Origin of the sequence: Caballeronia sp. LZ024, assembly GCF_031451455.1 — a bacterium.
GTDB lineage: Bacteria > Pseudomonadota > Gammaproteobacteria > Burkholderiales > Burkholderiaceae > Caballeronia > Caballeronia telluris.
The window spans coordinates 1,909,772-1,967,442 of the sequence record NZ_JARUXL010000001.1; the positions used below are offsets into that span (position 1 = coordinate 1,909,772).

Sequence of the window (57,671 nt, forward strand, 5' to 3'; positions counted from 1 at the left end):
GGGATCGCCGCGATTCGTAGCGACCGCTTAACTCACGCCTAACTCACCGCTTATTTCGGCGCGTCACGGATGTTGCACGTAGTCGATCCGCTCGACGCCCGTCTCTGTGCCGAGCAGGCATACGTTGGCGCCGCGCGCGGCGAAGAGGCCCACCGTCACCACGCCCGGCCACGCGTTGATCTGCGCTTCGAGCGCGCGAGGATCGGCAATGTCGAGGCCCTTCACGTCGATGATCTCGTTGCCGTTGTCGGTGATGAAAGGCGTGCCGTCCTTCTGCACGCGCACGATGGGCACGGCGCCGAGCGCGGCCACGCGCCGGCCGATCGCGGTGCGCGCCATCGGCACGACCTCGATCGGCAGCGGGAACTTGCCCATCACCGGCACGCGCTTCGTCGCGTCCGCGATGCACACGAACACGTCCGACACCGACGCCACGATTTTCTCGCGCGTGAGCGCCCCACCGCCGCCCTTGATCATCGCGCCGCTTGCGTCGATCTCGTCGGCGCCGTCGACATACACCGGCAGCGACTCGATTTCATTCAGGTCGAACACCTTGAAGCCATGCGATTCGAGCCGCGCGGTGGTCGCAAGCGAGCTCGACACCGCGCCGCGATAGCGCGCCTTAGACTTCGCGATTGCATCGATGAAACAGTTTGCCGTCGAGCCGGTGCCGACGCCGATCACCGCCCCTTCGGGCACGTTCACGTTCACATAGTCGGCCGCGGCCTGTCCGACCAGTTGCTTGAGTTCGTCTTGAGTCATGGAAGTGGGACTGCGAGAGGGGAAAACGTGATTTTAACGGACGAGCCGTGGCGCGACGCCGCTCAAAGCATGCGCAGGAAACCGAGCGGATCGTGCGAGCGCGCGACCGACGCGATGAACGCGAAGGTGGCGATCGCAAGCACGCCGGTGAACGCGCGCACGGCCTTCGTGCGGCCGCGTTTGAGCGCGAAAGTCCCGAGCACGATATAGACGACGAGCCCCGCGATTTTCGCCGAGAGCCAGGCCGCGTTCGCACCGAACCCGATGATCGCGACGAGCGCGAGTGCGCTCAGTAGCAGCGCGGTATCGATGACATGCGGGGCGATTCTGGTCGCGCGCTTGTGGAGAAGCGGCGAGTCGAGCAGCATCCAGAGCCAGCGCACGAAAAAACTCGCGATGCTCAGTGCCGCGAAGGTCATGTGAACCGCGCGCAGCGGCAGGAAGTAGTCGGACATGGCGTGGCTTTAGCGAAAGTATTTGTCGAGCAGGGCGGCGGCGATGGCGTCGCTTTCGGCGTCCGCGTCGCCGGCGTAGTCGCGCGGGCGGAAATGCATCTGGAATGCGCGGATGACGTGACGCGTCTTGTCGTCGAGGATGCCGTCGGTCGCCACCGTGTAGCCGTAGCGACGCAGCTTGTCCTGCAGCGCCTTGACGTCCGTCGGCGCCTTGGGATCGCGACCCGCGAGATGGCCTGCGACGTCGGCATCGTCGGGCCACGCGCCGACGCCCGCGTCGTACAGCGTGCGCCACGGAAAGAGCGGGCCGGGATCGATCTTGCGTTGCGGCGCGATGTCGCTATGGCCGACGACGCGCGTCGGCGGGATGCGATAGCGCGTGACGATGTCTTTCGAGAGCCGCACGAGCGCCTCGATCTGCGCGCCCGGATACGGCTGCCAGGTGCGGCCTTCGGGCGTATCGAGCGGACCGAGGTTCACGTTCTCGATGCCGATCGACGCCGCGTTCAGTTCCGTCGTCCCCTGCCATTCGCTGACGCCCGCGTGCCACGCGCGCTGTTCCTCGGGCACGAGCTGGTAGATGACAGGCTCGCCCTTTTCGAGCGCCGGTGCGTCCGGCACGACGTAATGCACGCTGACGTTCGGGCCGGTCAGGACTTCGATCGAGCCCGCCTCGCCGATCTCCGTGTAGTGCATGACGAGAAAGCGCACGCGGGAGTCGGCGCTCGTCGCGTGATGGCTCGTGTCGGCGACGTAGGTGCCACGGTCGATTCGGGTCACGGCGCAGGCAGAAAGGAACGCGCAAAGAAGCGCGGCGGCGGCAAAACGGAACGTCATCGATGCGTTATTTCTTCACCGACCGCTGCCGCACCGCTTCGAACAGACACACGCCGCTCGCCACCGACACATTCAGACTCTCGACCGTCCCCGCCATCGGTATGTTCATGATCTCGTCGCAGGTTTCGCGCGTGAGGCGGCGCATGCCCTCGCCTTCCGCGCCGACGACGATCGCAATCGGACCGTCGAGCTTCGTGTCGTAGAGGCTCGCGCTCGCTTCGCCCGCCGTGCCGACCACCCACACGCCCGCGTCCTTCAGTTCACGCAGCGCCCGCGCCAGGTTCGTCACGGTGATGTACGGCACGGTTTCGGCGGCGCCGCTCGCGACTTTCGCCGCCGTCGCGTTGAGGCCCGCTGAACGGTCGCGCGGCGCGATTACCGCGTGCGCGCCCGCCGCATCGGCGACGCGCAGGCACGCGCCGAGGTTGTGCGGATCGGTGACGCCGTCGAGCACGAGCAGAAGCGGCGTGCCCGAGACGCCGTCGAGCAACTCGGCGAGATTCTGCGCGAGCGGCATGTCATGCGCGCGCGCGACGACACCCTGATGCCCGACGTTGCCCGCGAGGCCCCACAGACGCGATTCATCGGCGGCGATCAGGCGCACGCCGGCTTCCTTCGCCGAGCGCAGGAAATCCGTCATGCGACGATCCTTGCGCGAGGGGTCGTACAACACTTCCTCGATCGTCGATGCATCTGCCCGAAGGCGCGCGGTGACCGCGTGAAAACCGTAGAGAACCTTGAGACGTGACATGACTCACCCAAACCTTTGAATAAAAAATCAAAACGCGGCCCGACGCGCTGTTCGCACATCGGGCCGCGCCGTATCGTTGATGACGCGCGAGGCCGGAAACGTATCCGCGCGTCAGCGCTTCTTGCGCGCCGCCCGTCCCGGCGACGCCGGCTTCGGCGCCGCGCCGTGCTTGCGCGCCGCGCCTGCGTCCTTGGTCGTCGCGAGCGCAGCGGAACCGCGCTTGCTGCCGCCGCGCCGCCGCGTGCTGGGCGTCTCGTCGTCGCCGGCGAACGGCCGCACGCGCGGTCCGGCCAACGCAGCGCTTGCCGCGTGCTCGGGCGCGCCCGGTGCGATGCGTCCCGAAGGCGGTTTCACCGGCGTGTCGCGCACGAGGCGGAAGTCGATCTTGCGCGAATCCAGATCGACGCGGCTTACCTGCACGCGCACGCGGTCCGACATCCGGTAGCGAATGCCGGTGCGCTCGCCGCGCAATTCGTTCTTGATCTCGTCGTACTGGAAATAGTCCGAACCGAGCTCGGTCACATGCACGAGCCCTTCGATAAAGAGCGAATCGAGCTGCACGAAGATGCCGAACGACGTCACGCCGTTCACCATCCCGCCGTATTCCTCGCCAAGCTTGTCGCGCATGAAATAGCACTTGAGCCACGCTTCGACGTCGCGCGAGGCTTCGTCGGCGCGCCGCTCATTCGACGAGCAATGCAGCCCCAGCTCTTCCCAGATCGCGACGTTGTTGCGCGAACGGCCGCGCGAGTCGTCGTCGGTCTTCTGCATCTCGCGCGCGGCTTTCGTGAGGCCGGTGCTGAGCGAAATCTCGTGGCCGATCGACGGCTGGTACTTCTTGCCTTGCAGGATCGCGTAGATCGCGCGGTGCGTGAGCAGGTCGGGATAGCGGCGGATCGGGCTCGTGAAGTGCGCGTACGCCTCGTAAGCGAGACCGAAGTGACCGATGTTGTCCGGACTGTAGACGGCCTGCTGCATCGAGCGCAGCACCATCGACTGGAGCATTTGCGCATCGGGCCGGTCGCGGATCTGCGCCATCAGCGACGCGTAATCGCTTGCGTGCGGCTTCTCGCCGCCCGTGAGCGTGAGGCCCACGCCGCGCAGGAACGCGCGCAGGTTTTCGAGCTTTTCCGGCGTCGGGCCCGCGTGCACGCGATAAAGCCCCGGATGCTTGTTGCGCTTCAGGAAATCGGCGGCGCAGACGTTCGCCGCGAGCATGCACTCCTCGATCAGCCGGTGCGCGTCGTTGCGATGGCGCGGCACGATCTGCTCGATCTTGCCCTGCGCATTCACGACGATATACGTCTCGGTCGTATCGAAGTCGATCGCGCCGCGCTTCTGGCGCGCCGCGTGCAGCGACTTGTAGACGCCGTAGAGATTTTGCAGATGCGGCAGCAAGTCGGCGCGGCGGGCCGCTTCCGGGCCTTTCGTGTTGGTCAGCACGGCCGCGACTTCGGTGTACGTGAGACGCGCCGCCGAATGCATCACGGCCGGATAGAACTGATACGCCTTGATCTCGCCGCGCGCGGTGATGACCATGTCGCAGACGAGCACGCAGCGATCCACCTGCGGATTCAACGAACACAACCCGTTCGAGAGCTTCTCCGGCAGCATCGGGATCACGCGGCGCGGGAAGTACACCGACGTGCTGCGGTCGAGCGCATCGACGTCGAGCGCCTCGTTCGGGCGCACATAATGCGAGACGTCCGCGATCGCCACCAGCAGGCGATAACCCGAGCCGCGGCCGACGGCCATCGGCTCGCAATAGACGGCGTCGTCGAAGTCGCGGGCGTCCTCGCCGTCGATCGTGACGAGCGGCACGTCGCGCAGATCCACGCGATGGCGGATGTCCACGGGACGCACTTCGTCGGGCAGCTTCGCGGCGATGGCAAGCGCGGCATCGCTGAATTCGTGCGGCACGCCGTACTTGCGCACCGCGATCTCGATTTCCATGCCCGGATCGTCGATATCGCCGATCACTTCGACCACGCGGCCGAGCGGCTGCGAATGGCGGCTCGGGAAATCGGTGAGTTCCACCGACACCACCTGCCCGACCTTCGCCTTCTTCGCGTTCTGCGTGATGAGGATGTCGTGGCCGATGCGCTTGTCTTCCGGCACGAGAATAAGCGCGCCGTTCTCGTTGATGAGCCGGCCGATGATGCGTTTGTTCGCGCGGTCCGTCACCTCGACGATGTGCCCTTCCGGCCGCCCGCGCCGGTCATAGCCGACGATGCGCGCGAGCACGCGGTCGTTGTGCATCACCTTCTGCATTTCGCCGTTGGGCAGGAAGAGATCGTCCTGGCCGTCGTCGCGAATCAGGAAGCCGAAGCCGTCGCGATGGCCCTGCACGCGGCCCGCCACGAAATTCGAGGGATGAGTGAGCTGATAGTGACCGCGCTTGTCGAGGCGGATTTGCCCGTCGCGCTCCATGGCGCCCAGTCGCTTGAAAAATCCTTCGCGCTCCTGGCGCTTGATCGACAGCGCTTCGGCGATGTCGTTCGCGGCGAGCGGCGTTTCGCTCGTGCGCAACACGCCGAGAATTTCTTCGCGGCTCGGGATCGGATACGGATATTTGCTCAAGGGCTTATCGATGATTTCTTCTCGTTGGACTGGTTCTGGCAGCGGGATGGCTGGCCGGGCCTGAGCGGCCCTGTCTGACTGATATCGGCGCGCCATGTCTGCGAGTCATTCTAACACCCGTCTTCGGGCCTTCATGGCAGGCGGCAAGACCGCGCAGCAAGGCTCGCCGCCCCGGCGCAACGGCCGTTCGGGACCGTGCGGCCTGCGGTCTCAAAATGCTTGACAGCCCGATTGGACAGGATATAATTTCGTTCTTTGCTGCACACGCACCCTTGCCCAGGTGGCGGAATTGGTAGACGCACTAGGTTCAGGTCCTAGCGGTGGCAACACCGTGGAGGTTCGAGTCCTCTCTTGGGCACCAAGATGTTTGAAAGAGCCACCTTCGGGTGGCTCTTTCGTTTTATGAGTGACTTCGAACCTGTTCGCCGCAGCCGCGACTTTTTCGATTGACACGGTTTCGCAACCCGCTAAAATAGCGGACTCGCTGTATCCCTTGGCCCAGGTGGCGGAATTGGTAGACGCACTAGGTTCAGGTCCTAGCGGTGGCAACACCGTGGAGGTTCGAGTCCTCTCCTGGGCACCAAGCACAGCACTCATGAAGTTCCGGTAGTTCGCGTAGTACGTCAAAAAGCCCGCCAAAGCGGGCTTTTTTGTTTCTGTCGGACGCTTTCCGACCCGGACCGAAGTCCGGATCGCTTCCGGTTCACATCTTCGCGATCAGCTCGCGGCGGGCGGCCAGATACGCCTCGCTTTTCATTCCCGCGCCCAACGCCAGTTCGACCAGTTCGCTTCCGGCCTTCGTGCCACACGGCGACGCGAGCAGGATCGCTTCGTCGTCGATGCAGTACATCGGATACGCACAATCCCGGCAAGACGCGCTCAATGCCCGCTTCATGCTGCGGTCGGCCTCGCAGCCGTCAGCGTGAAGCAGCGCCCGCGCTTCGCGAGAGACCACTGTGTTGAGCTGCACGCTCTCCTCCCAGATCACGAGTCGGGCAAGCTTGCCCAGCCGCCCGCCCGGCGCCGTCGATTGAGGCAACTTGCGGTCGCGGATCCAGCCCGCGACGGCCTCGGCGGGCATCGGACGCGCAATCGCATAGCCTTGCGCGCGATCCGCATCGAGGATCACGAGCGCCTCGATCAGGTCCTCCTCTTCCACGCCCTCCACGGTCACCGACATCCCGAGCGAATGGCCGAGGCGCGTCAACTGATAGATGAAACGCAAGGCATCGAGGCTGTCCTGACCGTCGAGCCTGACGATGCTGCGATCGATCTTGAACAAATCGAACGGCAATTCGCGCAGGCGGTTCAGGCTGCTGTAGCCCACGCCGAGGTCGTCCTGCGCCAGCTCGACGCCCAGGGACTTGAACTTCGCGATTTCGTCCAGTATGCGAATGCCGCGCGGCAACTCTTCACTTTCCAGAACCTCGAGCGTGAGCTTGTTCGGCACACAGCCGTATTTTTGCAGCGCCGCGCGGGTCGTCTCGACATAGCGCCGGTCCGTGAAGGCGGCCGGCGGAAGGTTGACCGATATGCCCAGGTCGAGGCCGTCGCGCAGCCACTCGTTGCGTTGCCGCAGCGCCTGATCCAGACCGCCAGTGAAAAGGCCGAGCAGGTCTTCGTGCGACAGATTCGCCAGGAACTGGCCCGGCGCCAGCGTGGCGTCGCCGTCCTGGAGCCGCGCGAGCGCCTCGACACCGCCGATCCGTCCGGTCCGGAGATCGACCAGCGGCTGGTAGTGCATCCGCAGACCGTCCGAGCGGATCAGGCCCGACAGTCGCTGCCGCACGGGATACGGCGTCGCCGCCGTGCTGCCGTCGAGCTGTTCGATCCGGCAGACCACGAGTTCGAGCATCGTCTGCACGAGCGACAGGAAGTCGGCCTGATCCGCGCCCGCGAAGCCGCCCGGAAGCACGCCGTAGACGATGAGAATCGCCCTCGGCTCGCGGGTCGCGCGCCGCACCGGAACGGTCGCCGCCGAGCGCAGGCCGGCCGCCAGCGCAAACGGGCTGAACGGCGTCATCCGGACGTCGGTCGCCATATTGATCACGCGATCGATCTCACCGCGGCGCCACGAAAGGATGATCGGCCGCTCCGACTGCCGGTCGGCATCGTCGCTGGCCGCGCCGACGTCGATCAATGCGTCGGCATCTCTCAGGTATTGGCCGATGCGTCGATCGGACACGGCTTCGAACTGGAAGAGCCCGCGCGCGTCGGGACGGCCGACCGCGCAGCCCGCGATCTCGGCGTGTGCGCCGAGAATCCCGACGACGCCTTCGATCAGGTCCGTGTAGCAGCGGACTTCGGCCGTCACGCGCGCAATCGAGGCGATTACGTCGTGGCGCGCATCCTGCAGAAACCGGTACGCCTCCATCTGGAACGCGAGATCGCGCGTCAGACGGCGCATGAGCGCGTCGAGCGCCGCGCCATGCAGCGCGGTATCGATTTCGCGTTGCAGCGCGTCGGCCAGAAGCGCGTAGGCGTCGATCAGATCTTCGCGGTCGAGCCCCGCGATCGCGTGCATGCGCCCCGCCCGATGCGCGATGTCCCGATGGCTTTCCTGCGTCAGTTGAACGTTTGCCAGCGCGAGCAGATGCTGCGTTTGCTGCTCCTTCACGCGCCGCGACTCTTCGATCGTCAGCGCTTCGAGCAGGCGCTTGGCTCGCGGCAGGCGCGCGAACTCGACATGCAATCGTTCGACGATGCCGGCAACGCTGGCTCGCAGGGCGTCGTGCAGCGACGACAGCGTGGCCGCGCTCGCGTCGCAGTAAAGCTGGAGATTTTCTTCGGCCGTTCGAGCGTCGGCCGCGGCGTATGGACCGTACCTCAGCATGTGAGGGCGAGCGGCCGGCGCGCTGCGGGCAGGACGCCGTCGCCGGCTGGCAGATGGAACGTCGAGATGGCATCGCTCATGTTGACGGCCTGCTCCTCGAGCGATTGCGCCGCGGCCGCCGCCTGCTCGACCAGTGCCGCGTTCTGCTGCGTCACGGAATCGATCTGGCTGATCGCCTGATGCACCTGATCGATGCCCTGGCTCTGCTCGTGCGACGCGGACGAAATTTCGCCCACGATATCCGCGACCTGCTTGATCGCGCGGATCACCTGCCCCATCAGGGTGCCCACCTCCGCGGCCTGTCTGGACCCGTCGTTGACCAGCACGGTCGACGCGTCGATCAGGTCCTTGATCTCCTTGGCCGCCGCGGCCGAGCGTTGCGCCAGTGCCCGCACTTCGCCCGCCACCACGGCGAAGCCTCGGCCCTGCTCGCCCGCGCGCGCGGCCTCGACCGCCGCGTTGAGCGCCAGAATGTTGGTCTGGAACGAAATGCCTTCGATCATCGTCGTGATGTCGGCGATCTTCCCGGAACTCTCGCTGATGTTGCCGATCGAGCGCATCATCGCCTGCATCGCGACGTGGCTGTCGTCGGCCATGCCGCTTGCCGAGGTGGCGAGCGAATTGGCCTGGCGTGCGTTGTCGGCGTTCTGCTTCACGGTCTGCGCGATCTCGGTCATGCTCGCGGCCGTTTCCTCGAGCGACGACGCCTGTTCTTCCGTGCGCGCCGACAGGTCCATATTGCCCGCGGCGATCTCGCGCGCGGCCGTCGTCACCGATTCGCTCGACGCCCGGATACCGCGCACGGTATCGGCCAGTTGCCGGCTCATGCGCTGCATCGCTTCGAGGAGCGGCGCGAACTCGCCGCGCGTGTCGACCACGATCCGGTTGTCCAGACGCCCGTCGGCGATTTCCTTCGCCACGCCGACCGAGCGCGTCAGCGGCGTCGAGATTGCGCCGAACAGATAAAGCGAGGTGCCGAGCATCAACGTCCCGCCCATGCACAGAAGCGCCACCGTGATCCAGATCATCTGCCGCGAGGTGTTGGCGCTTTCCGTGACGAATCCATTGCTCTGACGGACGTTCAGGTCGATGTCCTCGTCGAGCAGATCGCCCAGCGCGTTACCGGCGGGCAAGACGAAATCCCGCTGAAATTCGGTCGCTTCCTGATATGCGCCTTTTTCGACGAGCGACAGTTGGTGATCGACCAGCAGCTTGAATTTGCCGAGCTGGACCTGGATACGCTCGGCGACTGCGCGTTCGGCGTCGCTCGAAATGCCGGACGGGTAGTAGCTGGACCACATTGCATTCACCGTGCCCTCGAGCTTTCGGATCTTTTCCGGAATCTCCTTATCCTGCGTGGCCTGAAGTTGCCAAAGCAGGCGGCGAATCTGAGACTGGCTGATATGAACTCGCGAAAGCTGGTTCGTCGGAACCAGATTGCCCGAATAGGAGACCGACAGGTCGGTGCGCAGTTTGGAAATGGCGTCGATACCGAAAAGGCCGATCGCCAGCATCAGCGCCGCACAGATTCCGAACGAAAGAATGATTCGGAACCTGATCGTGTGTATGAAATGATTCATCTGATTATGCTCAATAATGGCGACAGCGGTCATCCGCTCGCCAATGGAAATGCAATGTGTGAAAAAAACGCGCAGGCGCCTCGCGGTACGCGTGCGCCGACCGGACACAGATTTCGCCCGGTCACTTTTAGGAGGTTCTAGGAAACGTCTCAGATTTATCCGATCTGACCGCATGATATGCGCGCCGCTCCAAGCAATCTTGATGTGGATCAAGGTTGTCGCGTTCTTCGTCGAACATAGGCGTTCCGAGAGCCTCGGTCCTTGACGAATCGTAAAACGTTCCCCGGCCGATTCATCTGACAAAACTCGAACTCCTTTCATCGCGCTTAATCGCGTCGAATAAGCGCATTGAAATCGAATGCCGGTTGTATTGATTATCGAATTCACGTGTTTCGATTATCGTTTCGAATACCGGCACCGCAAGCGGTTTATTAAACACCGGCGTACACTCGCCCGTGCCCCTCGCTCGGGCGCCCTGTGCGGCCGGTCCACGCCGGATCACGGTTTTGCTTCTTCCGGCCGCATCGCTTTTCCCATCAAATCGATTCGAACGGAGACCACGGCGATGAGCTGGACGCGAGAACAGAGAAACGTAACGATTGCCGCCTATCTCGGCTGGACACTCGATGCCTTCGATTTTTTCCTGATGGTTTTCGTCTTGAAGGACATAGCCGCCGAATTCAATACGAAAATCCCCGAGGTGGCATTCGCGATCACGCTGACGCTCGCGATGCGCCCCATCGGCGCGCTGATCTTCGGGCGCCTCGCCGACAAGTTCGGCCGCCGCCCGACGCTGATGATCAACATCGCGTGCTATTCGCTGCTCGAACTGCTCTCGGGGTTGTCGCCGAACCTGCTGACGCTGCTCGTGCTGCGGTCGCTCTTCGGCATCGCGATGGGCGGCGAATGGGGCGTCGGCTCCGCGCTGACGATGGAAACCGTGCCGCCCAAGTCGCGCGGATTCGTCTCGGGGCTGCTGCAGGCGGGCTATCCGAGCGGCTATCTGCTCGCGTCGATCGTCTTCGGCGTGCTGTATCAGTATGTCGGCTGGCGCGGGATGTTCTTTATCGGCGTGGCGCCCGCACTGCTCGTGCTCTACGTGCGCGCGCACGTGCCCGAGTCGCCGGCATTCAAGGCGATGGAAAAGCAGCCGCGCCCCGGCCTCGTCAAGACGCTCAAACAGAACTGGACGCTCTCCGTCTACGCGATCGTGCTGATGACCGCGTTCAACTTCTTCTCGCACGGCACGCAGGATCTCTATCCGACGTTCCTGCGCGAGCAGCATCATTTCGATCCGCACATGGTCTCGCTGATCACGATCACACTGAACATCGGCGCGATCGTCGGCGGGCTTTTTTTCGGGGCGATGTCGGAGAAGATCGGACGGCGCCGGGCAATCTTCATCGCGTCGCTGATCGCCTTGCCGGTGCTGCCGCTGTGGGCGTTCTCGAGCGGGCCGCTCGCGCTCGCGGCGGGCGCCTTCCTGATGCAGATTTCCGTGCAGGGCGCGTGGGGCGTGATTCCCGTGCACCTGAACGAGATTTCGCCCGACGAGATTCGCGCGACCTTCCCCGGCCTCGTCTATCAGTTGGGGAATCTGCTCGCGTCGGTGAACGCGACGATGCAGGCGTCGCTCGCGGTCAGCCACGACAATAACTACGGGATGGCGATGGCGATCGTCGCGGGGACGGTCGCGGTGGTGATCGCCGTGCTCATTCTATTCAGCCGCGAGCGCCGTGGGGTCGACATGACGCAGTCGGCGCGGGGCGTCACGGCGGCGACGTAGCTTGCCGCGAGTTCTGTACGCGACCACCGAAAGGCGCCTCCGGGCGCCTTTTTCGCATTCTGGCGCCCCGCCGGACGATCTAGAGGAAAGACTCGGTTCGCGCGTGCAGACGTCCGCAGGAACGCCCCCTGCTGCTCCAGCCCGCCTAATCTGTAGTAGAAACGACAAGACATCGCACAAGGGGGAACGTCATGGCAGCAGGTTTCGTGGTTGCGTTCATCGTCATGAGCGGCGCGCTCGTGTACATGCGGGCGAGCGCTCTCGCCTGGCTCGCCTGGATGATCGTATGGGTAGCGTTCGGCTGGTTCGCGGGCATCACCGGTCCGGTCGCCAGCGCGCTTCTCGCCGTGCTCTTCGTGGTTCCGGCGCTCGTGCTCGCCATCAAGCCGCTGCGGCGCGCGCTCGTCAGCCAGCGGGTGCTCGGCGTGTTTCGCAAGATCCTGCCGGAAATGTCGCCGACCGAGCGCGACGCCATCGAAGCCGGCACGGTCTGGTGGGACGCCGAGCTCTTTTCCGGCCGCCCGCATTGGGATTCGCTGCTCGCCCACGGCCCGGCGAAGCTCAGCGCGGAAGAACAAAGCTTCATCGACAACGAATGCACGCGCCTCTGCGATCTCGCGAGCGACTGGGACACCACCGCCGTCTGGCAGGACCTCTCGTCCGAGACCTGGCGCTATATCAAGGACAACGGTTTTCTCGGCATGATCATCCCGAAGCAGTATGGCGGCCGGCAGTTCTCCGCCTACGCGCATTCGCAGGTCATCATGAAACTCGCGACGCGCTGCTCGGCCGCCGCCGTCTCGGTGATGGTGCCGAATTCGCTCGGCCCCGCCGAGCTGCTCATGCACTACGGCACCGAGGAGCAGAAGAATCACTACCTACCGCGTCTAGCCCGCGGCGACGACATCCCATGCTTCGCGCTGACGAGCCCCTACGCCGGCTCGGACGCCGCCGCGATTCCCGACATCGGCGTCGTCTGCCGGGGCATCCATGAAGGGCGCGAGACGCTCGGCTTCCGGCTCACCTGGGACAAGCGCTACATCACGCTCGGTCCGGTTGCGACCGTGCTCGGCCTCGCCTTCCGCGCGCTCGATCCCGACCGTCTGCTCGGCGAAGGCGACGAACCCGGCATCACCTGCGCGCTGATCCCGACGAACCATCCTGGCGTGAACATCGGCCGGCGCCACTGGCCGCTCAACGCCGTGTTCCAGAACGGCCCGAACTGGGGCCGCGACGTCTTCATCCCGATCGACTGGGTGATCGGCGGCCGCGCGCAGGTCGGCAACGGCTGGCGCATGCTGATGGAATGCCTTGCGGCGGGCCGCGCGATCTCGCTGCCGTCGTCGAATGTGGGGATGGCGAAGCTCGCCGTGCGCGGCACCGGCGCCTACGCCGCCGTGCGCCGTCAGTTCCGCACGCCCATCGGCCAGTTCGAGGGCGTGCAGGAAGCGATGGGCCGCATGGGCGGCAATCTCTATGTCATGGACGCGGCGCGCAAACTCTCGGCGCAGGCGGTCGATCTCGGCGAGAAGCCTTCCGTGATTTCAGCGATCGCGAAGTATCACATCACCGAGCGCGCCCGCAAGGTCATCAACGACGGCATGGATGTGGTCGCCGGCAAGGGCATCTGCATGGGACCGTCGAACTTTCTCGCGCGCGCCTATCAGCAGGTTCCGATCTCGATCACCGTCGAAGGTGCGAACATTCTGACGCGCTGTCTCATCATCTTCGGACAGGGCGCGATCCGCTGTCATCCGTATGTGTTGAAGGAGATGGCCGCGACCCGCGAGCCCGACCACGAAAAAGCCGTGCGCGACTTCGACGACGCGTTCTTCGGCCACGCGAGCTTCGTCGCGTCGAATGCGATGCGCAGCCTCGTGTTCGCGTTCGGCGGCAGCGCGCTGATCCCGAGGCCCGTGCAGGCCGACACGCGCCTCGTCCCCTACTATCGCGCGGCGACGCGCCTGTCGACCGCGTTCGCCCTGCTCGCCGACGTGTCGATGCTCGTGCTCGGCGGCGAACTGAAGCGCCGCGAGCGGCTGTCGGCGCGCCTCGGCGACGTGCTGTCCCAGCTTTACCTGATCTCGGCGACGCTCAAGCGTTTCCAGGACGACGGCCGTCCCGAGACCGATCTGCCGCTCGTGCGCTGGGGCGTCCAGGACGCGTTGCACCAAGCGCAGGTCGCGCTTTCAGGCGTGCTCGACAACTTCCCGCATCGCGCGACGGCGGGCCTCGTACGCGCGCTCGTGTTTCCGTTCGGGCTGCCGTATCGCGTGCCGGGCGACGCGCTCGCGAGCGGCATCGCCGAACTGATGCAGATCCCGGGCGAAGCGCGCGAGCGTCTGATCGCCGATTCCTACGCGCCGCCCGCCGACATCAATCCGCTCGGCTACGGCGAACTCGTCTTCGCGCTCAGTCCGCGCTTCGACGCCATCGAGCGCAAACTTCGGCCCGAGGTGAAGGCGGGGGCGCTGCGGCCGATGCCGCAAAGCCTGCCCGAGATCGACGCGTGGGCCGCGGAGGCCGAGGCGCGCGGCCTGATCGATGCCGGCCAGCGCCAGGTGCTCGTCGATTACGCGCGTTATGGCGCCGAACTCGTGAAGGTCGATGACTTCCCCGCCGATTTCGGTATGCTCGACGCATTGCTCAGGCGCAAGGAAGCGCTCGAGCGGGAACCGGAAGAGGTGCTTGCCTGAGATCATGAAAGACCGCTATCTCGAGTTCGTGAATTCTTCGTTCGGCGCGGGCTTCGCCCGTTCGGTCGGCTTGCCGAAGCCGGAAGTGCTGCGCCGTCACCGGCCGGAGCGGCCGGAATTCGGGGGCATCGTCGCGATCGGCGCGGGGCCGTCGCCCGCGCTCTTCGACGCGCTGATCGACGTGCTGCAGGCGATCGGCATGACGAGCGTCGCGCACGGCAGCGCCGCGAACTGGCTGCCGCTCGCGAACCGGCACGGCGCGATGAGCGGCCGCTTCGAGCCGCATCGGCGCGATGCGGTCGCGAGCGACCGCGTAGAAGCGTTGATCTTCGATGCGACGGGCATCGCCGAGAGCAGCGAACTCGGCGCGCTCTACGGCTTTTTTCACGACGCGTTGCGTTCGGTGGCGAGAAGCGGGCGCATCGTCGTGCTCGGGCGGCTACCCGAAACGTGCGCGAATCCGCGCGCATGGACCGCGCAGCGGGCGCTCGAAGGCATGACGCGCTCGCTCGGCAAGGAAGCGCGCGGCGGCATTTCGGCGAATCTGCTGCAAGTGGCGGTCGGCGCCGATATCGAAGGCGCGTTGCGCTTTTTCCTCTCGCCGCGCTCGGCGTATGTGTCCGGACAGGCGATCCGCATCGAAGCGGCGAGCGTCACGCGCCCCGCCGACTGGTCGCGTCCGCTCGAAGGCAGGCGCGCGGTCGTGACGGGCGCGGCGCGCGGCATCGGCGCGTCGATTGCGGGCGTGCTGGCGGCGCTCGGCGCGCAGGTGACCGGCGTCGACATTGCGCCCGCCCGCGACGCGCTCGACCAGACAATGCTTGCGATCGAGGACCAGTCGCCCTCGGGCGGCGCGCACGCGGCCCTCGTCGCCGACATCGGCGCGCCCGACGCGCCCCTGGAACTCGCGGCGGCGCTCCTCGCGACGGGCGGCATCGACATCGTCGTGCACAACGCCGGCATCACCCGCGACAAGACCATCGCGAAAATGACGAAGGACGCGTGGGACAGCGTGATCGACATCAATCTCGCGGCGCAGGAGCGCATCGACGACGCGCTCCTCGCACACAACGTGCTCCATGACGGCGGCAGGATCGTCGGCGTGTCGTCGATCAGCGGCATCGCGGGCAATCCCGGACAAACCAATTACGCGACGTCCAAGGCGGGCGTGATCGGCCGCGTCAACAGCATGGCGGGCGTATTGCGGTCGCGCGGCATCACGATCAACGCGGTCGCGCCGGGTTTCATCGAAACGCAGATGACCGCGAAGATGCCGTTCGCGATCCGCGAGGCCGGACGCCGCATGAATTCGATGAGCCAGGGCGGCCTGCCGGTCGATGTCGCCGAGACGGTCGGATGGCTCGCGAGCCCGGCGTCGGCGGGCGTCACCGGCCAGGTGGTGCGCGTGTGCGGCCAGAGCCTGATCGGAGCATGACGATGCATGCGCTTTCGGCCGCACGCCCCCGCACGGTCGTCGTCGAGACGCTGCCGCCGCCCGCGAAGCTCTATGGACGCGCGCTGCCCGGGCTCTTCAAGCGCCCGCATGCGTCGGCGCAAATGCCGGCGATGCGGCTCGTGCGGCCCGCCGTCGCGCTCGATCCCGAGCAGATCGGCCGCTATGCGCGCGTGTGCGGCTTCATCCCGGAACACGGCGTGCCGCTCTTGTTTCCGCACGTGCTCGCGTTTCCGCTGCATCTGATGCTGCTCACCGATCCGGCGTTTCCGTGGCCGGCCGTCGGCATCGTGCATCTGGCGAATTCGGTGCGGATGCGGCGGGCGCTGTCGGCGGGACAGAGTTTGCGCATCGAAGTGGAAAGCGGGCCGGTCGTCGCGCACGAGAAGGGACAGGCGTTCACGCTGCATACGCGGATCTATCGACGCGGCGAAGCCGTCTGGGACGGCGACAGCGTCTATCTGAAGCGCGGCGCGCACGGCGCGGGCGCGGGCGCGGCTTCGGTCGAAACGGGCGCGCCGCCCTCGCCGGCCGCAATGCCGCCGCTCACACGCGAGGCGCGCTGGCAGCTTCCCGCGCAACTCGGGCGCGACTACGCGAAGGCGTCCGGCGACTTCAATCCGATCCACCTGCACGCGCTGACGGCGAAGGCGTTCGGCTTTCCGCGCGCGATCGCCCACGGCATGTGGACGCTCGGCCGCACGCTCGCGGCGCTGCATCCGTCGAAGGCACTGGCGGCGGCAAGCGCCCACGGCGACTTCAAGCTGCCGATCTTCCTGCCCGGCGAAACCACGCTCTGGAGCGCGTCGCCCGCGGCGATGAAGCGCGACTTCGAAGTGCGCGACCTCGCCGGCGTCCGGCCGCATCTGCGTGGACACTTCGAATGGGAACTGCCATGAGCGCGCCCGACCTTCCCGCCGTGCGCCGCGTCGCGATCGTCGGCAGCAACCGGATTCCGTTCGCGCGCTCGAACACGGCTTACGCGACGGCGTCGAACCAGGACATGCTGAGCTTCGCGCTGCAAGGTCTCATCGACCGCTACGACCTGCACGGCCTGCGCCTCGGCGAAGTCGCGGCGGGCGCGGTCATCAAGCATTCGCGCGATTTCAACCTCACCCGCGAATCGCTCCTGTCGACGACGCTCGCGAAGGAAACGCCCGCCTACGACGTGCAGCAGGCCTGCGGCACCGGGCTCGAAGCGGTCATCCTGGTCGCGAACAAGATCGCGCTCGGGCAGATCGACGCAGGCATCGCGGGCGGCGCCGATACGACTTCCGATGCGCCCATCGGCGTGAACGAGCGCATGCGCAAGATCCTGCTCGAAGCGAACCGCAGCCGCTCGGCGGCCCAGCGCGCGAGCGCGTTCGCGAAACTGCGGCCCGGCATGCTGTTCAGGCCGCAGTTGCCGCGTAACGCCGAGCCGCGCACGGGGCTCTCGATGGGCGAGCACTGCGAGCTGATGGCGAAACGCTGGAAGATTTCGCGCGAGGCGCAGGACGCGTTTGCGCTTGCGAGTCATCGCAAGCTCGCGGCTGCCTACGAGCGCGGCTTTCTTAACGACCTGATGACGCCGTACAAGGGCCTCGCGCGCGACAACGCGCTGCGCCCGGACATCGGCATCGACCGGCTCACGGCGCTCAAACCCGTCTTCGACCGCGACGCCGGCACGCTGACCGCGGGCAACTCGACGCCGCTCACCGACGGCGCGTCCGCCGTACTGCTCGCGTCCGTCGACTGGGCGGCCGCGCGCGGCCTGCCCGTGCTCGCGTACCTGAGCTTCTCAGAGACGGCGGCAGTCGACTACATCGACAAGAAGGAAGGCCTCCTGATGGCGCCCGCCTACGCGGTGCCGCGCATGCTGGCGCGCGCGCAGCTCGGCCTCGGCGACTTCGACTTCTACGAGATCCACGAGGCGTTCGCGGCGCAGGTGCTCTGCACGCTCGCCGCCTGGGAAGACGATGAATACTGCCGCACGCAACTGGGCCTCGCCGGGCCGCTCGGGTCGATCGACCGCGCGCGGCTCAACGTGAACGGCAGCTCGCTCGCGACCGGCCATCCGTTCGCCGCGACGGGCGGACGGATCGTCGGCATGCTGGCGAAGCTGCTCGCAAACGCGCCGCCGCGCGCAGACGGCCGCCCGCCGCGCGGCCTGATCTCGATTTGCGCGGCGGGCGGCCAGGGCGTGGTCGCGATCCTGGAGCGGGCGCCCTGAAAGAATCGGAAAGCGGACGAGCGGAACGTTACGCGCGCATTACAACTCGAAGCAATAACGCGGCGTCCATGGAGACCGCAGATGAACCCGCTTGACGTACCGCCCCGCCCGGACCCGTCCGACCCGCACGACACCGACGGCGTCTGGTATGCGTCGTACCCGCCGGGCGTGCCGCACGAGGTGGACCTGTCGCGCTATCGCTCGCTTGCGCACTTCTTCGACGAATGCGTCGAACGGTATCGCGAGCGGGTCGCCTACACGAGCGTCGGATCGAATCTCACCTACGCGTCGCTCGGCATCAAGGCGCGCGCGTTCGCCGCGTACCTCCAGAGCCTGGGGGTCACACCCGGCGACCGCGTCGCGCTGATGATGCCCAACACCTTCCAGTATCCCGTCACGCTGTTCGGCACGCTGCTCGCGGGCGCGATCGTCGTCAACGTCAATCCGCTCTATACGATGCGCGAACTCGCGCATCAGCTGAAGGACAGCGGCGCGCGGACCATCGTCGTGTTCGAAACCTTCGCGAAGACCGTGCAGGACGCGCTGCCGGGCACGCGCGTCGCGAACGTCATCGTCACCGCGCTCGGCGACCTGCTCGCCGACGGCCTCAACCTGAAAGGCCACGCGCTGAACTTCGTCCTGCGCCACATCCAGAAGATCGTGCCCGAATACCGCATCCCGCACGCGGTCGGCCTGCGCGCGGCGCTGGCTTTAGGCAGAAAGCGCAAGCTCGAGCCGGTGCGCGTCGGGCATGGCGACATCGCGTTCCTGCAGTACACGGGCGGCACGACGGGCGTCGCGAAAGGCGCGATGCTCACGCATCGCAACATCATCGCGAATCTGCTGCAGGCGAAGGCGTGGGCCGAAGAGCAACTGAAGGGCGAAGGCGAAACCGTGCTCACGCCGCTGCCGCTCTATCACATCTATTCGCTGACGGTGAATGCGCTCGTTTTCATGGGCATCGGCGGGCGCAATATCCTGATCGCGAATCCGCGCGACATCAAGCGCATGATGCGCGTGCTGCGCCACGAGACCTTCACGAGCATGACGGCGCTCAACACCCTCTACAACGCGCTCCTCGAAAACGAAGCATTCCGCCGCCGCGACTTCTCGACGCTCAAGCTCGCGATGGCGGGCGGCATGGCGACGCAAAAAGCCGTCGCGGAGCGTTTTCGCGAACTGACCGGGCAGCCGATCATCGAAGGCTATGGGCTCACGGAATGCTCGCCGATCGTCTCGATGACGCCGGTCGATCTGACTCATCAGCGCGAGTTCGACGGAACGGTCGGCGTGCCCGCGCCTTCGACGCTCGTGCGCATGCGCCGCGACGACGGTTCCTGGGCCGGCATCGGCGAACCGGGCGAACTGTGCGTCAAGGGCCCGCAAGTGATGAAAGGCTACTGGAACCGCCCGGAAGAAACGGCGCAAGTGATCGACGCGAAAGGCTGGCTCGCGACTGGCGACATCGCCGTGATGGACGCGCAGGGCTTCATCCGGCTGATCGATCGCAAGAAGGACATGATGATCGTGTCGGGTTTCAACGTTTATCCGAACGAGATCGAGGACGTGCTCGCGATGCATCCGAAAGTGCGCTCGGTCGCGGCGATCGGCATTCCCGACGCGGCCGCGGGCGAGCGCGTGAAAGTCTTCGTCGTGCCCCGCGACAAGTCGCTTACCGCGGAAGAAGTGATCGCGTTCGCCCGTTTACAACTGACTCGCTACAAGGTGCCGGTCGCCGTCGAATTCCGCGACTCGCTGCCGCAGACGACCATCGGCAAGATACTTCGTCGCGAATTGCGCGACGCCGAGCTTTTGAGAGCGAAGGGCTGAACCACGGAGAAACACCTCATGACGCACGCGCGACACCGATCGTCGCTGGCAATTGCCCTGTTCTTTGCGTGCTCATGTCTTCCGAAGGCGCGCGCCCAGACGCCGGACGCCGTACTGCCGACCTCCGCGGCGACCGCGGCGGCCAGTCTCGAAGCCGGCGCACACACGCCCTCGCCGCCTGCCGAGCCCGCTTCCGAAGCCAGCAAGCTCACCCTCGATCAGCAGGTCCGCTGGCTCTCGCGCGCCGCGCGAAGCGGCATGCTCGCGCAGATGCAGGACGCCGAGCTCGTCTCACTCTTCGAATCGCTCGATCCACTCACGCTCCCGCGCTACCTGAAGCAGGGGCCGAACGGCTACCCGTCATACGAGTTCACGCTCGTGCGGCGCGAGCGCATTCGCGGCGTCTGGCCCGACAAACCGGATCACATGCTCGTGCGCCTCTCGCGCGATCCGCTGCGCATCTACGCGAAGTGGCTGCCGGACGGCGCACACGCCGGCCAGGAACTGATCTACGACGATTCGAAGCGCCCCGACCAGGTCTACGGCCATCTCGGCGGGCTCTTCGGGGTCGTGCCGTTGTGGGCGTCGCTCAATGGCCCGCTCGCGCGCGCGCAATCGAATCATTCGGTGCGCGATCTCGGCGTCGAGTACATCACGCGCCAGTTCCTCGCCGAGGGACAAAAGTTCGCCGATGCGGGCGTCACGCGGGCGAGCCGGATCGAAGTGAAGATGATCGAAGGCGCGCGGGTCATCGCGTTCACCTACGTCACGCCGACCGGGCAGCCGGAGTTCTACGCGAAAAAGGAAATTCTCGGACTCGATCTCAGGCGGCCCTATTTCCGCTCCGTCGAATCGTTCGACAACGACGGCAATATTTTCGAGAGCATCGTCTTTCAGACCATCGTGCCGAAGACCTTCGACGATCTGACATTCGACCCGCACAACCCGGACTATCGGTTCTGATCCGGATCGCTTTCGTGTCGTGACATATGGCGAAACAAATGTCGGGCCGCTCTTAAGTTTCGCCTAAGAATCGGCCGATACATTGCCCGCACTCCATCGCAAATACCGTGGCCGCCCGCCACCTTCGCCATGTAAATTCAAGGAGTTCACTATGAACCTCCGGCCTAAATCGGCTCCCGTCAGAGCCATCAAGCGCCTTCTGAGCCATCACGAGATCGCCACCCTGCTGCTGCTCGCGCACGCACCCATCGATGCGCTCGCGGCCACGCCCGATGTCGCATCGTTGCAGGAATACGGCTATGTCGAGACGGTCGCGCAGGACGCCGGAGCGGTGAAAGTACAGCTGACCGAAGACGGCAACGCGGTCCTGCGCGGCCTTGGCGTGAAGTAGCGTCCGAAAACCCGGGGCGCCGCGCCCCGCTGCGATCTCTGCAATAATCGACCGGCCATGGTCGACACAGGAGAGATTCGCGATGTCCGCAGGACCCATTGTTCAACGTGTGCTGCTCACCAACGACGACGGCATCGACGCGCCCGGTCTGGCCGTCCTCGAAGCTGTCGCGGCAGAACTCGCTCACGAAGTCTGGGTGATCGCGCCCGAACACGACCAGAGCGGCACCTCGCATTCGATCAGCCTGCACTCGCCGCTGCGCGTAAGCCAGCAGGGCGAACGGCGTTTCGGCGTGCAAGGTACGCCCGGCGACTGCGTCGTGATGGCCGCGCGTCATCTGATGAAGGACGCGCCGCCGACGCTCGTGCTCTCCGGCATCAACCGTGGCGCGAATCTCGGCGTCGAGACGATGTTCTCCGGCACCGTCGGCGCCGCGATGACGGGCCTCCTGCTCGGCTTGCCGTCGATCGCGCTCTCCCAGACCTTCACCGACCGCGAAAACGTCCGCTGGGACACCGCGCGTGCGCTCGCGCCCGGCGTGATCCGCGAACTGCTCGCGATCTCCCACGACGCGCCGACCTGCCTCAACGTCAACTTCCCCTCCTGCGATGCAGCGGCCGCCGGCCCGCTCACGCCGACGCGGCAAGGCGTCGGTCTCGTCGAAGGGATCGACGTGCTGACCGAGACCGATCCGCGCGGCCTGCCCTATCACTGGCTGCGTTTTCAGCGCGGCGCGCGTGCCAACGCTCCGGACAGCGAGACGGCCGTCGTCGCGTCGGGCCGCGTCTCGGTGACGCCGCTGCACTTCGATCGCACCGACGAGCGCACTTTCGCCACGCTCGCCGCTGCGCTCGCGCGCGGCGCCTGACCGGTCGCGGCGTCGCTAGAGGATTCACACCAGAACGATGCCGGCGCATTGACGTATGCTCGCCGCCCAGACGCGCGAACGACCGCAAGCCACGACACCGCGCGCCGGAGACACGTTCCAAAACAAGGAGGAAGCATGATCCGTTTCACGGCAGGCGCGTTGTCGCGCGGCATGCTGGCCTGCGCGCTCTTCGCATCGGCGACGCTCGCGGCAGCTCAAATGAATTCGCCCGTGGGCGTATGGCAAACCATCGACGATCACACCGGCCAGGCGAAGGCCGTGGTCGAGATCGTCGAGGACGGCAACGGCACGCTGTCGGGCAAGATCGTGAAGGGTCTGGGCGAAAACGACAAACCGGAGCGCCGCTGCACCGCGTGCACGGACGCGCGCAAGGATCAGTTGATCAAGGGCATGACGTTCATCACCGGCATGAAGCAGGACGGCGACGAATGGCAAGGCGGCCAGATCCTCGACCCCGAAAGCGGCAAGCTCTACAAGTGCAAGATGCACCTCGAGGAAGGCGGGCAGAAGCTCGTGGTGCGGGGGTTCATCGGCGTGTCGCTCCTGGGGCGTTCGCAGACGTGGATTCGCCAGCAGTAGGTGTTGCGCCACGCATCGTGGCGGCGCATAAAAAAACCGGCCAAAGACTTTTGTCTTTGCCCGGTTTTTTTGCGGCGAGGCTATCGAAAGCGTCGCGACACCTCAAGCCGCACGCCGCACCACGCCGGGCGCGAAACGCGGCGGCAGAAGCTCGGGGCTCGCTGGTGGCATATCGTGCAGGATCGAATCCTCGGGCATCGCGCTTTCCATCGCCTCCGGAAGGTTTCCGGGCACGCGCATGCGCGACGTCATCAGCGAATACAGGCTCTCGCCTGCCGGACCGAACAATTGCACCATCACGCGGGCGAGGATGCCTGAGTCGTGCCACGCCTTGAAGCGGCGATGGCACGTCTGATACGAGGGATACTTGCGCGGCAGCGTGGACCAAGACGCGCCGCTGTACATCACCCACAGCACACCGTTCAGCACGGCCCGAGTGTTCGCCAGCGGACGCCCACGCAACTCCGCGCGCGGCCGCAGCTCGGGAAGCAACGGTGCGACCATCTGCCATTCTTCATCGGTCATGTCGCGATAGGGCTTCATGCGTTTCTCCATACACGTTGAGTGTGCATGGACGATACCGACCGCCCGTCAGCGTCGGTATCAGACTTGTCCGAATCTTGAAAAGGAAGCCGAAGCCTTTAGCCATTTGGCCTAGGCGACATTATTGATACACATTCTCAAGTCAGCGAGGTATCGACGATACGTCGCGGCGTCTCCAGATATTCCTTGCTCTGCATCTCGACGATGCGCGAAACCGTGCGCGCGAACTCGTTCGCCATCGGACCTTCGACGTACAGTTGCTCCGCCGGCACCGCCGCCGACATCAGGAGCTTCACTTTGTGGTCATAGAAGACGTCGATGAGCCAGGTGAAGCGGCGCGCCTCGGACGCCATGCGCGGCGACATCTGCGGCACGTCCGACAGGATCACCGCGTGGAAACGGCTCGCGAGTTCCAGATAGTCGTTCTGCGAGCGCGGACCGCCGCAAAGCGTCGCGAAGTCGAACCAGACGACGCCGTCCGCCTTGCGCAACGCCTTCAGCTCGCGCTTCTCGATGTGGAGGATCGGGCTTTCGTCCGGGACCGCCGCGAGTTTCGCGAAGTCGGCGCGCAACGCCTTGTCGGCGGCGGCGCCAAGCGGCGTGTGATACGCCGTGACCTGCGACAGCGTGCGCTTGCGGTAGTCGGTGCCGGCGTCGACGTTCAGCACGTCCAGCTTCGACTTGATCAGCTCGATGGCGGGCAGAAGGCGGTCGCGATGCAGGCCGTCGGGATACAGCGTGTCGGGATCGTAATTGGACGTCATCACGAACTGCACGCCGTTGTCGAACAGCCGGTCGAGCAGGCGATACAGGATCATTGCGTCGGCGATGTCGGAGACGTGGAATTCGTCGAAACAGATCAGCCGGTAGCGCTTCGCGATGCGCCGCGCGAGTTCGTCGAGCGGATCGGCCTGGCCCTTCAGTTCCTCCAGTTCGCGATGTACTTCGCGCATGAACTCGTGGAAATGCAGGCGCGTCTTGCGCGTCACGGGCACGACCGCGAAAAAGCTGTCCATCAGGAAGCTCTTGCCGCGCCCGACGCCGCCCCACATGTACACGCCGCGCGGCAGCTCGGGACGCACGAGGAACTTCTTGAGCGCGTTCGAGCGGCGCGCCTTGTACGCGACCCATTCGTCGTAGCAGCGTTGCAGGCGCCCGACCGCCGCGCGTTGCGCTTCGTCCGACTGGTATCCCCGCGTCTGCAGTTCGTGTTCGTAGTATTCGTTGACGTTCATGATGCCGCGCATGTGGCCGTCGATTCGGCCTTTGGATATGACGAAGGCGAGCGGAATACCTTCCGCCCGCCTTTGTCGTGGTGCCGCTCGGGTACGACTGGAATTACATGTTGAGCGCGCGCTTGTCGACGGCGAGCGCCGCTTCACGCATCACTTCCGACAGCGACGGATGCGGATGGCAAATCCGGCCGATGTCTTCCGACGCCGCCTTGAACTCCATCGCCACCACGGCTTCCGCGATCAGGTCCGACGCGTCCGCGGCGATGATATGCACGCCGAGGATTTCGTCGGTCGCAGCATCAGCGATCATCTTGACGAAACCTTCCGCCTTGTTGATGCCGAGCGCGCGGCCGTTCGCCATCATCGGGAACTGGCCGGACTTGATCTCGCGGCCTTCGGCCTTCAGTTGCTGTTCCGTCTTTCCGACCCACGCGATTTCCGGCTCGGTGTAGATGACCCACGGAATGCAGTTGTAGTCGATGTGCGGCTTCTGGCCGTCGATGATCTCGGCCACCAGCACGCCCTCGTCTTCCGCCTTGTGCGCGAGCATCGGACCGCGCACGACGTCGCCGATCGCGTAGACGTTCGGCACGCTGGTCGCGCAATGGTCGTCGACGGGGATGAAGCCGCGCTCGTCCGCCTTCAGGCCGATCGCTTCGAGACCGAGGTTGTCGGTGTTCGGCACACGGCCGATCGACACGATCAGGCGGTCCGCGTCCAGCGTCTGCGCGTTGCCGTCCTTATCGGTGTAGGCGAGCGACACGCTGTTGTCGGTCGTCTTCACTTCGCCAATCTTCACGCCGAGGTGAATGTCGAGGCCCTGCTTCTTAAACTGCTTGGCCGCTTCCTTCGCGAGCGCGTCGTCGCAGGCGCCGAGAAATGCCGGCAACGCTTCGAGCACGGTCACGTCCGAACCAAGACGGCGCCACACCGAACCGAGTTCCAGGCCGATCACGCCCGCGCCGATCACGGCGAGCTTCTTCGGCACGGTGTCGAACGAGAGCGCGCCTTCGTTATCGGCAACGATTCGGTTGTCGACCGGAATGTTCGGCAGATGGCGTGCCTTCGAACCCGTCGCGATGATCACGTTCTTCGCCGTGACAGTTTCAGTTTCCCCTTCGCCCGACACTTCGATCTGCACGCCCGCGTCGGTCTTGCCGGTGAACTTGCCGTGGCCCTTGAGCCACGTGATCTTGTTCTTGCGGAACAGGAACTCGATGCCCTTCGTCATCTTTTCGACGATGCCTTCCTTGCGGGCGAGCATCTTCGACACATCGAGCTTCACGTCCGACACGCTGATGCCGTGGTCGCCGAGATGCTTTGTCGCGTTCTCGAATTCCTCCGACGACGCGAGCAGCGCCTTCGACGGAATGCAGCCCACGTTGAGGCACGTACCGCCGAGCTTCAGCGCGCCGGCCGGGTTCTTCCACTTCTCGATACACGCAACCGACTTGCCGAGCTGCGCCGCGCGAATCGCCGCGATATAGCCGCCGGGGCCGGCGCCGATCACGACGACGTCAAATTCCTTGGACATGACTTTCCTTCTCTTGTTGGCGTCGCGGCGCGCGCGAGTCTGTCGCGTGCGCCGTGCGTCCTTGAATGTTTCTTACAGATCGAGCAGCAGGCGGGCCGGATCTTCCAGCGCGTCCTTCATCGCGACGAGTGACAGCACGGCTTCGCGGCCGTCGATGATCCGGTGGTCGTAAGACAGCGCCAGATAGTTCATCGGACGGATTACGATCTGGCCGTTCTCGACGACAGCGCGCTCCTTCGTTGCGTGCACACCGAGAATCGCGGACTGCGGCGGGTTGATGATCGGCGTCGAGAGCATCGAGCCGAACACGCCGCCGTTCGAGATGGAGAACGTGCCGCCCGTCATTTCGTCGATGGAGAGCTTGCCGTCCTTCGCCTTCTGGCCGAATTCGGCGATCTTCTTTTCGATGTCGGCGAGGCTCATCTGGTCGGCGTTGCGCAGGATCGGCACCACCAGGCCGCGCGGCGAACCGACCGCGATACCGATGTCGAAGTAGCCGTGATAGACGATCTCGTTACCGTCGATCGACGCGTTCACGAGCGGGAACTTCTTCAGCGCGTGGACGGCGGCCTTCACGAAGAACGACATGAAGCCGAGCTTCACGCCGTGTTCCTTCTCGAAGCGGTCCTTGTACTTGTTGCGCAGGTCCATGACCGGCGCCATGTTGACTTCGTTGAACGTCGTCAGGATGGCGTTGGTCTGCTGCGATTCGAGCAGACGCTCGGCGATGCGCGCGCGCAGACGCGACATCGGCACGCGCTGTTCCGGGCGGTCCTTGGTCCACTGGTCGGCGGAGGCCGGCGCCTTCACGTCCGGCAGGGACGGCTTGGCGGGGCGCGCGGCCGGAGCCGGCGCGGCCTTCGCAGCCGGTGCCGACGCGCCGGGCGCGCCCAGCGGAGCGGCGAGCGCGTCGCCCTTGGTCACGCGGCCGTCGCGGCCCGAGCCCGCGACCTGGTCGGCCGAGACGCCCTTCTCCGCGAGGATCTTGTTCGCGGCCGGCGATGCCGTGCCGCTCGAACCGGTTGCCTGCGCGGCTTGCGCTGCGGGCGCGGCCGCTTCGGCCGCCACTGGGGCCGGCTTCACTTCGGCGTCGCCCGCTGCGGCGACGGCGGCAGGCGCTTCGCCCGCTTTCGCTTCCGTGTCGATCTTGGCGATGAGTTCGTCGGCGGTCACGATGTCGCCGTCATGCTTGATGACTTGCGCGAGCACGCCGGCGGACGGTGCGGGCACTTCCAGCACGACCTTGTCGGTTTCGATTTCGATAAGGATTTCGTCTTGCGCGACGGCTTCGCCGGGCTTCTTCTTCCACTGCAGCATCGTGGCTTCCGAAACCGATTCGGAGAGCTGGGGAACCTTGACTTCTACAATAGCCATTCTGAATTGTCCTAATACGTGTCTTGTGAGTACGAACCCGGCGGCCGGTGCGCGCATCGAACGGTTGCGAGCGCCGCGACACGGCCATACGGGAGAACCGGATTCGCCTGCGTCAGGCTCGTCCGGTTCTTTGCGCCTTTACTTCGCGATCGTCTGCGCGCCCTTCAGGCGGCCGAACGCACCTTCGATCAGCGCCTTCTGCTGCTCGTAGTGCTTCGCGTAGTAGCCGACAGCCGGCGATGCCGAAGCCGGACGTCCGCTGTATGCCAGCTTCTGACCTTCCTTCATGCCATCGCGCAGGTGGTGCTCGATGTAGAACCAGGCGCCCTGATTCTGCGGCTCGTCCTGCACCCAGACCACTTCGGCCGCGTTTTCGTACTTCTTCAGTTCCGAGTCGAACTGCTTGTGCGCGAACGGATAGAGTTGCTCGATACGCACGATGGCAACGTCGTTCGACTTCGCTTCGCGACGATGCGCGAGCAGGTCGTAGTACACGCGGCCCGAGCAGACCACGACGCGCTTGACCTTCTTCGGCTCGATGGTTTCATCGACTTCGCCGATCACCGGCTGGAACGAACCCTTCGCCAGCTCCGACAGGTCCGACACCGCTTCCTTGTGACGCAGGAGCGACTTCGGCGTCGCGATGATGAGCGGCTTCCTGAACAAACGGATCATCTGGCGGCGCAGCAGGTGGAACATCTGCGCCGGCGTGGTCGGCTGGACCACTTGCATGTTGTGATCCGCGCACAGTTGCAGGAAACGCTCGATACGCGCCGACGAATGCTCCGGACCCTGCCCTTCGTAGCCGTGCGGCAGGAGCATCGTGAGACCGGAGACGCGGCCCCACTTCACTTCACCCGACGAGATGAACTGGTCGATCACCACTTGGGCGCCGTTCACGAAGTCGCCGAACTGCGCTTCCCACGCGACGAACGTGTTCGGTTCGGCCGTCGAATAGCCGTACTCGAAGCCGAGCACCGCTTCTTCGGACAGCACCGAGTCGATCACCGAAAACTTCGCCTGACCTTCGGCGATGTTCTGCAGCGGGATGTACGTGCCGTCGTTCCAGCGCTCGCGGTTCTGATCGTGCAGCACGGCGTGGCGGTGCGTGAACGTGCCGCGGCCCGAGTCCTGGCCCGTCAGACGCACGGCGTAGCCCGATGCGACCAGCGACGCGAACGCCAGATGCTCGCCCATGCCCCAGTCGAGCTTCGATTCGCCACGGCCCATCGCACGGCGATCGTTGATCACGCGCTCGACGAGCGGATGCAGCTTGAAGTTCTCAGGAATGGTCGTGATGCGATCGGCAAGGCGCTTAAGTTCCGCGAGCGGCACGGCCGTATCGGCGGCGTCGGTCCACTTGCGGTTCAAAAACGGCACCCAGTCCACCGCGTACTTGCTCTTGTAGTTCGAGAGCACCGGGTCGATGGTGTGATGGCCTTCGTCCATCGCCTGACGGTACGCCTTGACGTAGTTGTCGGCGTCTTCAGCCGTGATCACGCCCTGCTGCACGAGCTTTTCCGCGTACAGCGCGCGGGTGCCCGGGTGCTTCGCGATGGTCTTGTACATCAGCGGCTGCGTGACGGCCGGCGTGTCCTGCTCGTTGTGGCCGAGCTTGCGGAAGCAGATGATGTCGATCACGACATCCTTGTGGAACTGCATCCGGAAGTCGATGGCGAGCTGCGTGGCGAGCACGACCGCTTCGGGATCGTCACCGTTCACGTGCAGCACCGGCGCCTCGATCATCTTGACCACGTCCGAGCAATACAGCGTCGAGCGCGAGTCGCGCGGGTCCGACGTCGTAAAGCCGATCTGGTTGTTGATGACGATATGCAGCGTGCCGTGCGTGCCGTAACCGCGCGTCTGCGCGAGGTTTAGCGTTTCCATCACGACGCCCTGGCCCGCGAAGGCCGCGTCGCCGTGAATCTGCACCGGCAGCACCTGCATGCCGTTTTCGTCGCCGCGACGGTCCATGCGCGCCTTCGCCGACCCTTCGACCACCGGATTGACGATTTCGAGGTGCGACGGGTTGAACGCGAGCGACAGGTGAACCGGGCCGCCGTCCGTCGACACATCCGACGAGAAGCCCTTGTGGTACTTCACGTCGCCGGCCGGCAGGTCGTCGACGTGCTTGCCTTCGAATTCGGCGAACAGGTCGGCCGGCATCTTGCCGAGCGTGTTCACGAGGACGTTCAGACGCCCGCGGTGCGCCATACCGATCACGATTTCCTGCACGCCGTTCTTGCCCGCATGACGCACGACTTCGTCCATCGACGCGATGAAGCTCTCGCCGCCTTCCAGCGAGAAGCGCTTCTGGCCGACGTACTTGGTGTGCAGGAAGCGCTCGAGGCCTTCGGAGGCCGTCAGGCGGTTCAGAATGTGCTTCTTCTTTTCGGGCGAAAAATTCGGCGTCGAACGGATCGATTCGAGCTTTTCCTTCCACCAGCGCTTCTGTTCCGGATCGCTGATGTACATGAACTCGGCGCCGATCGTGCCGCAGTACGTGTCGCGCAGCGCCTTGACGATTTCGCGCAGCGACGCCTGTTCGAAGCCGAAGTACAGGTTCTGGGCATGGAACGTCTGGTCCATGTCGGCTTCGGTGAAGTCGTAGAACGCAGGTTCAAGCTCGGGGATATGCGGACGTTCGCGGCGCTTGAGCGGATCGAGATTCGCCCATTGCGAGCCGAGGAACCGGTACGCGCCGATCAGCGATTGAACATAGACTTGTTTGCGCGCGGTGGCGAGGTCGCCTGCAGCTTCGCGCGGGATGAAGGCATTGGCCTTCGCGCGCTGGGCAAACGATTCGACGATCGGGCCGTGGGCCACGTCGTTGTGGGCCGTGCCGTCGGAGGCGGGCACGTTCTGCAACGCGTCGAAATAATCACGCCAGGTGTCCGGAACGGACGCGGGATTATCCAGATAAGCTTCGTACAACTCTTCGACGTACGGAGCATTGCCGCCGAACAGATAAGAGTTCGACTGGAATTGCTTCATCATTTTTACGCTCACCTTTCTTCGAGTTTCTCGAGAAATAGCGGGTTAAGAAACCTTCCGCGACACGGCCTGACCGTTTAGCGGATTGCGCGAATCAAGTCTGCTTGGAAGGACCTAAAAATCGGCAACATATCCGACTAGCATAGCACAGAACACATAGTCGATATAGCCGATGGTCGCAGCCCGGCGGCTCGTCACAACGGGCATCTGGGGCCGTTCAGCGCATAAAGCAAGTGCCTTTTGCATCGCGCGGAACAATGAGCGCAACCTCGACCAGAAAAAGAAAAAGCCGCCCGAAGGCGGCTTTCGCTCGTGATATATCAAGCGTGGAACTTAGTCGACAGCGCCTTCGCGGCTCGCGCGGCGGCGCTCGTGTTCCTTCAGATGGCGCTTGCGCAGACGAATCGACTGCGGCGTCACTTCGACGAGTTCGTCGTCGTCGATGAACTCGACCGCGTATTCCAGCGACATCTGGATCGGCGGCACGAGGCGCACGGCTTCGTCGGTGCCCGACGAGCGCACATTCGTCAATTGCTTACCCTTGATCGGGTTCACGACGAGGTCGTTGTCGCGGCTGTGAATGCCGATAATCATGCCTTCATAGAGCGCATCGCCCGGCGACACGAACATGCGGCCGCGATCCTGCAGCTTCCACAGCGCATAAGCGACAGCCGCGCCGTCGTCCTGCGAAATCAGCACGCCGTTGCGGCGCTCGCCGACCGCGCCGTCCTTGACGGGCGCATACGAGTCGAACGTGTGGCTCATCAGGCCCGTGCCACGCGTGAGCGTCAGGAATTCGCTCTGGAAGCCGATCAGCCCGCGCGCCGAAATCTTATATTCGAGACGCGTGCGGCCACGGCCATCCGACGCCATGTCGAGCATTTCGCCCTTGCGGCGGCCCAGTTCTTCCATCACGCCGCCTTGGTGGCCGTCTTCCATGTCGACGGTCAGGTTTTCGTACGGCTCGTGCTTCACGCCGTCGATTTCCTGCATCACCACACGCGGACGCGACACCGCGAGTTCATAGCCTTCGCGGCGCATGTTCTCGACGAGAATCGTCAGGTGCAGTTCGCCCCGGCCGGCCACTTCGAACGTGGTTTCGTCGCCGGTTTCCTTCACGCGCAGCGCGACGTTGTGATTCAGCTCCTTCATCAGACGGTCGCGGATCTGCCGGCTCGTCACGAACTTGCCTTCGCGGCCCGCGAGCGGCGACGAGTTCACGAGGAAGTTCATCGTGAGCGTCGGTTCGTCAACCGTGATCATCGGCAGCGCTTCGGGCGCTTCCGGCGCGCAAATCGTAACGCCGATGCCGATTTCGTCGATACCGTTGATCAGCACGATGTCGCCCGCCTGCGCTTCTTCCACCTGCACGCGCTCCAGGCCGCGGAACGACAGCACCTGGTTGATCTTGCGGTTGATGATCGCGCCGTCCGGACCCGAGCGCACGGCGACCGCCATGCCGGGCTTGATGCGTCCGCGCGCGACGCGGCCCACGCCGATCCGGCCGACATAGGTCGAATAGTCGAGCGAGGTGATTTGCAGTTGCAGCGGCGCGTCGGGATCGGCCGGGCGGACCGGCACGTGCTCCAGAATGGCTTCGAAGAGCGGGCGCATGTTGCCTTCGCGCACTTCGGGGTCGAGGCCGGCGTAGCCATTCAGACCCGACGCGTACACGATCGGGAAGTCGAGCTGTTCTTCGGTGGCGCCGAGCTTGTCGAAGAGATCGAAGGTCTGGTTGATCACCCAGTCGATACGCGCGCCCGGACGATCCACCTTGTTGATCACGACGATCGGCTTGAGACCCAACGCGAGCGCCTTCTTCGTGACGAAGCGCGTTTGCGGCATCGGGCCTTCGACGGCGTCGACGAGCAGGAGCACCGAGTCGACCATCGACAGCACACGCTCCACTTCGCCGCCGAAGTCCGCGTGTCCGGGCGTGTCGACGATGTTGATGTGCGTGCCTTCGTATTCGACCGCGCAATTCTTCGCAAGAATCGTGATGCCACGTTCCTTTTCGATGTCGTTCGAGTCCATGACGCGCTCGGCGATTTTCTCGTTGTCTCGGAACGTGCCCGACTGGCGAAGCAGTTGGTCGACGAGCGTGGTCTTGCCGTGGTCGACGTGGGCAATGATGGCGATGTTGCGAAGGGCGCGAGTCATAGGATATCTGCAGTTGGGCGCCGTGGTGCGAGCCTGCTCATGTTTGGGCCGATCTCTCTTGATAGTGATCGGCTGAACAGCCCGGATCGGCAGCTCGAGGTCTGAATCGCTCGTCGTCTGAATCGATCATTGGCGCAATGGGAACCCAAAATTATAGCACGCAGATATGTCTGCCCTCGAACGCTTTTGACAATAGGACATAACCCCGAATGTAAACCGTGTATGCGAGTCGCCATTCATCGCGAAAAAGCTCGACCCGCGGGCCATTACCCACTTTTAAGCGTTCTCATAAACTGCTTGCCGCGTCAAAGGACCGCACCTATAATCCTGCCTAGTCAACTATTGCAACCGCATGAGAATCCATGAGCGACGCGCCCACTTCTCCGTCACCCATCGGCGAGTATCAGCTTGGCGAAAGCGTCGGCTACCTGGTCAGCCGGGTCCGCTCGACGATGTGGAACATGGTCAACCAGCACACGTCCGCCGAACTCGGCATCACCAGCACGCAGGCGAGCATGGTATTCATGCTGGCCGCAGGAAAAAGCCTGACGGCGGCCGATCTTGCCCGCGAATACGGCATCGACGCGAGCGCCGTCACGCGGCTCATCGACCGGCTGGAAAAGCGCGGCCTGCTCTCGCGGGTGCGCAGCGACGAGGACCGCCGGGTGGTCCGGCTCGCGCTCACGCCCGAAGGTTTCGCGCTCGCGGAGAAGATTCCCGCGATCTTTTCGCGCGTGCTCGACAAGCTTCTGATGGGCTTTTCGCCCGAGGAAGTCGGCTTCCTGAAGAGCCTGCTGCGACGCATTCTCGCCAATTCCTGCGATCCGAGTTGCGTCGCGCTCGCGAGCGCCGCCGCCGACAAACCCGCCGCCTCACCATTGCGCTGACAACCAACTTTCGTCATGAATCTGAAAGAAATTGATTGCAATGTCCACCATCCGTCAAACCGTATGAATCGAGCGATAAAACATGTCTTCGCGCCCCGCGCTTCGCGCGGCGCGCTCGCCGTGGCGGTCGCCGTGCTCGCGCTTGCGGGCTGCGCGAACTACGCCGGCATCAGCAGCGACAAGCAGATCACCGCGCCCGAAACGCTCGAAAGCACCCAGAGCCTGCCCGCGCAGGGCGGCCAGTGGCCGTCGCTCGACTGGGCGACGCAGTTCGGCGATCCGCAACTGCCGCAACTGATCGACGAGGCGCTCGCCGGCAACCCGTCGATCGCGCAGGCGCAGGCGCGCATCGGTAAGGCGTCGTCTTATATAGAGAGTTCGCGCTCGAGCCTCTATCCAAAGGTGACCGGCCAGTATTCGTGGACCCGCGAACTGTATTCGGGCAACGCCCTCTTCCCGCCGCCCTACGGCGGCACGTGGTTCAGCGAGAACAACGCGCTCGTCAGCGCGACGTGGGAGCTCGACCTGTGGGGCAAGAACCGCGCGCGCCTGAACATGGCGGTGTCGCAGGAAAAAGCCGCCGAGGCCGACATGCAGCAAGCACGCGTGACGCTCGCCGCGTCGGTCGCGCGCACCTATAACCAGCTCGCGCTGCTCTACGCGCTGCGCGACGTCGCCCAGCGCGAGATCGCCAACCGCGACAACGTCGGACGGATCACGAATGGGCGGGTCACCGCGGGTCTCGACACGAACGTCGAGCGCCGCACGGCAGAAGGCAATATCGCGACGAGCCAGTCGAACCTGACCGAACTCGACGGCCAGATCACGACCGTGCGCTACCAGCTCGGCGCGCTGCTCGGCAAGGGGCCGGATCGCGGGCTGCAAATCGCGAAGCCGGTCGTGAACCCGCAGGCCGGAGTCGCGCTGCCGGACAACGTGCCCGCCGACCTCGTGTCGCGCCGTCCGGACATCGTCGCCGCGCGCTGGCAGGTCGAAGCCGCCACGCAAAACGTGAAGGAAGCGAAGGCCGAGTTCTTCCCGGACATCAATCTCGCGGCCGCGTTCGGCTTCGATGCGTTCGGCTGGAGCAAATTCCTGACCGCCGGCAGCCGCCAGATCCAGGCGGGCCCGGCCATCCACCTGCCGATCTTCGACGCCGGCTACCTGCGCTCGCAGCTGAAAGGCCGCTACGCCGATTTCGACCTCGACATCGCGAACTACAATCAGACGCTCATCAACGCGCTGAACGACGTCGCGACGCAGGTGGCGTCGATCCGCTCGCTCGATCGCCAGATGGGCGACGCCGAACGCGCGCTCGATGCCGCGACGCACGCCTACGATCTCGCCGTGATCCGCTACAAGGCGGGTCTGTCGCCGCAATTGCAGGTGCTTTCCGCCGACGAAAACCGGCTCGCGAACGAGCAGACCGTCACGAATCTGAAGATGCGCCGCCGCGATCTGCAGATCGGCCTCATCAAGGCGCTCGGCGGCGGGTTCGACGCGACGAGCACGAATCTCGCCATCGACGGCAGCGGCCAGACGCAGACGGCGAACGCCGCGCCGGCCAAGTAAACCAGCGGCAGACCAAAGACATTGCAACACCGAACAGATCAAGAACGGAGCCATCCATGAGCGACCCTCAACAAACCGCCGCCGCACCGGCGCCGAAGACGAACAACACGAAACGCCGCACGCTGATGACGCTGATCGTGCTCGTCATCATCATCGCGGCCGTCGCGTACGGGCTGTACTACTTCCTCGTCGCGCGCTTCCATGAAGCGACCGACGACGCCTACGTGAACGGCAACGTCGTGCAGATCACGCCGCAAGTCGTCGGCACGGTCGTCTCGGTCAACGCCGACGACACGCAGACCGTCAAGGTCGGCGACCCGCTCGTCTCGCTCGATCCGGCCGATTCCAAGGTCGCGCTCGATCAGGCCGAGGCGAATCTCGCGCAGACGGTGCGCCAGGTCCGCACGCTCTTCGTCAACGACAACCAGTACGAAGCGCAAGTCGCGCTGCGCAAGTCGGATCTGTCACGCGCGCAGGACGACCTGCGTCGCCGCATGACCGTCGCGCAAACGGGCGCCGTGTCGCAGGAAGAAATCTCGCACGCCCGCGACGCCGTGCGCGGCGCGCAGGCCGCGCTCGACGCCGCCCAGCAGGAACTCGCGTCGAACCGCTCGCTCACGTCGAACACGACGATCGCGAGCCACCCGAACGTGCTCGCCGCCGCCTCGAAGGTTCGCGATTCGTACATCAACTACGCACGCAACACGCTGCCGGCGCCCGTCACGGGCTACGTCGCGAAGCGCTCGGTGCAGGTCGGCCAGCGCGTGTCGCCGGGCAATCCGCTGATGGCGATCGTGCCGCTCAACGCCGTCTGGGTCGACGCGAACTTCAAGGAAGTGCAGCTGAAGCACATGCGCATCGGCCAGCCGGTGGAACTGACCGCCGACCTGTACGGTTCGAGCGTCGTCTATCACGGCAAGGTGATCGGCTTCTCGGCCGGCACCGGCTCCGCGTTCTCGCTCTTGCCCGCGCAAAATGCGACCGGCAACTGGATCAAGGTCGTGCAGCGCCTGCCGGTGCGCATCGCGCTCGATCCGAAGGAACTTGAACAGCACCCGCTGCGCATCGGCCTCTCGATGACCGCCGACGTGACCATCAAGAGCGAGGAAGGCGGCCAGTTGGGCACCGCGCCGAACACGGTCTACCAGACGAACGTCTTCGACAAGTACGGCGATCAGGCCGATGCGGAAATCGCCCGCATCATCCAGGAAAACGCGGGCGCGGGACACGGCGCGCAGGGCGCGGCGGCTTCGGCTGCCCGCCCGTCGAAGCCGGCTCAGGCTTCGACGATGTAAGCAACCCGCACAAGGCTCCGTTACATGTCTCAGCAAAACGTCGTTCATCCGCCGCTCGAAGGCGCGAAACTCGTGATCGGCACGATCGCGGTGTCGCTCGCGGTGTTCATGAACGTCCTCGACACGTCGATCGCGAACGTCTCGATTCCGTCGATCTCGGGCGATCTCGGCGTGGCTTCCGACCAGGGCACGTGGGTCATCACGTCCTTCGCGGTCGCCAACGCCATTTCGGTGCCGCTCACCGGCTGGCTCACGCAGCGCTTCGGACAGGTCCGGCTCTTTCTCACGTCGATCGTGCTGTTCGTGATCGCGTCGTGGCTCTGCGGGCTCGCGCCGACGCTGCCGTTCCTGCTCGCCGCGCGCGTGTTCCAGGGCGCCGTCGCGGGTCCGATGATCCCGCTTTCGCAGACGCTCCTGCTCGCGAGCTATCCGCGCTCGAAGGCGCCGATCGCGTTGTCGATGTGGTCGATGACCACGCTGATCGCGCCTGTCGCGGGCCCGATTCTCGGCGGCTGGATCTCGGACAACATCTCGTGGCCGTGGATCTTCTATGTGAACATTCCGGTTGGAATCGCGGCCGCGCTCGCGACGTTCGCGATCTTCCGCGACCGCGATTCCGTGATCCGCAAGGCGCCGATCGACACGGTGGGTCTCGCGCTGCTCGTGATCTGGGTCGGCTCGCTGCAGATCATGCTCGACAAGGGCAAGGACCTCGACTGGTTCAATTCCACGACGATCGTCGTGCTGACGCTGATCGCGGTGATCGCGCTGGCGTTCTTCATCGTGTGGGAGCTGACGGCGGAGCATCCGGTGGTCGATCTGTCGCTCTTCAAGCTGCGCAATTTCACGGGCGGGACGATCGCGCTGTCGATCGGCTATGGCCTCTACTTCGGCAATCTCGTGCTGTTGCCGCTTTGGCTGCAAACCGACATCGGCTACACGGCCACCGACGCCGGGCTCGTGATGGCGCCGGTCGGCGTGTTCGCGATTCTGCTCTCGCCGGTGACGGGCAAATTCCTGCCGCGTACCGATCCACGCAAGATCGCGACGGCCGCGTTCCTCGTGTTCGCGCTGTGCTTCTGGATGCGCTCGCGCTACACGACGGGCGTCGACACTTTCTCGCTGATGATGCCGACGCTGATTCAGGGCATCGGCATGGCCGGGTTCTTCATCCCGCTCGTGTCGATCACGCTGTCGGGGCTGCCGGGGCACCGGATTCCGGCGGCGTCGGGTCTGTCGAACTTCGTGCGGATCATGTGCGGCGGCATCGGCACGTCGATTTTTTCGACGGCGTGGGAACATCGGTCGATCGTGCATCACGCGCAACTGGTCGAGCAAGCGAACGCGTATAACCCGACGTTCGCCAGTTCCGTCGGGCAGATGATGGGCGCGGCGGGGCTGAATCAGTCGCAGGCCTATGGGCTCTACAACAGCATGGCGACGCAGCAGGCCGCGCAACTGGGCGTCAACGATCTGTTCTATCTGTCGGCGGGGATTTTCGTCGCGCTGATCGCGCTGATCTGGATCACCAAGCCCGAGCGGGCTGGCGGCGGGGATTCGGCGGCGGCGGCTTCGGCGGCGCATTGAAACCGCTTCGCTTCCCGCAGATGTGAAAAAGCCCGGACTTGCTCCGGGCTTTTTTACGCGATCAGCTCGACGCCGAACTGACCACCAGCCGCTCGGGCGCCAGCACGCCCTCGCCCGCCTTCGCGACGCCGAGCAGCCTTGCACCCTCGTCCGCGTAGACGCGCACGCGGCCGCCTTCGAGCAGTCCGGCCGACACTTCCGACAGCTTCAACCGCTGGCCGTGCAGAAAGCGCCGCGCTGCATCGGCATCGAGATGGACCGAGGGAAACGTCGAGAGCAGCGCATCGACCGGCTGCAGCCAGCGATCACGCTCGGCTTGCTCCGCATCCGACAACGCGTCGAGCGTCACCGCGTGTTCGAGCGTCAGCGCGCCGACGCCGGTGCGCCGCAGCGCCACGAGATGCGCGCCGCAGCCGAGCGTCTCGCCGATATCCTCCGCCAGCGTGCGCACGTAGGTGCCCTTGCTGCACGTGACGCGAAACGTCACCATCGGCAGCGCACAGGCAAGCAGTTCGAGCGTGTGGATCGTCACCTGACGGCCCTCGCGTTCCACCGTCTGCCCGGCGCGCGCGTATTCGTAAAGCGGCTTACCGTCGCGTTTGAGCGCCGAATACATCGGCGGAATTTGCGTGATTTCGCCACGAAACTGCACCATCGAAGCCGACACCGCCGCTTCGTCGCACGTCACCTCGCGCGTGTCGAGCGCTTCGCCTTCCGCGTCGCCCGTCGTCGTGCGGATGCCGAGGCGCATCGTCGCCTCGTAACTCTTGTCGGCTTCGAGCAGATCCTGCGAAAACTTCGTCGCCTCGCCGAAGCAGAGCGGCAGAAGACCCGTCGCGAGTGGATCGAGCGTGCCCGTGTGCCCCGCCTTCTTCGCCAGATAGAGACGCTTCGCGCGAATCAGCGCATCGTTGCTCGACAGGCCGAGCGGCTTGTCGAGCAGCAACACGCCATCGAGCGCGCGGCGCGGGATCTTCGGCCGCGCCGGACCATTCGAACCCTTCATCGGTCAGGCACCTTCCTCGTCGTCCTTCGCGCGCGTGGCGTTGGCTTCGTCGATCAGCTTCGACATTTCGACCGCGCGTTCAATCGTCTGGTCGTAGTGGAAATGCAGCGTCGGAACCGTGTGGATGTGCAGACGCTTGAACAAAAGGTTATGCAAGTGCCCGGCCGCGTGGTTGAGGCCGTCCTGCGTCTGCTGCGGATCGCCCGTGAGCGTCGTGAAATAGACCTTCGCATGCGCGTAGTCCGGCGTCAGTTCGACGCTCTGGATCGTTACCATTCCGACGCGCGGGTCCTTCACCTCGCGCATCAATTCGGACAGATCGCGCTGGATCTGGTCCGCGATCTGCACGTTGCGATTCGGTGAGGTACGTTTCTTGGCCATGATGGTTTCCCTTATTGTCGTGCTGTGTTGCCGTGCCGCGCCATAAAAAAAAGCGGAGCGGACCGAGAGGCCCGCTCCGCCTTGATTTACGGCGGGCAATCTTACAGCGTACGAGCCACTTCGGTGACTTCGAACACTTCGAACTGGTCGCCTTCGACGATGTCGTTGAAGTTCTTGATCGACATGCCGCACTCGAAGCCTTGACGCACTTCCTTCACGTCGTCCTTGAAGCGCTTGAGCGAGTCGAGTTCGCCGGTATGGATCACCACGTTGTTGCGGATCACGCGCACCGACGAGCTGCGCTTGACGACGCCGTCCGTGACCATACAACCCGCGATCAGGCCGATCTTCGGAACGCGGATCACCTGGCGCACTTCGACCGTGCCGGTCACGACTTCGCGCTTCTCCGGCGACAGCATGCCGGACATCGCCGCCTTCACTTCATCCACAGCGTCATAGATGATGTTGTAGTAGCGGATGTCGATGCCGTTGTTCTCGGCCACCTTGCGCGCCTGCGCATCCGCACGCGTGTTGAAGCCGATGATGACCGCCTTCGACGCCGTCGCGAGGTTGACGTCCGATTCGCTGATCGCGCCGACCGCGCTGTGCACGATCTGCACGCGCACTTCGTTGGTCGAGAGCTTTTGCAGCGACTGCACCAGCGCTTCCTGCGAGCCCTGCACGTCGGCCTTGACGATGAGCGGCAAGTTCTGCACTTCGCCTTCGCCCATCTGCTCCAGCATGTTTTCGAGCTTCGCGGCCTGCTGCTTCGCGAGCTTCACGTCGCGGAACTTGCCTTGACGGAACAGCGCGATTTCGCGCGCCTTGCGCTCGTCCGGCAACACGATGACTTCCTCGCCCGCGCCCGGCACTTCCGACAGACCCTGGATTTCGACCGGAATCGACGGACCCGCCGACTTCGTCGGCTTGCCCGTTTCGTCGAGCATGGCGCGCACGCGACCGTAGGCGCTGCCTGCCAGCACGACGTCGCCGCGGTTCAACGTACCCGACTGAACCAGGATCGTCGCAACCGGACCCTTGCCCTTGTCGAGCTTCGCTTCGATCACGAGACCCTTGGCCGGCGCTTCGATCGGCGCCGTCAGTTCCAGCACTTCGGCCTGGAGCGAGACGTTTTCCAGCAGATCGTCGATGCCCTGACCCGTCTTCGCCGACACTTCGACGAACGGCGAATCGCCACCGTACTCTTCCGGCACGACGCCTTCCGCGACGAGTTCCTGCTTCACGCGCTCGGAATGCGCATCCGGCTTGTCGATCTTGTTGATCGCGACGACGATCGGCACGCCGCCCGCCTTCGCGTGGGCGATCGCTTCCTTCGTCTGCGGCATCACGCCGTCATCGGCTGCGACCACGAGAATCACGATGTCGGTTGCTTTCGCACCGCGCGCACGCATGGCCGTGAAGGCCTCGTGACCCGGCGTGTCGAGGAACGTGATGACGCCGCGCGGCGTTTCGACGTGATACGCGCCGATATGCTGCGTGATCCCGCCCGCTTCGCCCGCCGCCACTTTCGCGCGACGGATGTAGTCGAGCAGCGACGTCTTGCCGTGGTCGACGTGACCCATGACCGTGACGACCGGCGGACGCGGCAGGCGTTCGCCCGCTTCTTCCGTCGTTTCGCCTTCGGTGAGCAGCGCTTCCGGATCGTCCAGCTTCGCCGCGACCGCACGGTGACCGAGTTCTTCGACGACGATCATCGCCGTTTCTTGGTCGAGCACCTGATTGATCGTGACCATCTGGCCGAGCTTCATCATCACCTTGATGACTTCCGAAGCCTTCACCGACATCTTGTGCGCCAGATCGGCGACGGAGATGGTTTCCGGAACGTGTACTTCACGCACGATCGGTTCGGTCGGCGCCTGGAACGTCGTCTGATCCTGATGCTTGCCGCGTCCCTTCGGACCGCCGCGCCAGCCGCGATCGACGCCGCCGCTCGTGTCGCCGCGCGTCTTGATGCCGCGGCGCTTGGCTGCGTCGTCCTGCCAGCCGCCCTTGCCGCCGGCTTTCTTCTTGTCCGGCGACGACGGCGCGGTCGTGGCCGGCGCGCCTGCCGTCGGCTTCTTCGCCGCGGCGGGACGTGCGGACACCGCACCTTCCGGCTTTGCCGGCTTGTGCAGCGTGCCCTTCGCCTCGACGGCCTTCGCCGCTTCCGCCGGCTTGGCGACAGGCGCCGGCTCGGCCGGCTTCGCCTGCTGCGCCTTGCGTGGCGTGTTCATCATTTCGCGGATCGCGCGCGCTTCGGCTTCAGCCGCGGCACGGCGCTTCGCGATCTGTTCCTGCTCGGCGCGCGCCTTTTCGGTCGCGGCACGCGCGGCCTCCTCGGCCTTCTTGGCGGCTTCGCGTTGAGCGGCGCGCTCGGCGGCGGCCTTCTCTTCGATCTGTTGCGCGGCGGCGTCCGGCTTCGGCGCGTCCTCGGTATGCTTGTCGGCTTGCTTATCGGCCTGCTTTTCGCCTTGTTTCTCAGCTTGCTTGTCGGCCTTGGCTTCCGTGCGCTCTCCCTGACGCGCGGCGGCAGCCGCCTTCGAGACTTCGGCCGCTTCCTTCACCGCGGCAGCGCGCTTCGCCGCTTCTTCCTCGGCACGGCGGCGCTCGGCTTCGGCCGCTTCCTCGCGCGCACGGCGCTCCGCCTCTTCGCGCTCGAGGCGCTCCTGGCGTTCCTTCAGCTCCTGCGCTTCCTTCTCGAGCAGCTCGGCCGCATGCCGCGCTTCTTCCTCGCGGCGCTGCAATTCCGCTTCGTCGACTTCGTCCTCGACGTGATTCTGCGCCTCGACCACTTGCTCGGCGCCTTGTTCGTCGCGTTTCACGAAGACACGCTTCTTGCGCACCTCGACCTGAATGGTGCGAGCTTTACCCGTAGAGTCGGATTGCTTGATCTCCGACGTATGCCGGCGGGTCAGAGTGATCTTGCGCTTGTCGGCGTCGGCGGAACCGTGCGACTTGCGCAAATGATCGAGCAGACGCGCCTTGTCCATTTCGGACAGGTCGTCGTCGGCGCTCGCTTTCTGGACGCCAGCCGCCTGCAGTTGCTCCAGCAACACGCCTGCAGGCATTTTGAGTTCCGCGGCAAATTGGGCTACGTTGTTACTCGCCATTCATTCCTCTTGATGCAAGGACAGATTCCTTGCTGTTAGATCGGGGTCATGCGGCCGAACTGGCCGCGATATGTCAGTGCGCCATGGTCATTTCTCACTGGAACCAGTGTTCACGTGCTTTCATGATCAACGCCTTAGCGGCATCCTCTTCCATGCCGGTCATGTCGACCAGCTCATCCACAGCCAGTTCGGCGAGTTCGTCGCGCGTCTGGATCTGGTGTTCTGCAAGCTTCGAGAGCAGTTCGTTGTCCATGCCCTCGAGGCTCTTCAAATCGAGTGCGGCGCCCTCGACTTTCTCTTCGTTGGCGATCGCCATCGTGAGCAGCGCGTCACGCGAGCGGTTGCGCAGTTCGTGCACCGTGTCTTCGTCGAAGGCTTCGATTTCGAGCATTTCGTTGAGCGGCACATACGCGATCTCTTCGAGGCTCGTGAAGCCCTCGTCGATCAGGATGTCGGCGACTTCCTCGTCGACGTCGAGACGCGCCATGAACAGGCTGCGCAGCGTACCGCGTTCCTCGTTCTGCTTCAGGGCGGATTCGTCCGGCGTCATGATGTTGATCTGCCAGCCGGTGAGTTCGCTGGCGAGCCGGACGTTCTGACCACTGCGGCCGATCGCGACCGCGAGCTCGTTCTCGTCGACGACGACGTCCATCGAATGCTTTTCTTCATCGACGACGATCGACTGTACGGCTGCCGGCGCGAGGGCGCCGATCACGAACTGGGCGGGGTCTTCTGACCATAGCACGATGTCGACGTTCTCGCCACCGAGCTCGTTTCGCACCGCCTGCACGCGCGAACCGCGAATACCGACACAGGTGCCGATCGGGTCGATTCGCTTGTCGTATGCGATTACGCCGATTTTCGCACGCACGCCAGGATCGCGCGCGGCCGCCTTGATTTCGAGCAAACCCTGCTCGATTTCCGGCACTTCCATTTCGAACAGTTTCATCAGGAACTCGGGCGCCGTGCGCGAGAGTTCGATCTGCGGGCCGCGCGCGGTGCGGTCGACCTTCGCGATATAGGCACGCACGCGGTCGCCGACGCGCAGGTTTTCCTTCGGAATCAGCTGGTCGCGACGCAAAAGCGCTTCGACACGGCCCGATTCGACGATGAAATTGCCCTTGTCCAGACGCTTGACCGAGCCGGTCATGATCTTTTCGCCGCGCTCGAGGAAGTCGTTCAGGATCTGCTCGCGCTCGGCGTCGCGAACCTTCTGAAGAATGACCTGCTTCGCCGCCTGCGCACCGATACGGCCGAATTCGATCGACGGGATCGGCTGCTCGATGAAGTCGTCGACTTCGGCGTCGGGCTTTTCTTCCTTCGCTTCGAACAGCAGGATTTCCTGGTCCGGCTCCTGCAGGCCCGCCTCATCCGGCACGACGCGCCAGCGGCGGAAAGTTTCATGCTCGCCGCTCTCGCGATCGATCGCGACGCGGATGTCGACATCTTCCTCGAACAGCTTTTTCGTTGCCGAAGCCAGCGCGGCTTCCAGCGCTGCGTACACCACGTCCTTGTTGACGTTTTTTTCGCGCGCCAGCGCATCCGCCAGCATCAAAACTTCGCGACTCATTGTTTGCGGCTCCTAAAGTCAACCTTGGGGACGAGACGTGCTTTATCGAGGTCTGCGAGCGTGAAATCGAGCATCGCGGCGCCGTCCTTCCCTTCAAATTCCAAACCAATCGTTTCGCCGTTCGGCGCATGCACGATGCCCCGGTACGACTTGCGCCCGTCCAGCGGCTTTTTCAATGTGATGACTGCCTCGCTGCCCGCGAAGCGTTCGAAGTCCGCCAGTTTCTTGAGCGGCCGATCGAGACCCGGCGAGGAGACTTCGAGCCGGTCGTACTCGATGTTTTCGACTTCGAGCAGATACTGAAGCTGACGCGTGACTTTCTCGCAGTCTTCGATGGCGATTCCGGCGGGCTGGTCGATGTACACGCGCAACATGCCGCCTCCCGAACGCTCGAGATCGACAAGCTCGTAGCCGAGGCCCGAGACCGTGGTTTCAATCAATTCCGTCAGTTGCACAATGACTCCAGGGTGTTCACGCGCGCTCCACGCTGAGAACACCTGCGGGCCGCGCCTTTAAGCCGGCGCGCACCTTCGTTGCCCCAAGATGCCGAACCGAATAGCCAAAAAAAAATGGGCGCAACGCCCAATTTCTTTTAAACCGAGGTCGCATCCGGGAGGCTATGACTAGCTCCACGAAACTGCATGCCCAGCGACTTTGTGATTTTAGCCATTTTTCGGGATAAAGGCAACCGAACCCGACGCGTTTGCCGCACATTCGCGGCCGATCCAGCGTCGTTCCCGGCGTTTTTGCTGCGAAAACACGCAACGTTTCCCGATGTCCTGCGAAGCGGGCGGCCAATGCAAAGGGGCACGCTGGCGTGCCCCTTCGTGATCGAGCCCATCACGAAAGGCCGGTGCATTCCAGATGCGGCAGGCCCCGCTGCGTTTCAAGCTCGACCGCGCACCTCTTTCAGCGACCGCGTGTGCGGTTGCGCGGCGTGGCCGGGCGCGGACCGCGTCCCGCGCCGCCCGCATTGCCGGGCTTGCCCTGACCGCCGCCTTGCGGACCCTGACGGCCGCCGGCACGCGGACCCGCCGCGCCGGCGCGCTTGCCGCCGCCGGCTGCCGGCCCTTGGGGACCACCCTGCGCACGAGTGCCACGCGGACCGGCGCCGCCACGGCTGCCCGGCGCGCGATTGCCGTTCGGCTCGCCGCCGCCGGCGCGATTGCCGTTCGCTTCGCGCCCGCCCCGGCCACCGCCAGCGCCGCCGGCCCCACCGAAACCGCCGGTGCCGCCGAAGCCGCCCGTCGAATTGCCGAAGCCGCCCGCCGCGCCGCGCCGACCGCCGCCTGGGCCACCCGCGCCGCCGCCGCGCGTGGGCGTCTGCGCCATGCGCGAGTGCGAGCTGAGTACGGGCTCACGCGTGATGAATCCCATCGACGTCTGCATCGGGTCCGGCTGCACGCGCGGTGCCGAATTGCGTCCGCCCTTTTCTTCCACCGGCGCCTTGAGTCCGACCGATTCCATCAGGCTGCGCACCTGGTTGTCCTCGAGTTCTTCCCAACGGCCGCGCTTCAGTCCCTTTGGCAACGCGATCGGACCGTGCCGCGTGCGGATCAGCCGGCTCACCATCAGGCCGGCCGCTTCGAACATTCGGCGCACTTCGCGGTTTCGACCTTCGGCCAGCGCCACGTGATACCAGTGATTCGTGCCTTCGCCGCCGCCGTCGCGGATACGCAGGAAGTTGGCCGGGCCGTCGTCGAGTTCGACGCCCTTCAGGAGCTTCTGGCGCATCCCTTCCGACAGCTCGCCGACCACCCGCACCGCGTACTCACGCTCGACGCTGTAACGCGGATGCATGAAGCGGTTCGCCAGATCGCCCGAGGTCGTGAGCAGCAGCAGGCCTTCGGTATTGAAGTCGAGCCGGCCGACAGCGAGCCACTTGGCCGTTTTCATCGGCGGCAGCTTGTCGAACACCGACGGGCGGCCTTCCGGATCGGCGTGGCTTACGATCTCGCCGGTCGGCTTGTGATACAGCAGGATGCGCGGCGGCTTGCTCGCGAGCTTGCGCTTCACCGGCTTGCCGTTGATGCGGACCTGGTCGGTCGGCATGATGCGCTGGCCGATGTGCGCCGGCTCGCCGTTCACCGACACGCGGCCCGCGATGATCAGCTCTTCCATGTCGCGGCGCGATCCCATGCCCGCTTCGGCGAGCACCTTGTGGAGCTTCGGCGCGTCGTCATCGGGTTCGAGCACGCGCTTTTGCGGTGCATTGCGGCCGCGGCGCAGCATCGGCGCGGACATGCCACCCGCGCTGTTGTCGGCGTCGAACGCAGGCGACGTGACGTACGCGAACACATCGTCGACAGCGGCCGCCGCCGGACTCTGCACCGGTGCGTCCGCGTCGTCGCGCTTGCCGCGCTTCTTTTGCGCGCCCGCCTGACGGCGGCCGCCTTCGCGCGATCCGTCCTTCGGCTCCTTGCCGGCCGCGTCCCGACCAGCGCCGCCTTCGCGCTTGGCCGCGTCCTTGCGGGGCGCGCGCGCGCCTGCATCCTTGCGCGGCATGCGAACCTGCGCGACGACGACGCCATCCGGCGGCGCTTCCGCCACCGCGCCGGTCGCCGGGACGCCTTCCTCGGCACCCTTCGTCTTCGCGACGGCACGGCGCCGGGCGATCAGGCTGCGCGGTCCGCGACGCAAGCCGCGACGCGGGCGGTCATCGCCCTCGGCGGAATCGTCGGCGCGCGCGCGGTCGTCGCGGTCGTCGTTCGAGGACGGGCCTTGTGCGTCCGTGGCACGAACGGGGCGCTCGGATTCGGGCGAATCGCTGTCGTGGGAGTGTGTCAAAACAACCTCAAATGTGTCGAGTCGCGCGCCCGTCGCGGGCGCGTCAAAAAAATCCGCTGATCGTTCGGCTGATCGTGTGAACTGATCGTTATGGACAGCCGGATCAGGGTCCGTGCAATTGCATCAGGCGCGGCGTGCTTCCCGTTCGTCGGTATCGTCGTCGGTGAGCGGGTTGTCGTCCGGCGTGGCGGCGTCGCGTTCTTCGGGTTCGCTCTCGCTTGCCAGTGCCGGTTCCGGTCCGGTCGCGCTCGCGTGAGTGTCGTGCTGCGCCGGGTCGGTCGGAGGTACTGCGTGTTGCTGTTCGTCTGCTTGCGCGGATGCGTCGGGCATCATGGCGGCGGAGCCGGTCGGCGCTGACGCCTCGTCGTTCGTCGTCGAAGCCGGTTCGCGCGGCGCCCCGGATTCGAAGGCGGTCGCAGCAGCCGGCGTGCCCGCTTCGGCGCGCGTTTCGTCGGCGGGCGAGCCTTCCTGTGCTGCCCCTTCCTCGTGGACTGCCGGCTGCGCGCCGTGTTCCCCGGCCGCGTCGAAATGATCCGCATCCTGCGGCGAAGGTGGCTCGCCGGCACCGGAAGCGGATGCATCGCCCTCGGGAAACTCGATCGAATGCTGCGCCATCAGCGCCGCTTCGAACTGCGCGGACGGGTTGTCGAGCGCGGGAAGTTCGTCGAGCGCAGTGAGGCCGAAGTCGTCGAGAAACTGCTTGGTCGTCGCGTAGAGCGCCGGGCGCCCCGGCACGTCGCGATGACCGATCACCTCGATCCAGCTGCGGTCTTCGAGCTGCTTCACGACCTGCGTGTTCACGGTCACGCCGCGAATTTCCTCGATGTCGCCCCGCGTCACCGGCTGCCGATAGGCGATGATCGCGAGCGTTTCGAGAACGGCGCGCGAGTACTTGGGCGGCTTTTCCGGGTGCAGCCGATCGAGATAACCCCGCATTGCGGGCTTGCTTTGAAAGCGCCATCCGGACGCCAGCGCCACCAGTTCCACGCCGCGGCCGGACCAGTCTTCCTTCAGGCCTTCGAGCAGCGTGCGGACGGTGTCAGCCGAAATATCGTCGGCGAAGAGCTTGCGCAACTCTCCGAGTTTCAGCGGTTCCTGCGCGCAAATCAAAGCAGTCTCGAGGACGATCTTCGCCTCTTGGGTATTCATGCAGCTAGGTCAGACCCTGTGTGGTCAATGAACCGGATCGATCGGATTCGAGCGGGCCAGTGCGTCCGGGCCGATGCTGCGGACGATGAAACTGGACACGGAATTTCTAGACGCGCTCGCCCGATTTTGGTCGGTCATATTGATTGGGAGCACGCACCGGGGGGAGCCGGACCGGGACACCGGCCAGTGCGAATCAGACTATTCGCGGTACTTCTGGCGGGTCACCGAGCCATCCCAGCCGGACGGAGTAGCGCATTGACTGGCGCCAAGCGCGTGACTGAGCGCCATATTACGCAAAAAGAACCGGTGCGTAAAGGTGAAACATTTGGCCTCGCAAACGCTCACGTCGTAACGCCAAAACGCGCACGAGAAGCGTGTTTCGCACCGTGACAACGGTCAGGAACGCGCGCTCGACGCAAGAAATTCGCGCAGGCGCTCGACGCCCCGATCGAGCCTCGCAGCGTCGCACGCGTAGCACCAGCGCACGAAGCCCTCGCCTTCCGCGCCGAACGCACTGCCGGGCGCGAGCCCGAGATGCGCCTCGCGCACCAGCGCCTTGCACAGGTCGAGGCTGCGTCCGGCGCCGGGCAGCGAGAAAAAGAGGTACATCGCGCCGAGCGGCGTGCGCACGTCGACGCCCGGGATCGCCTGCAGCGCGGCGACGAGATGATCGCGGCTCGCACGCAAGTCGGCGACGAGCGATTGCGTGAACCGCTCGCCTTCCTGCACCGCGACGACGCCCGCCTGCTGAACGAACGACGGCGCGCACGACGTGTTGTACTCGACGAGCTTGCCGAGGTCGTCCATGAGCGCCGCCGGGGCGACGAGCCAGCCGAGGCGCCAGCCCGTCATCAGCCACGCCTTCGAAAACGAGTTCACCGCAATCACGCGTTCGTCGCGCGTCGCGAGATCGAGGAACGACGGCGCCACGCGCCCCTCTGCACCGTAATAGAGCCGCTCGTAGACTTCGTCCGCGACGATCCAGATACCGTGCCGCCGGCAGTGCTCGAGCACCGCGCGCTGTTCGTCGCGGGTCATCGTCCAGCCGGTCGGATTGTTCGGCGAGTTGATCATGAGCATCCGCGTGCCGGGCGTCAGCGCGGCGAGGAGGCGTTCGAGATCGAGCGTCCAGCCGTTGGCGCCGTAGGTCAGCGAGACGGTCTCGACATGCGCGCCCAGGATCTTCGGGATCTCGACGAGGTTCGGCCACAGCGGCGTAACCGCGACGACCCGGTCGCCCGCGCCCGCCACGAGCTGCGCGGCGAGCATCAGCGCATTGACGCCGGCGCTCGTCACCGCGACATGCCCGGGCTCCGTCGTGCCGTGCAACGCGCTCACGTAGCCGGCGAGCGCCTCGCGCAGCGGCGCGATGCCGAGATTGTGCGTGTAGAAGGTGGCGCCGTCGGCGAGCGCGCGGCTCGCGGCATCGCGAATGAACTGCGGCGTCACGCGATCCGATTCGCCGAACCAGAACGGCAGCACGTCAGGCACGCCGAAACCGGCGTTCGCGACCTCGCGGATCTGCGACGGACGCAAATCGCGCACGGCATCGCGCGCGTTTGGCGCGTGGGCGCCGTGCTCGCTACCGCTTTTGCCACTCAATACGCCCAGTTCCGCCGATACCGCTCCCGCCGATTCGCTCATCGTCCCGCCCCGTCGATTGAAAATGGAAGTCTACCGCGCTGGCGCCGGGCGGTTGACGCCGGACGCCCTCGGCCGAGCGGCTAAAGCTGCTTAAGCGCGCCACTGCGATGAACACGCGCGGCTGCCGCGGCGTCGCGCTCGTTTCCATCGCTCTCATCACGCCGACGGATGCATTCCAGAGGAAACGATCGTTCGAAATGAGGTTCGCTGCGGTGCAACAAAACGCCAGGAACGCACGCAGTGAGGGCCTGCTGCACTGGATTGGTGATTGTCCCGATTTCACAAACACCCTGTTTCGGGTCTCATAGCGGCCATGCTGGCATCGCGCCAGCCTACTGCCATGTGGGTTTCCCGGCATTTGCTGCTCACATGGCACGGTTCTCGCATTTCATTGCGCACAGGGTCGGCGCTGTCAGCGGTCATAAGCAAATCGTCCGCCGCAGACGGTATCCGACCTGCCTGGTATTCGTTCTTCGAATTCCGACCAGAGTGCGCGGCGCGGGGCAGCGCACCGGGGTTAGCTTCGCTGAGGTGAAACATGACGCTGTTCGACGATTTGAGAGATAACGAGTGGGCGCTGGTCGAGGCGCTGTTCTGTTCGGAACCTGCACGCAGTGAGCGCCGCGGCCGTCCGCGCGTCGAAGCGCGCGCAGTGGTCAACGCCGTGCTGTGGGTGCTTTCGACCGGTGAAGGCTGGTCGAAGCTGCCGGGCCGCTATCCGTCGCCGCCGACCTGCCGTCGCCGGTTCGACGAATGGCAGGCCGATGGCACCCTCGCCGAAATCGTGAAGCGACTCGGCAACAACGGCCGTGAAGTGTCGCTGCGCGGCCGCATCGGTTCGACTGCTGCCAAGCCGCCCGCACCGCCGAGCCGCGATCGTCTGCGTGGCGCGTTCTGGACCAATCCGGAATCGTGGCGCGCGCCGGCCAAAATGGCCTGAGCGATCGACTGACTGCATCTTCGCATGAACAAAAAGCGTCAAAATCTTTTTGCGCTTTAACTTCGCGAGGTTTCGCCCGCTGTCAGGCGAAACCTCGATCGACTCCCTTCCGCATGACAGTGCGCTCTGACGCCCTATCTTTCGGCCTTTTCCGGCATCGAAACAACTCTTTACCATTATTTACAGTGCCGACAGGCGTGCTGGCATAAGTTGGTGAGCTATCAACGGGCTTTCGTACTGGCCTGAAGGGGGCTCACCATGAAACCAATGTCACGGCTCGTGTGCGGCATTGTCGTTTCGATTTTGTGCGGAGCGGCGAACGCGCAGGCGCAGTTGCAACCCGAAGATCTCAGCGTCCAGGCAAGTGCTCGAGCGGCCGCGCCCGCTCAACAGGATGTCGCGCGCGCCAGGGACTTCAGTCCGCCCGCGCCGCGAGGCGATTTGCGCGGCGATATTGCGAGCAATGCGCGTGTGCGCCCGGACGACGAGCATGAAGAACGTCCGCGTCGACATTGACGCAACGCGTGGACAAGGGTGATTTCAAACCGATCCCAATTTGCTCGACGCATCAGCGGGAACCACTGAGGGCTCCATGAGTCCCATTCAATGCCATGAGCACAGCGTGGCAGCAGTAAGATCCGGTATGCCCGTATCCTTGCGATACGGGCTTTTTTTTGGGCCGGCCCTTCTGACGGACGTCGAGCCAAGATCATGACTGCCGCGCCGACACCCCGCCCCGGCGCTTCTCGGCCTGATTTCGTTCGCTCGGAACGTCGCGAGTGTCGCGTCCCGCTTTCGAGCCGTACTGTCCTAGACCCGGGCCTCGAGAACCGGTTCGTGCGTGGCGAGCGCATAGCGCTCGGCGCGATGCAGATCCCAGTCCATCGAACGTTCGTCGCGTGCGAGGCGGTTGAATTCGAGCTTGCCCCGCTCGGTGACGACGGCGATATCGACCGGCGCGTGAAACCCGGGCGCCGGCGCCACCGTGCGCTGACGAACGAGCTCAAGCAAACCGAGCGCACGCAATTGATCGAACACGGGAGGGCGTTTCGCCCACGGGACCTGACGATACTGGGCTCGCCGGAGCGCTTCGAGTACGGCTTCGTTAGAATACGTGGTCATTTCGTTCTTTCTTCCTGTGCAGCCATGACGGCACCGCGTGCGAGCAGTCAGACGACCCCCGCGGCACCGACTAAAGGCGGCATGCCCTATCCGCTCCGTACGCCGCTTCGCGGCCCAGGACCGGAATCGCAGCCGCCGCTTGCGCTAGGTGCTGCTTGTTATTTCAAGCCCCCGTTCCAGACGTGCTGATCGCACGCTTCACCCGCCAATCGCCAGCGTATTCCACAGAATGCGACGGCGCAGCGGATTGTCTCGAAAACCATACGTTACCCCAATCAAATTGGTTCTATTCACTTTATTGCTGCTTTTTTTTGCGCTATTTGCGCTTTGGCGACGAAAGCGCGCCGTAATTGCAATCATCTGCTGCATCGTCTTCTGGGCCTTCGGGGCGGGCTGGCTTTCGCGCCCCGCGCTCGACTTCGTTCAGCGCGGCTATGAGCAGGTGCTCACGCCTGAATACGCGCCGCGCACGACGATCGTGCTGCTAGGCGGCGGCACCGACCGGCACGGCGATTCCCGGCTCGTCCCCAAGCGCGATTCGATCCTGCGTATCCGCGTGACGGCCGAGCTGTACCGCGCATGCAGGGACAGCGGCGCGGTGTGCCGGGTCATCGTGAGCGGCGGCGATCCGCAGCATCACGGCGAGGCCGAAGCCGACAACTACGCGCCCTACCTGCTCGCACGCGGCGTGGACGGCGCGGACCTCACACGCGAGAACCAGAGCCTCAACACTTATCAGAACGCGCGCAACGTCGCCGCCATTTTGCGGCCCGAACATGACGATACGCTGATCGTCGTCACTTCTTCATATCACATGCAGCGCGCGATGCTCGCTTTCGAGGCTTTTGGCCTGACGCCGCAGCCCGTCGTGTCGAACGTGCGGTTCGCGCGCGCGACTTTCTTTCCGACCATCGAAGGCTTCGTCACGGCCGAGATCGCGTGGCACGAACTCTTGGGAATCGCGCGCTTTCACGTGTATCGGCGGCTGCATCTCTACTGATTCACTCGAACCGTTTCGTCGCAATGCAACTAGCTGATTCGACGTGCACGATCGTCACGAATTACTAAGGACTAGAAAATGACCGAGGCCGGCGGTATCATCGCCGCTCAGTCTTCGACTGGCTGAAGCCGGGCATCCGATGCCGATACCGCAGACCTTGCCTTGCGGCCCGTGATTCTGCCCGTGACCCTTCAATCGTGGCGGGCAATTGAACGCAACATTCGAGTGCATTGTTGCGCGAGCAGCCGCAGGAGCGGTTTTTGCTCAGACATAAGGCGATGTCCATGCATCGGACAAGCGATTCCCGGGTTCAACTACTACTAGGAGGTAACAATGAAGAAAGTGTCCCTGGCTGTTCTGTTGTCCCTGAGCGCAGTCGCATCGGTTGCGTATGCGCAGGGCGATCAAGGCGTGACGATGAGCACCGATCCCGCCAAGATTTCCGATATCGAAATGCGCGCGCAGAACTTGCAATCGCGTCAGGATAGTATGCAAAACATGCCCGCGCAGGCGCCGGCCCACAAGGGTCACCACAAGAAATCCGGTTCGAAGAAAATGGCGCCCGAAGCCGGCCAGTAAACCGCCAGCTTCCTCGGGGAAACATAAAGCCGGAAACCGCGCCTCGCGCGCGGTTTCCGGCTTTATTCATTGTGCCTGCGTAAGCGCGCGGGATCGATTTCTGACGGGACGCACGGCTCAATCGCGCGGGCGGTATGCTACATTGCGCATCGACATTTTTTGCCCCTTTCCCGTTGAACCCGCTAACGCACGCAGGTGCGGAGGACAGCATGAGCAATATCCAGCTCGATATCGAATGGACCGAAGCCGCGTCTCGCAAGATCGAAAAACTGATGCCGCGCAGCGCCAACAAGGACGCCTATCTCGCCCTTCCGCCCGTGGAATGCCTACCGATGGAAGGCGATGTCCTGTTTCTGGGTCCGGACGGCAAGCAGCAGCCGTTCATCGTCGCCGAGCGTCAATATCATCACGACGGCGACGCCGACTGGACCATCATCCTCATCCTCGACGTCCCGCACGAAACGCATTGAACGCGCGATGCGGCGCGCTCGCGGCAAGCGTCAGAGTTTCGCCACGACGTGAATCTCGCCGTCCTCGACGAGCGCCGGCGCATTGAGCTGATGCGCCTGGATGTGCGGCGAGCGGCCGTGTTCCTCGAGCGCCGCTTCACTTGTCCAGCGTTCGAAAAACACGAAGCGCCGCGGCTCCTTCAGATCGCGATGCAAGTCGTATTGCAAGGCACCACGCTCCTTGAGCGTCGGCTCGACGAGCCCCTGCAACGCTTCCTTCAACTTCTCTTCCTGCCCGGGTTTCGCAACGAACGTGGCAACAACGGCAATTTCCGACATGGGCGTTTTCCTCGAATGAAAGAAGGACAAGGATAACTGCGCCGCGGATTGTCCGCCGCCGGCGGTGCCGTCAATCGACATCCGGACGAAAAAAGAAAAACCCGCGTCTCATCGAAACGCGGGTAAAAACCGTCGCCCTACGAGGATAGGCGACGGGGCCACCGGCGGCCGCGCGCACGCGCGAGGCCTGTATTCGGACGACGGAAGCAACGTGGCGCCCATGCTCGCGCGCTTTATCCGGCCCGCGCCGCAGACGCGCACCATCTGCGCTTGGATCGCATGCCGTGTGTGCACTGTACCCGGCATGCGATTGATTCTTATAAGCTTTCCCGCACATAACCTGCCGAAAGACTGCGCGCTGCTTCGACGCGAAGACGTCGCTGATGCAAAGCGCGTCCGGCGCGCGCACGCATAAAAAAACCGCCTCGAAATCGAGGCGGTTTTGCTTCGGCGAAACGCTGACGCCGGAATCAGCTGATCTGATCGGCAAGCAATGCCATGATCTGACGAGCCTGCGGCGAGGAATCCACCTGGCCCTTGTCGTCGACGATCGACACGCGGGTTTGCTGCTCCGTGATCGCCCGCACGTTGACTTCGTATTGCTTCGCGACCTTCTCCTTCCGGCCGTGGAACACCTGGCTCCAGAAGCCCTGCTCCGCCGACGTCATGTCCTTCGGATCGACGTAGCGAACGAAATAGACGCCCTTCGCGCGGTCGCGGTCGTCGACCGTGAAGTTGCTGCGGTCGAGCGCGATGCCGACGCGCAACCACGCGCGGTCATAAGGCTCGGGCAGCATCAGTTCCGGGGACGACGCCTCGGGCACCGTGTCGTTGCTCACCGCCGTCTGGCTGGAAAGCTGGACGTTCTGCACGGCAGTCGCCTTCGCCGCCGAATTGCCGCCCTTTGCGGCGGTTCCGGCCGCGGCTCCAGCCGCCGCCGATGTGCCGAGCGTCGACGCATCCGATCCGCCGCCAGCCGTGCGCGAGTCCGACATCGCGAGCGTTGCCATCAAGCGCTTCAGATACTCGTTTTCGAGCGCCGGATCGTTCGGACGAGCCTGCCACTGGCTCGAATCGTTATTGACGCCCGTCAGCGCCTCGCGCATGCCCTTCTGGCTCACGAACACGTAGGTGCCGCCGTTCGGCGCCACTTCAAGACGCGTGCGGTACTTGTTGCGCTCGGCGGTGACATACGAATTGCCGGTCGCCTTCGACAGCGTATTGCGAATCAGACCGTCGGAAATTTGCGGATGGGTTTCGTTCCAGTCGGTTTCCATCACGCCCTTGTCACGGGCATCGACGACGAGCAAAAAGCCCTGCTCCTGCCAGAAACGTCGAACCTGCGGCCAGACCTGGTCCGGCGATTTGCTGTCGATGACGAGCCAGCGCTCCGTGCCATCGCGCTGGATATGCATGCCCGATACGGGCGGAACCACGGTCGGAGCAGTCGGGGCGGCCTTCTGGACCTGCTGCAGGTCGGACAGCGTCGCCTGCCCGCCCTGGGGCGGCAACGAGCGCTGGTCGGACGCTTCATCGAGCAAATTCGGCGGAACTGCGAGCGACGCCTGCTTCGAGCGCTGATCGCTCTTGTAGTTGATCGCGGTGGGGGACGACGTGCCGCATCCGGCTACGAACCCTGCCGCCATCAAAAGTGCTGCCAACCGCTTGGTCACACGAAAATCTGTCATGTTTGGGAAGTCCTTCCGCTACGCCACGGGGTTTTCCGTGGATCAACCCAGCATTTTACCGGTGCCGCGCGCCGCCGTGCAAAAACAGCCTGGCGCCATTCGATTTTCGTCGTGCGCTGACTCTATGGCGACGGATTCTCAACCGCGATCACTGCGATTTTGACGCGCAGCGGCGTAGCGAATGTGCTGCTGCATCGCCACTTGCCCGCATTCTTTCGGCTGGGATTCATCCGCAGCACGTCTGTTTGACAAACTTTGACAATTCCCCGCGCAACCCGACCGCCATCGCGCCTCCCAACGGCTTGATAAATAAGCCTTTTTCAGACATTTCCGTCTTATCTCAATAACCCTTCGTAGGACTATCCCATCGCGTCATTTGCATACCGCGCCATCTTAAAATTTCATCTCAAAAATAAGAATCTTACTGGACCGGTACCCAAATGACGACCTCACGCATAAGAACTCCTTACTATTTCATGGCGGCCACGATCGCGTGTCTGATGATGACGGGCGAACCCGCTCTTGCACGACTCGGATCGACGATCGCCACCACGCTCGATTCATCGCCCGGCCGGGTCATTCGGCACGCGAAGAACGGCGAACTGTCCTTCGACGAAACCACCGATTCCAACGGCATCACGCTGCGCCAGTACGTCGACTCGGCGGGCGTCGTCTATGCCGTCAGTTGGCACGGCGCCGCAATGCCCGATCTCGACGCGCTCCTGGGCGCCCACTTCGCGCGCTACAAAAGCGCAGCAGCGGGCTCGCAAGCCAGCCACGGACTGCACGCATCCCGCGTGGCCGACGACGACCTCGTCGTCGAGTCCGGCGTGCGGCTGAGGCAGTTCGTCGGCCGCGCGTGGCTCACCGACGCACTCCCGGCGGGCGTGACCGCCGACGACATCGAATAGGAGCCCCGGTCATGCGATCCAGTCGATATCTCCTGCTCACAGCGTCGCTCATCGCGATCCTCGCGACCGGCGCGCTTTCCGCCTGCGGCGGCGGCGGCGACAGTTCGTCGACGCCGGCCAGCCCGGCCCCCGCTCCGGCGTCCGCCGCCACGCCCGCATCCGCCGCCGCGCCGACGCCCGCATCGTCGGTGTCCGTCAACGTCGTACCGCAATCGACCACGCCGAATGTCCAGCCGATCAGCGTGTCGCGCGTCGACACGGGCACGCGCAATCTGCTGCAGACGAGCGTCACGATCTGCGTGCCCGGCACCGACCACTGCCAGACGATCGACAACATCCAGGTCGACACCGGCTCGCAGGGTCTGCGCATTCTCGCGTCGGCGCTCTCGCCCGAGCTCGCGCTGCCGGCCGTCACCACCAGCACCGGCGCGAACGCCGCGCAATGCACCGTGTTCGGCTCCGGCTACACATGGGGCGCGGTGCGTACCGCCGACATCCGCCTCGCGGGCCATGTCGCCGCGGCGACGTCGATTCAGGTGATCGCGGACCCGGCCGTGCCCGCCGCCGCCGACGACTGCACCAAGTCCGGCCTGCCGATGCTCACCGCCGCGCGCTTGCGCAGCAACGGCATCCTGGGCGTCGGGCCGTTCCGCGCGGACTGCGGCAGCGCCTGCGTCAACGCGCCGCTGCCGCGCTGGTACTACGCATGCACGCCGGGCGCGACCGGCACATGCGTCGCGAGCACGCTCGCGGTTGCGCAGCAGGTGACCAACCCGATCGCGCGCTTCTCCGCCGACAACAACGGCGTGTTGATCGAGCTTCCGGCCGTGCCCGACGCCGGCGCGTCGGCGGTAGCAGGCACGATGACGTTTGGCATCGGCTCGCAGGCCAACAACCTGCTCGGCGATGCGACCGTCCTGCGCGGCAGCACGCTGTCCGGCTTCGTTCTCACCGACTTCGGCGGCAGTACGTTCTCGACGAGCTTCATCGACAGCGGTTCGAACGGACTCTTTTTCCCGTCGAATTCGCTCGCCCAGTGCGGCCTCTGGTATTGCCCGCCGACGCCTCAGAGCCTCACCGCGACCATTCGCTCGACGAGCGGCGCCTCAGCCGGCGTGAACTTCTCCGTGGCGACATCGACGGCGCTCTTCACCAGCAGCAACAACGCGTTCTCGAACCTGGCCGGTCCGGTTGGCAATTACTTCGACTGGGGCTTGC

The 57,671-nt window shown here is 64.7% G+C and carries 46 protein-coding genes and 2 tRNA genes (1 of these 48 cut by a window edge); 22 read left to right on the plus strand and 26 right to left on the minus strand.

All coding sequences use genetic code 11. The features are described 5' to 3' along the window. Positions 1-63: 63 nt before the first annotated feature. From rpiA to rnr, 5 genes are all read right to left on the minus strand, one after another. Positions 64-762, minus strand: coding sequence for a ribose-5-phosphate isomerase RpiA (rpiA, locus tag QCE48_RS08810; protein ID WP_309785153.1), 699 nt, complete (start codon positions 760-762; stop codon positions 64-66). A gap of 62 nt (positions 763-824) precedes the next feature. Continuing rightward, on the minus strand, positions 825-1,217 hold the full coding sequence (locus tag QCE48_RS08815; protein WP_309785152.1) for a SirB2 family protein: 393 nt from the start codon (positions 1,215-1,217) through the stop codon (positions 825-827). A gap of 9 nt (positions 1,218-1,226) precedes the next feature. Next, a complete protein-coding gene (locus QCE48_RS08820) occupies positions 1,227-2,054 on the minus strand; it encodes an N-acetylmuramoyl-L-alanine amidase (protein WP_309785151.1) in 828 nt (275 codons plus the stop codon). Between the two features lie 7 nt (positions 2,055-2,061). Next, positions 2,062-2,805 (minus strand): 23S rRNA (guanosine(2251)-2'-O)-methyltransferase RlmB, encoded by a 744-nt coding sequence (rlmB, locus tag QCE48_RS08825; RefSeq protein WP_309785150.1) that lies wholly within the window; start codon positions 2,803-2,805, stop codon positions 2,062-2,064. 111 nt (positions 2,806-2,916) lie between these two features. Next, positions 2,917-5,385, minus strand: coding sequence for a ribonuclease R (rnr, locus tag QCE48_RS08830; RefSeq protein ID WP_309785149.1), 2,469 nt, complete (start codon positions 5,383-5,385; stop codon positions 2,917-2,919). A gap of 274 nt (positions 5,386-5,659) precedes the next feature. Between rnr and QCE48_RS08835 the strand changes: the two genes are divergently transcribed. Beyond that, a tRNA-Leu gene (locus QCE48_RS08835) sits at positions 5,660-5,746 on the plus strand. Positions 5,747-5,881: 135 nt separating this feature from the next. Further along, positions 5,882-5,968: transfer RNA gene (locus QCE48_RS08840), tRNA-Leu, on the plus strand. Positions 5,969-6,088: 120 nt separating this feature from the next. On the opposite strand, the gene QCE48_RS08845 is transcribed toward QCE48_RS08840, so the two are convergent. Together QCE48_RS08845 and QCE48_RS08850 are read right to left on the minus strand one after the other, a co-directional pair. Continuing rightward, entirely contained in the window at positions 6,089-8,218 is a 2,130-nt protein-coding gene (locus QCE48_RS08845; RefSeq protein WP_309785148.1) for an EAL domain-containing protein, read from the minus strand. Continuing rightward, a complete protein-coding gene (locus QCE48_RS08850) occupies positions 8,212-9,798 on the minus strand; it encodes a methyl-accepting chemotaxis protein (protein ID WP_309785147.1) in 1,587 nt (528 codons plus the stop codon). Before QCE48_RS08850 ends, QCE48_RS08845 begins: the two co-directional genes overlap by 7 nt. 565 nt (positions 9,799-10,363) lie before the next feature. Between QCE48_RS08850 and QCE48_RS08855 the strand changes: the two genes are divergently transcribed. The 10 genes from QCE48_RS08855 to QCE48_RS08900 all read left to right on the plus strand — a co-directional run bounded on the left by QCE48_RS08855 (position 10,364) and on the right by QCE48_RS08900 (position 22,597). After that, a complete protein-coding gene (locus QCE48_RS08855; protein WP_309785146.1) occupies positions 10,364-11,584 on the plus strand; it encodes an MFS transporter in 1,221 nt (406 codons plus the stop codon). Positions 11,585-11,775: 191 nt separating this feature from the next. Then, a complete protein-coding gene (locus QCE48_RS08860) occupies positions 11,776-14,280 on the plus strand; it encodes an acyl-CoA dehydrogenase (protein WP_309785145.1) in 2,505 nt (834 codons plus the stop codon). Positions 14,281-14,284: 4 nt separating this feature from the next. Beyond that, positions 14,285-15,715: a 3-oxoacyl-ACP reductase gene (locus QCE48_RS08865; RefSeq protein WP_309788233.1), complete on the plus strand. Its 1,431-nt coding sequence runs from the start codon at positions 14,285-14,287 to the stop codon at positions 15,713-15,715. Next, the gene (locus tag QCE48_RS08870) at positions 15,712-16,632 is read left to right on the plus strand and encodes a MaoC family dehydratase (protein ID WP_404982636.1); all 921 of its coding nucleotides are present in this window, start codon (positions 15,712-15,714) and stop codon (positions 16,630-16,632) included. Before QCE48_RS08865 ends, QCE48_RS08870 begins: the two co-directional genes overlap by 4 nt. Further along, positions 16,629-17,945, plus strand: coding sequence for an acetyl-CoA C-acetyltransferase (locus QCE48_RS08875; RefSeq protein WP_309785143.1), 1,317 nt, complete (start codon positions 16,629-16,631; stop codon positions 17,943-17,945). Before QCE48_RS08870 ends, QCE48_RS08875 begins: the two co-directional genes overlap by 4 nt. Before the next feature lie 81 nt (positions 17,946-18,026). Then, positions 18,027-19,775, plus strand: coding sequence for an AMP-binding protein (locus QCE48_RS08880; RefSeq protein WP_309785142.1), 1,749 nt, complete (start codon positions 18,027-18,029; stop codon positions 19,773-19,775). An 18-nt stretch (positions 19,776-19,793) separates the two neighbouring features. After that, positions 19,794-20,738, plus strand: coding sequence for a DUF1571 domain-containing protein (locus tag QCE48_RS08885; RefSeq protein WP_309785141.1), 945 nt, complete (start codon positions 19,794-19,796; stop codon positions 20,736-20,738). A 151-nt stretch (positions 20,739-20,889) separates the two neighbouring features. Further along, positions 20,890-21,129: a hypothetical protein gene (locus QCE48_RS08890; RefSeq protein WP_309785140.1), complete on the plus strand. Its 240-nt coding sequence runs from the start codon at positions 20,890-20,892 to the stop codon at positions 21,127-21,129. An 82-nt stretch (positions 21,130-21,211) separates the two neighbouring features. Further along, positions 21,212-21,997 (plus strand): 5'/3'-nucleotidase SurE, encoded by a 786-nt coding sequence (surE, locus tag QCE48_RS08895; RefSeq protein ID WP_309785139.1) that lies wholly within the window; start codon positions 21,212-21,214, stop codon positions 21,995-21,997. Positions 21,998-22,132: 135 nt separating this feature from the next. Next, positions 22,133-22,597: a DUF2147 domain-containing protein gene (locus QCE48_RS08900; RefSeq protein ID WP_309785138.1), complete on the plus strand. Its 465-nt coding sequence runs from the start codon at positions 22,133-22,135 to the stop codon at positions 22,595-22,597. 102 nt (positions 22,598-22,699) lie between these two features. Here the strand turns inward: QCE48_RS08900 and QCE48_RS08905 are convergent, their stop codons facing one another. The 6 genes from QCE48_RS08905 to typA all read right to left on the minus strand — a co-directional run bounded on the left by QCE48_RS08905 (position 22,700) and on the right by typA (position 32,437). Beyond that, the gene (locus QCE48_RS08905; RefSeq protein WP_309785137.1) at positions 22,700-23,140 is read right to left on the minus strand and encodes a transposase; all 441 of its coding nucleotides are present in this window, start codon (positions 23,138-23,140) and stop codon (positions 22,700-22,702) included. Positions 23,141-23,277: 137 nt separating this feature from the next. Further along, positions 23,278-24,375, minus strand: coding sequence for a cell division protein ZapE (gene zapE / locus QCE48_RS08910; protein WP_309785136.1), 1,098 nt, complete (start codon positions 24,373-24,375; stop codon positions 23,278-23,280). Positions 24,376-24,478: 103 nt separating this feature from the next. Then, positions 24,479-25,909 (minus strand): dihydrolipoyl dehydrogenase, encoded by a 1,431-nt coding sequence (gene lpdA / locus QCE48_RS08915; RefSeq protein WP_309785135.1) that lies wholly within the window; start codon positions 25,907-25,909, stop codon positions 24,479-24,481. Positions 25,910-25,981: 72 nt separating this feature from the next. Continuing rightward, positions 25,982-27,283, minus strand: a complete 1,302-nt coding sequence (odhB, locus tag QCE48_RS08920) for a 2-oxoglutarate dehydrogenase complex dihydrolipoyllysine-residue succinyltransferase (protein WP_309785134.1) — start codon at positions 27,281-27,283, stop codon at positions 25,982-25,984. A 138-nt stretch (positions 27,284-27,421) separates the two neighbouring features. Then, positions 27,422-30,280: a 2-oxoglutarate dehydrogenase E1 component gene (locus tag QCE48_RS08925; RefSeq protein WP_309785133.1), complete on the minus strand. Its 2,859-nt coding sequence runs from the start codon at positions 30,278-30,280 to the stop codon at positions 27,422-27,424. 330 nt (positions 30,281-30,610) lie between these two features. Next, positions 30,611-32,437, minus strand: a complete 1,827-nt coding sequence (gene typA / locus QCE48_RS08930) for a translational GTPase TypA (protein ID WP_309785132.1) — start codon at positions 32,435-32,437, stop codon at positions 30,611-30,613. A 362-nt stretch (positions 32,438-32,799) separates the two neighbouring features. Here typA and QCE48_RS08935 point away from each other — a divergent pair, with 362 nt between their 5' ends. The 4 genes from QCE48_RS08935 (at position 32,800) to QCE48_RS08950 (ending at position 37,778) form a co-directional block, all read left to right on the plus strand. After that, positions 32,800-33,324 carry a MarR family transcriptional regulator gene (locus tag QCE48_RS08935; protein ID WP_309785131.1) on the plus strand — a complete coding sequence of 175 codons (525 nt, stop codon included), beginning with the start codon at positions 32,800-32,802 and terminating at the stop codon, positions 33,322-33,324. A 63-nt stretch (positions 33,325-33,387) separates the two neighbouring features. Further along, on the plus strand, positions 33,388-34,896 hold the full coding sequence (locus tag QCE48_RS08940; protein WP_309785129.1) for an efflux transporter outer membrane subunit: 1,509 nt from the start codon (positions 33,388-33,390) through the stop codon (positions 34,894-34,896). 56 nt (positions 34,897-34,952) lie between these two features. Continuing rightward, a complete protein-coding gene (locus QCE48_RS08945) occupies positions 34,953-36,191 on the plus strand; it encodes an efflux RND transporter periplasmic adaptor subunit (RefSeq protein ID WP_309785128.1) in 1,239 nt (412 codons plus the stop codon). 24 nt (positions 36,192-36,215) lie between these two features. Next, positions 36,216-37,778: a DHA2 family efflux MFS transporter permease subunit gene (locus QCE48_RS08950; protein ID WP_309785127.1), complete on the plus strand. Its 1,563-nt coding sequence runs from the start codon at positions 36,216-36,218 to the stop codon at positions 37,776-37,778. A gap of 61 nt (positions 37,779-37,839) precedes the next feature. Here the strand turns inward: QCE48_RS08950 and truB are convergent, their stop codons facing one another. The 8 genes from truB to QCE48_RS08990 all read right to left on the minus strand — a co-directional run bounded on the left by truB (position 37,840) and on the right by QCE48_RS08990 (position 49,425). Further along, a complete protein-coding gene (truB, locus tag QCE48_RS08955) occupies positions 37,840-38,784 on the minus strand; it encodes a tRNA pseudouridine(55) synthase TruB (RefSeq protein WP_309785126.1) in 945 nt (314 codons plus the stop codon). 3 nt (positions 38,785-38,787) lie between these two features. After that, positions 38,788-39,165 (minus strand): 30S ribosome-binding factor RbfA, encoded by a 378-nt coding sequence (gene rbfA / locus QCE48_RS08960; RefSeq protein WP_062637490.1) that lies wholly within the window; start codon positions 39,163-39,165, stop codon positions 38,788-38,790. Positions 39,166-39,266: 101 nt separating this feature from the next. Continuing rightward, complete coding sequence (gene infB, locus QCE48_RS08965; RefSeq protein WP_309785125.1) at positions 39,267-42,275, minus strand: translation initiation factor IF-2; 3,009 nt, start codon at positions 42,273-42,275, stop codon at positions 39,267-39,269. A gap of 94 nt (positions 42,276-42,369) precedes the next feature. Then, the gene (gene nusA / locus QCE48_RS08970; protein ID WP_309785124.1) at positions 42,370-43,845 is read right to left on the minus strand and encodes a transcription termination factor NusA; all 1,476 of its coding nucleotides are present in this window, start codon (positions 43,843-43,845) and stop codon (positions 42,370-42,372) included. Continuing rightward, positions 43,842-44,300, minus strand: coding sequence for a ribosome maturation factor RimP (gene rimP, locus QCE48_RS08975; RefSeq protein ID WP_116564448.1), 459 nt, complete (start codon positions 44,298-44,300; stop codon positions 43,842-43,844). The genes nusA and rimP overlap by 4 nt, the downstream gene beginning before the upstream one ends. 454 nt (positions 44,301-44,754) lie before the next feature. After that, on the minus strand, positions 44,755-46,632 hold the full coding sequence (gene rluB / locus QCE48_RS08980; RefSeq protein WP_309785123.1) for a 23S rRNA pseudouridine(2605) synthase RluB: 1,878 nt from the start codon (positions 46,630-46,632) through the stop codon (positions 44,755-44,757). Between the two features lie 123 nt (positions 46,633-46,755). Continuing rightward, positions 46,756-47,781: an SMC-Scp complex subunit ScpB gene (scpB, locus tag QCE48_RS08985; protein WP_309785122.1), complete on the minus strand. Its 1,026-nt coding sequence runs from the start codon at positions 47,779-47,781 to the stop codon at positions 46,756-46,758. A gap of 396 nt (positions 47,782-48,177) precedes the next feature. Further along, positions 48,178-49,425 carry a pyridoxal phosphate-dependent aminotransferase gene (locus QCE48_RS08990; RefSeq protein WP_309785121.1) on the minus strand — a complete coding sequence of 416 codons (1,248 nt, stop codon included), beginning with the start codon at positions 49,423-49,425 and terminating at the stop codon, positions 48,178-48,180. A gap of 538 nt (positions 49,426-49,963) precedes the next feature. Between QCE48_RS08990 and QCE48_RS08995 the strand changes: the two genes are divergently transcribed. Next, entirely contained in the window at positions 49,964-50,365 is a 402-nt protein-coding gene (locus tag QCE48_RS08995) for a transposase (RefSeq protein ID WP_062637477.1), read from the plus strand. Positions 50,366-50,635: 270 nt separating this feature from the next. Here QCE48_RS08995 and QCE48_RS09000 read toward each other — a convergent pair whose 3' ends face one another. The 3 genes from QCE48_RS09000 to QCE48_RS09010 form a co-directional block, all read right to left on the minus strand. Next, complete coding sequence (locus tag QCE48_RS09000) at positions 50,636-50,878, minus strand: hypothetical protein (RefSeq protein WP_309785119.1); 243 nt, start codon at positions 50,876-50,878, stop codon at positions 50,636-50,638. Between the two features lie 297 nt (positions 50,879-51,175). After that, complete coding sequence (locus tag QCE48_RS09005; protein ID WP_309785118.1) at positions 51,176-51,487, minus strand: hypothetical protein; 312 nt, start codon at positions 51,485-51,487, stop codon at positions 51,176-51,178. 198 nt (positions 51,488-51,685) lie between these two features. Then, on the minus strand, positions 51,686-51,856 hold the full coding sequence (locus QCE48_RS09010) for a hypothetical protein (RefSeq protein WP_309785116.1): 171 nt from the start codon (positions 51,854-51,856) through the stop codon (positions 51,686-51,688). Positions 51,857-51,929: 73 nt separating this feature from the next. Here QCE48_RS09010 and QCE48_RS09015 point away from each other — a divergent pair, with 73 nt between their 5' ends. From QCE48_RS09015 to QCE48_RS09025, 3 genes are all read left to right on the plus strand, one after another. Next, positions 51,930-52,487, plus strand: a complete 558-nt coding sequence (locus QCE48_RS09015; protein WP_309785115.1) for a YdcF family protein — start codon at positions 51,930-51,932, stop codon at positions 52,485-52,487. 333 nt (positions 52,488-52,820) lie between these two features. Then, positions 52,821-53,066: a hypothetical protein gene (locus QCE48_RS09020; RefSeq protein ID WP_087632161.1), complete on the plus strand. Its 246-nt coding sequence runs from the start codon at positions 52,821-52,823 to the stop codon at positions 53,064-53,066. A 209-nt stretch (positions 53,067-53,275) separates the two neighbouring features. After that, positions 53,276-53,536 (plus strand): hypothetical protein, encoded by a 261-nt coding sequence (locus QCE48_RS09025; RefSeq protein WP_062637467.1) that lies wholly within the window; start codon positions 53,276-53,278, stop codon positions 53,534-53,536. A gap of 30 nt (positions 53,537-53,566) precedes the next feature. Here the strand turns inward: QCE48_RS09025 and QCE48_RS09030 are convergent, their stop codons facing one another. Further along, positions 53,567-53,854 carry a putative quinol monooxygenase gene (locus QCE48_RS09030; RefSeq protein ID WP_309785114.1) on the minus strand — a complete coding sequence of 96 codons (288 nt, stop codon included), beginning with the start codon at positions 53,852-53,854 and terminating at the stop codon, positions 53,567-53,569. 470 nt (positions 53,855-54,324) lie between these two features. Then, complete coding sequence (bamC, locus tag QCE48_RS09035) at positions 54,325-55,542, minus strand: outer membrane protein assembly factor BamC (RefSeq protein ID WP_309785113.1); 1,218 nt, start codon at positions 55,540-55,542, stop codon at positions 54,325-54,327. Positions 55,543-56,018: 476 nt separating this feature from the next. On the opposite strand from bamC, the gene QCE48_RS09040 reads away from it, so the two are divergent. Both QCE48_RS09040 and QCE48_RS09045 read left to right on the plus strand, forming a co-directional pair. After that, positions 56,019-56,453 carry a DUF2844 domain-containing protein gene (locus QCE48_RS09040; protein ID WP_309785111.1) on the plus strand — a complete coding sequence of 145 codons (435 nt, stop codon included), beginning with the start codon at positions 56,019-56,021 and terminating at the stop codon, positions 56,451-56,453. Positions 56,454-56,464: 11 nt separating this feature from the next. Beyond that, on the plus strand, positions 56,465-57,671 hold the 5' portion of the coding sequence (locus tag QCE48_RS09045; RefSeq protein ID WP_309785110.1) for a DUF3443 domain-containing protein. Its footprint extends 83 nt past the window's final position; only the first 1,207 of its 1,290 coding nucleotides appear in the window; its start codon is at positions 56,465-56,467; its stop codon lies beyond the right edge, outside the window.

What these genes read in the sequence shown, in the direction of transcription:
- rpiA (WP_309785153.1), bottom strand. Translation starts at nt 762, where the DNA reads ATGACTCAAGACGAACTCAAGCAACTGGTCGGACAGGCCGCGGCCGAC.
- QCE48_RS08815 (WP_309785152.1), bottom strand. Translation starts at nt 1,217, where the DNA reads ATGTCCGACTACTTCCTGCCGCTGCGCGCGGTTCACATGACCTTCGCG.
- QCE48_RS08820 (WP_309785151.1), bottom strand. Translation starts at nt 2,054, where the DNA reads ATGACGTTCCGTTTTGCCGCCGCCGCGCTTCTTTGCGCGTTCCTTTCT.
- rlmB (WP_309785150.1), bottom strand. Translation starts at nt 2,805, where the DNA reads ATGTCACGTCTCAAGGTTCTCTACGGTTTTCACGCGGTCACCGCGCGC.
- QCE48_RS08845 (WP_309785148.1), bottom strand. Translation starts at nt 8,218, where the DNA reads ATGCTGAGGTACGGTCCATACGCCGCGGCCGACGCTCGAACGGCCGAA.
- QCE48_RS08850 (WP_309785147.1), bottom strand. Translation starts at nt 9,798, where the DNA reads ATGAATCATTTCATACACACGATCAGGTTCCGAATCATTCTTTCGTTC.
- QCE48_RS08855 (WP_309785146.1), top strand. Translation starts at nt 10,364, where the DNA reads ATGAGCTGGACGCGAGAACAGAGAAACGTAACGATTGCCGCCTATCTC.
- QCE48_RS08860 (WP_309785145.1), top strand. Translation starts at nt 11,776, where the DNA reads ATGGCAGCAGGTTTCGTGGTTGCGTTCATCGTCATGAGCGGCGCGCTC.
- QCE48_RS08865 (WP_309788233.1), top strand. Translation starts at nt 14,285, where the DNA reads ATGAAAGACCGCTATCTCGAGTTCGTGAATTCTTCGTTCGGCGCGGGC.
- QCE48_RS08870 (WP_404982636.1), top strand. Translation starts at nt 15,712, where the DNA reads ATGACGATGCATGCGCTTTCGGCCGCACGCCCCCGCACGGTCGTCGTC.
- QCE48_RS08875 (WP_309785143.1), top strand. Translation starts at nt 16,629, where the DNA reads ATGAGCGCGCCCGACCTTCCCGCCGTGCGCCGCGTCGCGATCGTCGGC.
- QCE48_RS08880 (WP_309785142.1), top strand. Translation starts at nt 18,027, where the DNA reads ATGAACCCGCTTGACGTACCGCCCCGCCCGGACCCGTCCGACCCGCAC.
- QCE48_RS08885 (WP_309785141.1), top strand. Translation starts at nt 19,794, where the DNA reads ATGACGCACGCGCGACACCGATCGTCGCTGGCAATTGCCCTGTTCTTT.
- QCE48_RS08890 (WP_309785140.1), top strand. Translation starts at nt 20,890, where the DNA reads ATGAACCTCCGGCCTAAATCGGCTCCCGTCAGAGCCATCAAGCGCCTT.
- surE (WP_309785139.1), top strand. Translation starts at nt 21,212, where the DNA reads ATGTCCGCAGGACCCATTGTTCAACGTGTGCTGCTCACCAACGACGAC.
- QCE48_RS08900 (WP_309785138.1), top strand. Translation starts at nt 22,133, where the DNA reads ATGATCCGTTTCACGGCAGGCGCGTTGTCGCGCGGCATGCTGGCCTGC.
- QCE48_RS08905 (WP_309785137.1), bottom strand. Translation starts at nt 23,140, where the DNA reads ATGAAGCCCTATCGCGACATGACCGATGAAGAATGGCAGATGGTCGCA.
- zapE (WP_309785136.1), bottom strand. Translation starts at nt 24,375, where the DNA reads ATGAACGTCAACGAATACTACGAACACGAACTGCAGACGCGGGGATAC.
- lpdA (WP_309785135.1), bottom strand. Translation starts at nt 25,909, where the DNA reads ATGTCCAAGGAATTTGACGTCGTCGTGATCGGCGCCGGCCCCGGCGGC.
- odhB (WP_309785134.1), bottom strand. Translation starts at nt 27,283, where the DNA reads ATGGCTATTGTAGAAGTCAAGGTTCCCCAGCTCTCCGAATCGGTTTCG.
- QCE48_RS08925 (WP_309785133.1), bottom strand. Translation starts at nt 30,280, where the DNA reads ATGATGAAGCAATTCCAGTCGAACTCTTATCTGTTCGGCGGCAATGCT.
- typA (WP_309785132.1), bottom strand. Translation starts at nt 32,437, where the DNA reads ATGACTCGCGCCCTTCGCAACATCGCCATCATTGCCCACGTCGACCAC.
- QCE48_RS08935 (WP_309785131.1), top strand. Translation starts at nt 32,800, where the DNA reads ATGAGCGACGCGCCCACTTCTCCGTCACCCATCGGCGAGTATCAGCTT.
- QCE48_RS08940 (WP_309785129.1), top strand. Translation starts at nt 33,388, where the DNA reads ATGAATCGAGCGATAAAACATGTCTTCGCGCCCCGCGCTTCGCGCGGC.
- QCE48_RS08945 (WP_309785128.1), top strand. Translation starts at nt 34,953, where the DNA reads ATGAGCGACCCTCAACAAACCGCCGCCGCACCGGCGCCGAAGACGAAC.
- QCE48_RS08950 (WP_309785127.1), top strand. Translation starts at nt 36,216, where the DNA reads ATGTCTCAGCAAAACGTCGTTCATCCGCCGCTCGAAGGCGCGAAACTC.
- truB (WP_309785126.1), bottom strand. Translation starts at nt 38,784, where the DNA reads ATGAAGGGTTCGAATGGTCCGGCGCGGCCGAAGATCCCGCGCCGCGCG.
- rbfA (WP_062637490.1), bottom strand. Translation starts at nt 39,165, where the DNA reads ATGGCCAAGAAACGTACCTCACCGAATCGCAACGTGCAGATCGCGGAC.
- infB (WP_309785125.1), bottom strand. Translation starts at nt 42,275, where the DNA reads ATGGCGAGTAACAACGTAGCCCAATTTGCCGCGGAACTCAAAATGCCT.
- nusA (WP_309785124.1), bottom strand. Translation starts at nt 43,845, where the DNA reads ATGAGTCGCGAAGTTTTGATGCTGGCGGATGCGCTGGCGCGCGAAAAA.
- scpB (WP_309785122.1), bottom strand. Translation starts at nt 47,781, where the DNA reads ATGAATACCCAAGAGGCGAAGATCGTCCTCGAGACTGCTTTGATTTGC.
- QCE48_RS08990 (WP_309785121.1), bottom strand. Translation starts at nt 49,425, where the DNA reads ATGAGCGAATCGGCGGGAGCGGTATCGGCGGAACTGGGCGTATTGAGT.
- QCE48_RS08995 (WP_062637477.1), top strand. Translation starts at nt 49,964, where the DNA reads ATGACGCTGTTCGACGATTTGAGAGATAACGAGTGGGCGCTGGTCGAG.
- QCE48_RS09000 (WP_309785119.1), bottom strand. Translation starts at nt 50,878, where the DNA reads ATGTCGACGCGGACGTTCTTCATGCTCGTCGTCCGGGCGCACACGCGC.
- QCE48_RS09005 (WP_309785118.1), bottom strand. Translation starts at nt 51,487, where the DNA reads ATGACCACGTATTCTAACGAAGCCGTACTCGAAGCGCTCCGGCGAGCC.
- QCE48_RS09010 (WP_309785116.1), bottom strand. Translation starts at nt 51,856, where the DNA reads ATGCAGCAGATGATTGCAATTACGGCGCGCTTTCGTCGCCAAAGCGCA.
- QCE48_RS09020 (WP_087632161.1), top strand. Translation starts at nt 52,821, where the DNA reads ATGAAGAAAGTGTCCCTGGCTGTTCTGTTGTCCCTGAGCGCAGTCGCA.
- QCE48_RS09025 (WP_062637467.1), top strand. Translation starts at nt 53,276, where the DNA reads ATGAGCAATATCCAGCTCGATATCGAATGGACCGAAGCCGCGTCTCGC.
- QCE48_RS09030 (WP_309785114.1), bottom strand. Translation starts at nt 53,854, where the DNA reads ATGTCGGAAATTGCCGTTGTTGCCACGTTCGTTGCGAAACCCGGGCAG.
- bamC (WP_309785113.1), bottom strand. Translation starts at nt 55,542, where the DNA reads ATGACAGATTTTCGTGTGACCAAGCGGTTGGCAGCACTTTTGATGGCG.
- QCE48_RS09040 (WP_309785111.1), top strand. Translation starts at nt 56,019, where the DNA reads ATGGCGGCCACGATCGCGTGTCTGATGATGACGGGCGAACCCGCTCTT.